Annotated in this window: 49 protein-coding genes (1 of these 49 running past the window's edge); 14 read left to right on the forward strand and 35 right to left on the reverse strand. The window is 60.2% G+C overall.

The window, feature by feature from the left end; genetic code table 11:
- The first annotated feature begins 95 nt into the window (after positions 1-95).
- Both HX855_RS29925 and pdeM read left to right on the forward strand, forming a co-directional pair.
- Entirely contained in the window at positions 96-2,573 is a 2,478-nt protein-coding gene (locus HX855_RS29925; protein ID WP_177087230.1) for a ligase-associated DNA damage response DEXH box helicase, read from the forward strand.
- The gene (gene pdeM / locus HX855_RS29930; protein ID WP_177087228.1) at positions 2,573-3,229 is read left to right on the forward strand and encodes a ligase-associated DNA damage response endonuclease PdeM; all 657 of its coding nucleotides are present in this window, start codon (positions 2,573-2,575) and stop codon (positions 3,227-3,229) included. Before HX855_RS29925 ends, pdeM begins: the two co-directional genes overlap by 1 nt.
- Before the next feature lie 32 nt (positions 3,230-3,261).
- On the opposite strand, the gene HX855_RS29935 is transcribed toward pdeM, so the two are convergent.
- Positions 3,262-3,465, reverse strand: coding sequence for a hypothetical protein (locus tag HX855_RS29935; RefSeq protein WP_003219272.1), 204 nt, complete (start codon positions 3,463-3,465; stop codon positions 3,262-3,264).
- A gap of 107 nt (positions 3,466-3,572) precedes the next feature.
- The gene (gene dcd / locus HX855_RS29940) at positions 3,573-4,139 is read right to left on the reverse strand and encodes a dCTP deaminase (protein ID WP_003219273.1); all 567 of its coding nucleotides are present in this window, start codon (positions 4,137-4,139) and stop codon (positions 3,573-3,575) included.
- A gap of 378 nt (positions 4,140-4,517) precedes the next feature.
- Between dcd and HX855_RS29945 the strand changes: the two genes are divergently transcribed.
- Positions 4,518-4,727 (forward strand): cold-shock protein, encoded by a 210-nt coding sequence (locus tag HX855_RS29945; protein ID WP_002554837.1) that lies wholly within the window; start codon positions 4,518-4,520, stop codon positions 4,725-4,727.
- A 208-nt stretch (positions 4,728-4,935) separates the two neighbouring features.
- Here the strand turns inward: HX855_RS29945 and rpoS are convergent, their stop codons facing one another.
- The 8 genes from rpoS to HX855_RS29985 all read right to left on the reverse strand — a co-directional run bounded on the left by rpoS (position 4,936) and on the right by HX855_RS29985 (position 12,056).
- Positions 4,936-5,940 carry an RNA polymerase sigma factor RpoS gene (rpoS, locus tag HX855_RS29950; protein ID WP_088423022.1) on the reverse strand — a complete coding sequence of 335 codons (1,005 nt, stop codon included), beginning with the start codon at positions 5,938-5,940 and terminating at the stop codon, positions 4,936-4,938.
- Positions 5,941-6,048: 108 nt separating this feature from the next.
- A complete protein-coding gene (locus HX855_RS29955; RefSeq protein WP_177087226.1) occupies positions 6,049-6,882 on the reverse strand; it encodes a peptidoglycan DD-metalloendopeptidase family protein in 834 nt (277 codons plus the stop codon).
- 210 nt (positions 6,883-7,092) lie between these two features.
- Positions 7,093-7,728 carry a protein-L-isoaspartate(D-aspartate) O-methyltransferase gene (locus tag HX855_RS29960; RefSeq protein ID WP_010176736.1) on the reverse strand — a complete coding sequence of 212 codons (636 nt, stop codon included), beginning with the start codon at positions 7,726-7,728 and terminating at the stop codon, positions 7,093-7,095.
- A 41-nt stretch (positions 7,729-7,769) separates the two neighbouring features.
- Entirely contained in the window at positions 7,770-8,519 is a 750-nt protein-coding gene (gene surE / locus HX855_RS29965) for a 5'/3'-nucleotidase SurE (protein ID WP_177087224.1), read from the reverse strand.
- Positions 8,507-9,565: a tRNA pseudouridine(13) synthase TruD gene (gene truD, locus HX855_RS29970; protein WP_177087222.1), complete on the reverse strand. Its 1,059-nt coding sequence runs from the start codon at positions 9,563-9,565 to the stop codon at positions 8,507-8,509. The genes surE and truD overlap by 13 nt, the downstream gene beginning before the upstream one ends.
- On the reverse strand, positions 9,562-10,035 hold the full coding sequence (gene ispF, locus HX855_RS29975) for a 2-C-methyl-D-erythritol 2,4-cyclodiphosphate synthase (protein ID WP_177087220.1): 474 nt from the start codon (positions 10,033-10,035) through the stop codon (positions 9,562-9,564). The genes truD and ispF overlap by 4 nt, the downstream gene beginning before the upstream one ends.
- A gap of 54 nt (positions 10,036-10,089) precedes the next feature.
- On the reverse strand, positions 10,090-10,935 hold the full coding sequence (gene fghA, locus HX855_RS29980) for an S-formylglutathione hydrolase (protein ID WP_177087218.1): 846 nt from the start codon (positions 10,933-10,935) through the stop codon (positions 10,090-10,092).
- 8 nt (positions 10,936-10,943) lie between these two features.
- Positions 10,944-12,056 carry an S-(hydroxymethyl)glutathione dehydrogenase/class III alcohol dehydrogenase gene (locus HX855_RS29985; RefSeq protein WP_177087216.1) on the reverse strand — a complete coding sequence of 371 codons (1,113 nt, stop codon included), beginning with the start codon at positions 12,054-12,056 and terminating at the stop codon, positions 10,944-10,946.
- 109 nt (positions 12,057-12,165) lie between these two features.
- Here HX855_RS29985 and HX855_RS29990 point away from each other — a divergent pair, with 109 nt between their 5' ends.
- Positions 12,166-13,065 carry a LysR substrate-binding domain-containing protein gene (locus tag HX855_RS29990; protein WP_177087214.1) on the forward strand — a complete coding sequence of 300 codons (900 nt, stop codon included), beginning with the start codon at positions 12,166-12,168 and terminating at the stop codon, positions 13,063-13,065.
- A gap of 66 nt (positions 13,066-13,131) precedes the next feature.
- On the forward strand, positions 13,132-16,173 hold the full coding sequence (locus tag HX855_RS29995; RefSeq protein ID WP_177087212.1) for a membrane-targeted effector domain-containing toxin: 3,042 nt from the start codon (positions 13,132-13,134) through the stop codon (positions 16,171-16,173).
- 1 nt (position 16,174) lies between these two features.
- On the opposite strand, the gene ispD is transcribed toward HX855_RS29995, so the two are convergent.
- From ispD to rpsB, 23 genes are all read right to left on the reverse strand, one after another.
- Entirely contained in the window at positions 16,175-16,885 is a 711-nt protein-coding gene (ispD, locus tag HX855_RS30000) for a 2-C-methyl-D-erythritol 4-phosphate cytidylyltransferase (RefSeq protein ID WP_177087210.1), read from the reverse strand.
- Complete coding sequence (gene ftsB, locus HX855_RS30005; protein WP_003219292.1) at positions 16,882-17,160, reverse strand: cell division protein FtsB; 279 nt, start codon at positions 17,158-17,160, stop codon at positions 16,882-16,884. Before ftsB ends, ispD begins: the two co-directional genes overlap by 4 nt.
- A gap of 171 nt (positions 17,161-17,331) precedes the next feature.
- On the reverse strand, positions 17,332-18,621 hold the full coding sequence (gene eno, locus HX855_RS30010) for a phosphopyruvate hydratase (RefSeq protein ID WP_177087208.1): 1,290 nt from the start codon (positions 18,619-18,621) through the stop codon (positions 17,332-17,334).
- Between the two features lie 157 nt (positions 18,622-18,778).
- Complete coding sequence (gene kdsA, locus HX855_RS30015) at positions 18,779-19,624, reverse strand: 3-deoxy-8-phosphooctulonate synthase (protein ID WP_003219295.1); 846 nt, start codon at positions 19,622-19,624, stop codon at positions 18,779-18,781.
- Positions 19,625-19,629: 5 nt separating this feature from the next.
- The gene (locus HX855_RS30020) at positions 19,630-21,261 is read right to left on the reverse strand and encodes a CTP synthase (protein WP_076015820.1); all 1,632 of its coding nucleotides are present in this window, start codon (positions 21,259-21,261) and stop codon (positions 19,630-19,632) included.
- Positions 21,262-21,534: 273 nt separating this feature from the next.
- On the reverse strand, positions 21,535-22,854 hold the full coding sequence (tilS, locus tag HX855_RS30025; protein ID WP_177087206.1) for a tRNA lysidine(34) synthetase TilS: 1,320 nt from the start codon (positions 22,852-22,854) through the stop codon (positions 21,535-21,537).
- A 189-nt stretch (positions 22,855-23,043) separates the two neighbouring features.
- The gene (locus HX855_RS30030; protein ID WP_177087203.1) at positions 23,044-23,991 is read right to left on the reverse strand and encodes an acetyl-CoA carboxylase carboxyltransferase subunit alpha; all 948 of its coding nucleotides are present in this window, start codon (positions 23,989-23,991) and stop codon (positions 23,044-23,046) included.
- Positions 23,992-24,130: 139 nt separating this feature from the next.
- On the reverse strand, positions 24,131-27,652 hold the full coding sequence (dnaE, locus tag HX855_RS30035; protein ID WP_177087201.1) for a DNA polymerase III subunit alpha: 3,522 nt from the start codon (positions 27,650-27,652) through the stop codon (positions 24,131-24,133).
- Positions 27,653-27,871: 219 nt separating this feature from the next.
- Positions 27,872-28,504, reverse strand: a complete 633-nt coding sequence (rnhB, locus tag HX855_RS30040) for a ribonuclease HII (RefSeq protein WP_177087199.1) — start codon at positions 28,502-28,504, stop codon at positions 27,872-27,874.
- Entirely contained in the window at positions 28,501-29,640 is a 1,140-nt protein-coding gene (lpxB, locus tag HX855_RS30045) for a lipid-A-disaccharide synthase (RefSeq protein ID WP_177087197.1), read from the reverse strand. Before lpxB ends, rnhB begins: the two co-directional genes overlap by 4 nt.
- 2 nt (positions 29,641-29,642) lie before the next feature.
- Entirely contained in the window at positions 29,643-30,419 is a 777-nt protein-coding gene (lpxA, locus tag HX855_RS30050; protein WP_177087195.1) for an acyl-ACP--UDP-N-acetylglucosamine O-acyltransferase, read from the reverse strand.
- On the reverse strand, positions 30,416-30,856 hold the full coding sequence (gene fabZ, locus HX855_RS30055; RefSeq protein WP_003219309.1) for a 3-hydroxyacyl-ACP dehydratase FabZ: 441 nt from the start codon (positions 30,854-30,856) through the stop codon (positions 30,416-30,418). The genes lpxA and fabZ overlap by 4 nt, the downstream gene beginning before the upstream one ends.
- A gap of 110 nt (positions 30,857-30,966) precedes the next feature.
- Positions 30,967-32,022 carry a UDP-3-O-(3-hydroxymyristoyl)glucosamine N-acyltransferase gene (gene lpxD / locus HX855_RS30060; protein ID WP_177087193.1) on the reverse strand — a complete coding sequence of 352 codons (1,056 nt, stop codon included), beginning with the start codon at positions 32,020-32,022 and terminating at the stop codon, positions 30,967-30,969.
- Positions 32,023-32,025: 3 nt separating this feature from the next.
- Positions 32,026-32,529: an OmpH family outer membrane protein gene (locus HX855_RS30065; protein ID WP_003219314.1), complete on the reverse strand. Its 504-nt coding sequence runs from the start codon at positions 32,527-32,529 to the stop codon at positions 32,026-32,028.
- 45 nt (positions 32,530-32,574) lie between these two features.
- The gene (gene bamA / locus HX855_RS30070; protein ID WP_177087191.1) at positions 32,575-34,962 is read right to left on the reverse strand and encodes an outer membrane protein assembly factor BamA; all 2,388 of its coding nucleotides are present in this window, start codon (positions 34,960-34,962) and stop codon (positions 32,575-32,577) included.
- A 74-nt stretch (positions 34,963-35,036) separates the two neighbouring features.
- Complete coding sequence (gene rseP / locus HX855_RS30075) at positions 35,037-36,389, reverse strand: sigma E protease regulator RseP (RefSeq protein ID WP_177087189.1); 1,353 nt, start codon at positions 36,387-36,389, stop codon at positions 35,037-35,039.
- A 53-nt stretch (positions 36,390-36,442) separates the two neighbouring features.
- Entirely contained in the window at positions 36,443-37,633 is a 1,191-nt protein-coding gene (gene ispC / locus HX855_RS30080; RefSeq protein WP_177087187.1) for a 1-deoxy-D-xylulose-5-phosphate reductoisomerase, read from the reverse strand.
- On the reverse strand, positions 37,630-38,436 hold the full coding sequence (locus HX855_RS30085; RefSeq protein ID WP_177087185.1) for a phosphatidate cytidylyltransferase: 807 nt from the start codon (positions 38,434-38,436) through the stop codon (positions 37,630-37,632). The genes ispC and HX855_RS30085 overlap by 4 nt, the downstream gene beginning before the upstream one ends.
- Complete coding sequence (gene uppS / locus HX855_RS30090) at positions 38,436-39,191, reverse strand: polyprenyl diphosphate synthase (RefSeq protein ID WP_003219323.1); 756 nt, start codon at positions 39,189-39,191, stop codon at positions 38,436-38,438. Before uppS ends, HX855_RS30085 begins: the two co-directional genes overlap by 1 nt.
- Before the next feature lie 17 nt (positions 39,192-39,208).
- Positions 39,209-39,766: a ribosome recycling factor gene (gene frr, locus HX855_RS30095; RefSeq protein WP_010176756.1), complete on the reverse strand. Its 558-nt coding sequence runs from the start codon at positions 39,764-39,766 to the stop codon at positions 39,209-39,211.
- The gene (gene pyrH, locus HX855_RS30100; protein ID WP_071487452.1) at positions 39,763-40,506 is read right to left on the reverse strand and encodes a UMP kinase; all 744 of its coding nucleotides are present in this window, start codon (positions 40,504-40,506) and stop codon (positions 39,763-39,765) included. Before pyrH ends, frr begins: the two co-directional genes overlap by 4 nt.
- Positions 40,507-40,715: 209 nt before the next feature.
- Positions 40,716-41,579, reverse strand: a complete 864-nt coding sequence (gene tsf / locus HX855_RS30105; protein WP_088423000.1) for a translation elongation factor Ts — start codon at positions 41,577-41,579, stop codon at positions 40,716-40,718.
- Positions 41,580-41,771: 192 nt separating this feature from the next.
- On the reverse strand, positions 41,772-42,509 hold the full coding sequence (gene rpsB / locus HX855_RS30110; protein WP_003219330.1) for a 30S ribosomal protein S2: 738 nt from the start codon (positions 42,507-42,509) through the stop codon (positions 41,772-41,774).
- Between the two features lie 385 nt (positions 42,510-42,894).
- Between rpsB and map the strand changes: the two genes are divergently transcribed.
- The 3 genes from map (at position 42,895) to dapC (ending at position 47,783) form a co-directional block, all read left to right on the forward strand.
- Positions 42,895-43,677, forward strand: coding sequence for a type I methionyl aminopeptidase (map, locus tag HX855_RS30115; RefSeq protein WP_076015789.1), 783 nt, complete (start codon positions 42,895-42,897; stop codon positions 43,675-43,677).
- A 61-nt stretch (positions 43,678-43,738) separates the two neighbouring features.
- A complete protein-coding gene (locus HX855_RS30120; RefSeq protein WP_177087183.1) occupies positions 43,739-46,441 on the forward strand; it encodes a [protein-PII] uridylyltransferase in 2,703 nt (900 codons plus the stop codon).
- 142 nt (positions 46,442-46,583) lie between these two features.
- Positions 46,584-47,783 carry a succinyldiaminopimelate transaminase gene (gene dapC, locus HX855_RS30125; RefSeq protein WP_177087181.1) on the forward strand — a complete coding sequence of 400 codons (1,200 nt, stop codon included), beginning with the start codon at positions 46,584-46,586 and terminating at the stop codon, positions 47,781-47,783.
- 159 nt (positions 47,784-47,942) lie between these two features.
- Here dapC and HX855_RS30130 read toward each other — a convergent pair whose 3' ends face one another.
- On the reverse strand, positions 47,943-49,586 hold the full coding sequence (locus tag HX855_RS30130; protein WP_177087179.1) for a Na+/H+ antiporter: 1,644 nt from the start codon (positions 49,584-49,586) through the stop codon (positions 47,943-47,945).
- Between the two features lie 212 nt (positions 49,587-49,798).
- Between HX855_RS30130 and HX855_RS30135 the strand changes: the two genes are divergently transcribed.
- The 4 genes from HX855_RS30135 (at position 49,799) to HX855_RS30150 (ending at position 52,914) form a co-directional block, all read left to right on the forward strand.
- Positions 49,799-50,161: an ArsC family reductase gene (locus tag HX855_RS30135; RefSeq protein ID WP_088422994.1), complete on the forward strand. Its 363-nt coding sequence runs from the start codon at positions 49,799-49,801 to the stop codon at positions 50,159-50,161.
- A gap of 33 nt (positions 50,162-50,194) precedes the next feature.
- A complete protein-coding gene (gene dapD / locus HX855_RS30140; protein ID WP_177087177.1) occupies positions 50,195-51,229 on the forward strand; it encodes a 2,3,4,5-tetrahydropyridine-2,6-dicarboxylate N-succinyltransferase in 1,035 nt (344 codons plus the stop codon).
- A gap of 69 nt (positions 51,230-51,298) precedes the next feature.
- Positions 51,299-52,504 (forward strand): aminotransferase class V-fold PLP-dependent enzyme, encoded by a 1,206-nt coding sequence (locus HX855_RS30145; RefSeq protein ID WP_177087175.1) that lies wholly within the window; start codon positions 51,299-51,301, stop codon positions 52,502-52,504.
- The gene (locus tag HX855_RS30150) at positions 52,501-52,914 is read left to right on the forward strand and encodes a SufE family protein (protein ID WP_177087173.1); all 414 of its coding nucleotides are present in this window, start codon (positions 52,501-52,503) and stop codon (positions 52,912-52,914) included. Before HX855_RS30145 ends, HX855_RS30150 begins: the two co-directional genes overlap by 4 nt.
- A gap of 117 nt (positions 52,915-53,031) precedes the next feature.
- Here the strand turns inward: HX855_RS30150 and tcdA are convergent, their stop codons facing one another.
- Positions 53,032-53,841, reverse strand: a complete 810-nt coding sequence (gene tcdA, locus HX855_RS30155; RefSeq protein WP_177087170.1) for a tRNA cyclic N6-threonylcarbamoyladenosine(37) synthase TcdA — start codon at positions 53,839-53,841, stop codon at positions 53,032-53,034.
- Positions 53,842-54,059: 218 nt separating this feature from the next.
- Here tcdA and HX855_RS30160 point away from each other — a divergent pair, with 218 nt between their 5' ends.
- Positions 54,060-56,651: a glycosyltransferase gene (locus HX855_RS30160; protein ID WP_177087168.1), complete on the forward strand. Its 2,592-nt coding sequence runs from the start codon at positions 54,060-54,062 to the stop codon at positions 56,649-56,651.
- 256 nt (positions 56,652-56,907) lie between these two features.
- A protein-coding gene (gene dapE, locus HX855_RS30165; protein ID WP_177087166.1) for a succinyl-diaminopimelate desuccinylase crosses the window boundary here: on the forward strand, positions 56,908-57,671 show its 5' portion. Its footprint extends 388 nt past the window's final position; only the first 764 of its 1,152 coding nucleotides appear in the window; its start codon is at positions 56,908-56,910; its stop codon lies beyond the right edge, outside the window.

Consider the following 57,671-nt stretch of genomic DNA (forward strand, 5'->3'; position numbering starts at 1 on the left):
AAATAACGGATATGTACACCGCCCCCCCTGCCAATCGAAGTTAAACCTTTCCCCCACCGCACAGGTCTCTGAAATACCCCCCCAGAGCCCCGAGCATGGCCAAATCCAGCGACTACGCCAAACACTGGTTCACCGCAAAGGGCTGGAAACCGTTCGCCTTCCAGAAAGACGTATGGAAGGCAGTCAAGGATGGCCAGTCGGGCCTGCTCCACGCCAGCACCGGCGCCGGGAAAACCTACGCACTGTGGTTCGCCGCCCTCAACCGCCTTGCCATCACCAAAGACACTCCCCGCAAACCCAAAGCCCCCGCCGAACCGCTGACGGTCCTGTGGATCATCCCGATGCGCGCCCTGGCCGCCGACACGGCACGTGCCCTTGAAGCCCCGCTTGCCCCCCTGAACATCCCCTGGACCGTCGGCCTGCGCACCGGCGACACCAGCAGCAGCGAACGCGCTCGCCAAAGCCGCCGCCTGCCCACCACCCTGATCACCACCCCGGAAAGCCTCACGCTGATGCTCGCCCGCGCCGACAGCCAAACCAGCCTGTCCCATCTGCGCATGGTGGTCGTGGACGAATGGCACGAACTGATTGGCAATAAACGCGGCGTGCAACTACAGCTGGCCCTCGCCCGCCTGCGGCAATGGCACCCAGAGCTGATGGTGTGGGGCATTTCCGCAACCTTGGGTAATCAGGCCCACGCGCTGGAGGTGTTGATCCCACAAGGCGGCGGGATCAACGTACAAGGGCAAACCACCAAGCGGTTGCAGGTCGATACGCTGTTGCCACCCGTTATCGAACGTTTTCCATGGGCCGGCCATATCGGCCTGAAGATGCTGCCGCAAGTGGTGGCCGAGGTCGATGCCAGCCGCAGTTGCCTGGTGTTTACCAACACCCGCGCACAATCGGAAATCTGGTACCAGGCCTTGCTCGACGCCCGCCCCGACTGGGCCGGAGTGATTGCCCTGCACCACGGCTCGCTGTCCCGGGAAACCCGGGATTGGGTGGAGCGCGCCTTAAAGGACGGCCAACTGAAAGCGGTGGTGTGCACGTCCAGCCTGGACCTGGGGGTCGATTTTCTGCCCGTGGAACGGGTGCTGCAGATCGGTTCGGCCAAGGGCGTGGCGCGCCTGATGCAGCGCGCCGGACGTTCCGGCCATGCCCCGGGCCGGCCGTCGCGGGTCACGCTGGTACCGACCCACAGCCTGGAGCTGGTGGAAGCCGCTGCCGCCCAGGACGCCATCGCTGAGCGGCGTATCGAAGCCCGTCAGTCGCCCCACAAGCCATTGGACGTGCTGGTGCAGCATCTGGTGAGCATGGCCCTGGGCGGCGGCTTTGTGCCGGACGCGCTGCTGGAGGAAGTGCGCAGTGCCTGGGCCTATCGCGACCTGAGCGACGCGGAGTGGGCCTGGGCTCTGGGTTTCGTACGCCATGGCGGGCTGTCGCTGACGGCCTACCCGGATTACCGGCGGGTCGAGCCGGACGAACACGGCATCTGGCGTGTCCCCGATGCCCGGCTGGCGCGGCGCCATCGCATGAGCGTGGGCACGATCGTCAGCGACGCCAGCATCCAGCTGAAATTCTGGAGCAAGGGCGGCGGCGGCAAGACCCTGGGCAGTGTCGAGGAGGGCTTTATTGCACGATTGAAGCCGGGGGATGGCTTCTTGTTCGCCGGGCGCTTGCTGGAATTGGTGCGGGTGGAAAATATGACGGCTTATGTGAAGCGCAGCACCGCGAAAAAAGCCGCCGTACCACGCTGGAACGGCGGGCGCATGCCCCTTTCCAACGAGCTGGCCCAGGCGGTGGTCGAGCGCTTTGATGCGGCCGCCCACGGGCATTTCCTCGGCCCGGAAATGCAGGCGGTGCAACCGTTACTGGAAACTCAGTTGCGCTGGTCCGGGCTGCCGACCCGTGAACATTTGCTGGCCGAGGCGCTCAAGTCCCGCGAGGGCTGGCACCTGTTCCTGTATCCGTTTGCCGGGCGCCAGGTGCACCTGGGGCTGGCGAGCCTGCTGGCCTGGCGTGTCAGCCGCCTACAGGCGGTGACATTTTCGATTGCGGTGAATGACTACGGGCTGGAGCTACTGAGTGCAACCGAGGTGGATTGGCCGGCGCTATTGAGCGGGGAATTGCTGACGGCAGATCACCTGCTGGATGACGTGGCAGCCAGCCTGAATGCCGGTGAACTGGCCCTGCGACGCTTTCGCGAGATCGCACGGATCGCCGGGCTGGTGTTCGCCGGCTACCCGGGGGCACCGAAAAGTACGCGCCAGGTTCAGGCTTCCAGCGGTTTATTCTTTGAAGTGTTCAAGCAATATGACCCGCAGAATCTGTTACTGACCCAGGCCGGGGAAGAAGTCCTGCGGGAAGAGCTGGATATTCGCCGGCTGGAAGAGACGTTGCGTCACTTGTCAGGGTTGAAACTGGACCTCCATCAGGTCAAACGGCCTACTCCACTGGCCTTTCCGCTGCTGGTGGAGCGTTTTCGGGAAAGCCTGAGCTCGGAAAAGCTCTCGGAGCGAATTGCGCGGATGGTCAAGGATCTGGAAAAAGTCGCCGATAACAGGAAACACTGATGCCCGCTCATTACCCGATACATCTGGCGGGAGAAGCGCTGTGGTTGCTGGCGGACAAGGCGGTGTACTGGCCCGCGAGAAAGTGCCTGCTGATCGCCGATGCGCATTTTGGCAAGGCGTCGGCCTATCGCAGCCTGGGCCAGCCGGTGCCCCAGGGCACGACGACGGAGAATCTGCAGCGCCTGGATCGGCTGTTGACGGCCTGTCCGTGCGAGCAGGTCGTCTTTCTTGGCGACTTTCTCCATGGGCCCGGCTCTCACGCCAGCGGCACCCTGAACGCACTGAGAGCCTGGCGTAAGCGTCATTCGGGTGTGGCGCTGACGCTGATTCGCGGCAACCACGACAAGCGCGCAGGCGACCCGCCGCACGACCTGAACATCGAAGTGGTGACCGAACCGCTCTTGATGGGCCCGTTTGCCTTGCAGCACGAACCTGACGCCCATGCCAGCCATCATGTACTGGCCGGGCATGTGCACCCCGTCTATCGCCTGCGGGGCAAGGGCCGGCAAAGCTTGCGCCTGCCCTGTTTCCGGCTTGGGACCAAGGTGAGCCTGCTGCCGGCGTTCGGCGCGTTTACAGGGGGTTATTCAGTGACGCTGGAGGCAGAGAGCCGGATCTATGTGATCGGAGACCATGAAATATGGCCAGTGCGTTGAGCAACTGACCATTGGACGACAGCGGCGAGCAATCAGGCCACGGGGGCGGGAGGTGGTTCGTCCGGGAGCGTCGGCTCACCCGGTTCTTCCGGCTGGTTGGGCCAGGGATCATCGGGACCGGGTTGGCCGGGAATGCCGCCTGCGGCGGGATCGGCCATCAAGGACCAGGCCATGACACCGATCTGATTGGGTTCAAGCCGGGCAAGTTCAGCGCTGATTCGCGGATCGAGCTTCATAGGGGACTCCTCAAGCGTGGCCCGCCGCGTTGTGCACGCGTCGGGGCAGTACACCCAATAGAGTGTCTGCCCGCTGACAAATTCCCTTAGCCTGTAAGACGATTCGATCAGGTGCGTGGGAGAGTGACGCCGCGCTGGCCCTGATACTTGCCGCCACGGTCCTTATAGGACACTTCGCACTCTTCGTCGGATTCGAAGAACAGCATTTGTGCCACGCCTTCATTGGCGTAGATTTTTGCTGGCAAGGTGGTGGTATTGGAAAATTCCAGGGTCACGTGCCCTTCCCATTCCGGCTCCAGCGGCGTCACGTTGACGATGATGCCGCAGCGCGCGTAGGTGCTTTTACCCAGGCAGATCGTCAGGACGTTGCGCGGGATACGGAAGAACTCGACGGTGCGCGCCAGGGCAAAAGAGTTTGGCGGGATGATGCACACGTCACTCTTGACGTCGACGAAGCTTTTTTCGTCGAAGTTTTTCGGATCGACGGTCGCCGAGTTGATGTTGGTGAACACCTTGAACTCATCGGCGCAGCGTACATCGTAGCCGTAGCTGGAAACCCCGAACGAGATCAGCCGCTCAGCGCCTTCGCCGCGCATCTGGCGCTCCACGAAGGGCTCGATCATGCCGTGCTCTTGCGCCATGCGGCGAATCCACTTGTCCGATTTGATGCTCATGGCGGGTGTCCTGAATAGCGAGGTGAAAAAATTCTGTTGGGCATCTTACCGGGGCTGGCCCCGTGGTTCAAAGGGGCGGCTGTTTTTCTTGGTGCCGCGCAGCCCCTGCTGGGCGGGGCGCGCCTTCAATTGTGGGGGATGGGTGCGGTATCAGGCTGCCGCCAGTCACGAAAATAGAGAAACCTTCGGAAATACCATTGGCACGTTCCGGAAAAAGGGTTAAGGTGGCGCCACTGTGCTGCTTGTGTCACTGAGAATCTCTACACGATATGTTGAATTTCGATCCAACCATCTCCAAGAATTTTTCCTGCTCTTTGCACTCAGTCTCGGCCAGGGCTTTTCCTGAGTCGCAGTTAACTTTGTCCAAGGAGATACACCATGTCTAATCGCCAAACTGGTACCGTTAAGTGGTTCAACGATGAAAAAGGCTTCGGCTTCATCACTCCACAATCCGGTGACGACCTGTTCGTTCACTTCAAAGCTATCCAATCCGACGGCTTCAAAAGCCTGAAAGAAGGCCAACAGGTTTCTTTCATCGCTACCCGCGGTCAGAAAGGCATGCAAGCTGAAGAAGTTCAAGTTATCTAACTTGTACTGATTTAGTCGAAAAGCCCCGCCCTTAAAAGCGGGGCTTTTTTGTGCCTGCTCGTTTCCACGCACCCCATGGGAATGATCGCCATGCACAAAAAAATGTGGGAGCGGGCTTGCTCGCGAATGCGCTGATCAGTCAGTACGTCTGTCGACTGACACTGCACATTCGCGAGCAAGCCCGCTCCCACATTCCGTCTTGCGTCGTTTACTGGAACAACGACTCACTCGACAGGCCATTCTTCTCTAGGATCTCGCGCAAGCGCTTGAGGCCCTCTACCTGGATCTGCCGCACCCGTTCACGGGTCAAGCCAATCTCCAGGCCAACATCTTCCAGGGTGCTGCTCTCGTGGCCACGCAGCCCGAAGCGGCGAATCACCACCTCGCGCTGTTTGTCCGTCAGCTCCGAAAGCCACTGGTCGATGCTTTGCGACAGATCGTCGTCCTGCAGCAACTCACAAGGGTCCGTAGGACGATCATCGGTCAAGGTGTCCAGCAGGGTTTTATCCGAGTCCGGACCCAGCGAGACATCGACTGAAGACACCCGCTCATTGAGGCCGAGCATACGCTTGACCTCCCCTACCGGTTTTTCCAGCAGGTTGGCGATTTCTTCAGGCGAAGGTTCATGATCGAGTTTTTGTGTCAGCTCACGCGCCGCCCGAAGGTAGACGTTGAGCTCCTTGACCACATGGATCGGCAGCCGGATCGTACGGGTCTGATTCATGATCGCCCGTTCGATGGTCTGACGAATCCACCAGGTGGCATAGGTCGAAAAGCGGAAGCCCCGCTCAGGGTCAAACTTTTCCACCGCCCGGATCAGGCCGAGATTGCCTTCCTCGATCAGGTCCAACAGGGACAGCCCACGATTGACGTAGCGTCGGGCGATTTTCACCACCAGTCGCAGGTTGCTCTCAATCATGCGCTTGCGCCCAGCCGGATCGCCCTTTTGCGACAAGCGCGCAAAAAAGACTTCTTCTTCGGGAGTGAGCAGAGGGGAAAAGCCGATTTCATTGAGGTACAACTGGGTCGCGTCGAGCGCCCGCGTGTAATCAATGTATTTGTGTTGCTTTAACGCGGTGGAGTTTTTGGACTTGGTGCGAACTGAAGGTACAGCAGGTCCCTCATTCGACATCGATTCCGTATCGATGACCGTCTCCATAAGGAGAACCTCATCGTCGATGTCAAACTCCGGCGCTTCTTTACTGAGAGCCATTGTTATAGTCCTTTGGTGAGTTCGACCTCAAGCTCAAGCGACGCCTTTATCCTTGGCAACGCTGGAGCCTGTTCCTTCTACGTGAGGGAACAGGCTGGTAACAACACATCAACGACGGGGAAGGAATTGCAACGGATCAACAGGCTTCCCTTGGCGGCGAATCTCAAAGTGCAGTTTCACCCGGTCTGTACCAGTTGACCCCATTTCGGCAATTGTCTGTCCGACTTTGACCTGTTGCCCCTCCCGAACCAACAGCCTGCGGTTATGACCGTAGGCACTGACGTAGGTATCGCTGTGTTTGATGATGATCAGCTCGCCGTAGCCCCGTAAACCACTCCCGGCGTACACCACTGTCCCATCAGACGCAGCTAAAACAGGCTGTCCCAAATCCCCGGCGATATCAATGCCTTTATTCAAACTACCGTTTGAAGAGAATTTTCCAATAAGGATGCCATTTGAGGGCCATCCCCAGCCGGACGGTGCCGGCCCGGCCGGAGGCAAAGGCGCAGGTGCCGGTTTGCTCGCAACACTAGGCGCGGCGGTGCCTGCAGGCCGGGTGATGATCGTGGTTTTGCTCGACGACGACGGCGAAGAGGCCGTATTGGTGACAACGGCAGTGGGTGCCGAACCGGTGCGTCCATCGAAACGGATAGTTTGCCCCGGGTGTATCGTATAGGGCACAGGGATGTTGTTACGGGCGGCCAGCGCCTTGTAATCCCATCCATAACGGAAGGCGATCGAGAACATCGTATCGCCCTTGCGCACCACATATTGCCCGGTGGTAACGGTAGGTTTTTGTGGTACCGCATTATTGCGGTCAACCACCCGCGCACCGGATGGCGTGCTTGAACAAGCCGCCAACAAGGAACTCAAGACAAGGCCAATCACCAGTCGCTGAAAGCTTGTTTGACTCATACGCTGTGCAATGACCGTGAGACTCACCCGCCGCTCCCTTTGTGGTGGCTGACTATGAACGCCTGTATCAGGCTTGAAATATGACGCAAGTATAACTGGCCGTTGGAGTTTTACCGGAAACACGATTCTAAAGAAAACTTCATCATGTTTAATTCCCACGACTGATGACGTGGACTCAATAGACCCCGCTGTAAGACACATACCCGGCAATAGAATTCAGTACGCTGAAATAATTGATCAGGCCAGCGGACCGTTAAGCAACGGGACAAAACGCACGGCGCCGAGCACATGCCGGGAAAAGCCTTCTTCCTCGCGAATGATCAACATTAATTGTTGCACTTCGCCGGAGCCCACCGGGATCACCAGACGCCCGCCGGGCGCCAGTTGATCGAGCAAGGCCTGGGGTACGTCGGTCGCCACGGCGGTGACGATGATGCCGTTGTACGGCGCCAGCGCCGGCCAACCTTCCCAGCCATCGCCCCAGCGGAAGACCACGTTGCGCAGGTTCAGCTCCACCAGGCGCTCCTTGGCCCGGTCCTGCAGGACCTTGATGCGCTCGACCGAAAACACCCGTTCCACCAGCTGCGACAACACGGCCGTCTGATAGCCGGAGCCGGTGCCGATTTCCAGCACCTTGTCCAGCGGGCCCGCCGCCAGCAGCAGCTCACTCATCCGCGCCACCATATAGGGCTGGGAGATGGTCTGGTTGTGGCCGATCGGCAGCGCCGTGTCTTCATAGGCGCGGTGCGCCAGGGCCTCATCGACAAACAGATGGCGCGGGGTACGCCGGATGACTTCCAGCACCTGGGCGTTGGACAACCCTTCTTCATACAGGCGCTGGATCAATCGCTCGCGGGTGCGCTGGGAGGTCATCCCGATGCCCCGGCGCAGCAGGTCGTCTTGTTCACGAGCCATCAGCGCAACCCCTCCAGCCAGCCATCGAGGCGACTGAAGGCATCACTGAAGGTGCGATCGAGTTGCAACGGGGTAATCGAGACATAACCTTGCATCACCGCATGAAAGTCCGTGCCCTCGCCACCGTCCTCGGCATCGCCGGCGGCGGCGATCCAATAACCTTCCTTGCCACGCGGGTCGACCACCTTCAGCGGCGCTGCCGCACGGGCACGATGGCCGAGGCGGGTCAGCTGAATGCCGCGAATATGGTCCAGGGGCAGATTGGGGATATTGACGTTGAGCACCGTGCGCGGCGGCAAGACCAATGTGTCATGGGCTTGCACCAGCTTACGGGCGAAATGCGCCGCGGTCGCCAGGTTGTCCAATTGACGGGAAGCGAACGAAAAAGCGAACGAGGTCCGGCCGAGGAAACGCCCTTCAAGGGCCGCTGCCACGGTGCCGGAATACAGCACGTCATCTCCCAGGTTCGCACCCAGGTTGATCCCGGAAACCACCAGATCGGGCTCGCGGTCCAGCAGGCTGTTGATTGCCAGGTGCACGCAATCCGTCGGCGTGCCGTTCACGCTGATAAAGCCGTTGGGCAACGTCTGTATGTGCAACGGACGGTCGAGCGTCAGCGAGCTGCTGGCGCCGCTTTTGTCCTGGTCCGGGGCAACCACCACGCACTCGGCGTAATCCGCCAGCGCAGCATGAAGCGCGGCAAGGCCGGGTGCGGTGACCCCGTCGTCGTTAGATATCAGAATACGCATGGGCTGTCCGTCTGCCCCACCGGCACCAGATCAACAAGCTCGCGCACCAAGACAGTGGCGAAGCATCCAGCCGGCAGGACGAATTCCAATTGCAGAATGTCAGGTTCGGGATAATGCCACGTCAACCCGCCAATGGGCAGCCGAAGAATGCGACGTTCCTGGCTCATGCCGGCATTCACCAGCCAATCCCGCAGGTCGGCTTCACCGTCGGCGACCGCCTGTTCCAGCGCGTGCGTAGCACCGGCGGCAGGCGAATCGCCCTCCCCCCATTGCGGCCCGGTGGGATGCAGGTCGAGGATCGCCAGGCGCGGGTCGCTGCATTCAGCCTCCCCCGCCGGGAAAAAGCTGCGGCTGTCGGTAAACGCCAGCAAATCGCCGACCTGGGCGCGCTGCCAGGAGCCATCGGCCACCCGGGCGGCCAACACTTTGTTGAACAGGAAGCTGCGGGCCGTGGAAAGCAGGCGCGAACGCACATTGCGCTGTTCCGGCAACGCCTTGCGCGCAGCCCAGTCACGGGCATCGACGACGTTGCCGCCGTTATGACCGAAACGCTGGGCGCCGAAATAGTTGGGGATGCCTTGCCTGGCGATCAGTTGCAGGCGCGCGTCGATGGCCGCGGCATCGCCGGCAAACTGGGTCAGGCGCAAGGTGAAGCCGTTGGCCGAGTGGGCACCGCGCTGCAGCTTGCGCTTGTGGCGGGCGATCTTGAGGATCTTCAGGGTGTCATTTTCCGCCCCGCTCAAGTCCGGATCCGCCTTGCCCGGCAACTGCACGCTGAACCACTGGCGGGTCAGCGCCTGGCGATCCTTCAACCCGGCGTAGCTGACGGTGCGCAAGGGCACCCCCGCCGCCTTGGCAATCCGCCGCGCCGCTTCTTCGGTGTTCAGGCCGCGCTTTTCCACCCACAACCACAGGTGTTCACCCTCGCCGGTCAGCGGGATATCCAGCACTTCATCCACTTGGAAGTCTTCAGCGGTAGCCTTTAGAACCGCGCTGCCCAAGGCTTCGCCATAGGCACGCGGGCCCAGCAGTTGCAGATCATTCATGCGCGCAGCAACAAGGCAACGGCGTGCACGGCAATGCCCTCTTCGCGACCGGTAAACCCGAGTTTTTCGGTGGTGGTGGCTTTTACGTTCACTTGATCCAACTCAACTTGAAGATCCGCGGCAATCAGCGCGCGCATCGATTCGATATGCGGGGCCATCTTGGGCGCCTGGGCGACGATGGTGTTGTCGACATTACCGACCTTCCAGCCCTTGGCATGGATCAGACCGACCACATGACGCAGCAGCACACGGCTGTCCGCACCCTTGAACGTGGGGTCGGTGTCCGGAAAGTGCTTGCCGATGTCACCCAACGCCGCCGCGCCGAGCAAGGCATCGCTCAAGGCATGCAGCACAACGTCGCCGTCGGAATGAGCCAGCAACCCGTGGTGGTGCGCGATCCGCACGCCGCCCAGGGTGATGAAATCGCCTTCGGCGAAACGGTGCACATCATAGCCGTGGCCAATACGCATAAAAAAACGCCCCGATTTAATTCAGGGCGTGATTCTACCTACTTTTGCCTCACATTAACCGAGCAAAGCACGTGCGTGATGGCGTAAATGGTCTTCGATAAAGCTGGCGATAAAGAAGTAGCTGTGGTCATAGCCCGGCTGCAGGCGCAGCTCCAGCGGATGGTTGGCCGCCTTGGCCGCTTGCTGCAAGGCTTGCGGCTTGAGCTGCACCGCGAGGAAATCGTCGCGATCGCCCTGGTCCACCAGCAACGGCAGCTTTTCCGAAGCTTCGCTGATCAGCACGCAGGCATCCCATTCACGCCACTTCGAGCGCTCCTCACCCAGGTAGCGGGAGAACGCCTTCTGCCCCCAAGGGCAATCCATCGGGTTGTTGATCGGCGAGAACGCCGACACCGACTGGTAACGCCCCGGGTTGCGCAAGGCACACACCAGCGCGCCGTGACCGCCCATGGAGTGGCCGCTGATCCCGCGCCGGGTCGAAGCCGGGAAATGCGCCTCCACCAATGCCGGCAATTCCTGCACCACGTAGTCATGCATCCGATAGTGCTGGGCCCAGGGTTCCTGGGTGGCGTTCAGGTAGAAGCCCGCCCCGAGGCCAAAGTCCCAGGCCTTGTCCGGGTCACCCGGCACGCCCGGCCCGCGGGGGCTGGTGTCGGGCGCAACGATGATCACCCCCAACTCGGCTGCCATGCGCTGGGCGCCGGCCTTCTGCATGAAGTTCTCATCGGTGCAGGTCAGCCCCGACAGCCAGTACAGCACCGGCAGTTTTCCGCCCTGCTCCGCTTGCGGCGGCAGGTACACGGCGAAGGTCATGTCACAGCCGAGCACATTGGAGTGGTGCTTGTAGCGTTTGTGCCAGCCGCCGAAGCTTTTCTGGCACGACAGGTTTTCCAGACTCATGGCCGACCTCAGAAGTGAATGACGGTGCGAATGCTCTTGCCTTCATGCATCAGGTCAAACGCCTTGTTGATATCTTCCAGGCCCATGGTGTGGGTGATGAAGGTATCCAGCGGGATTTCGCCGGTCTGGGCCATTTCCACGTAGCTTGGCAATTCGCTGCGACCACGCACGCCACCAAATGCCGAACCGCGCCAGACGCGACCGGTCACCAGTTGGAACGGACGGGTAGCGATTTCCTGGCCAGCACCGGCCACGCCAATGATCACCGACTCGCCCCAGCCTTTGTGGCAGCACTCAAGGGCCGCACGCATCAGTTGGACGTTGCCGATGCACTCGAAGGAAAAGTCGACGCCGCCATCGGTCAGATCGACGATCACGTCCTGGATCGGGCGGTCGTAGTCTTTCGGGTTGATGCAGTCGGTGGCGCCCAATTGCTTGGCGATTTCAAACTTGGCCGGGTTGATGTCGATGGCAATGATGCGGCCAGCCTTGGCCTTCACCGCACCGATCACCGCTGACAGGCCGATACCGCCCAGGCCGAAGATGGCCACGGTGTCGCCTGGCTTGACCTTGGCCGTGTTGATCACCGCACCGATGCCGGTGGTGACGCCACAGCCCAGCAGGCAAACTTTTTCCAGGGGCGCGTCTTTAGGAATCTTGGCCACGGAGATTTCCGGCAACACGGTGTATTCGGAGAACGTCGAGGTGCCCATGTAGTGGAAAATCGGCTGGCCCTTGTAGGAAAAGCGCGAAGTGCCGTCTGGCATCAGGCCTTTGCCCTGGGTGGCGCGAATCGCCTGGCAGAGGTTGGTCTTGCCCGACAGGCAGAATTTGCACTGGCCGCATTCCGGGGTGTACAGCGGGATCACGTGGTCGCCCACGGCCACCGACGTCACACCTTCACCGATGGCTTCCACGACCGCGCCGCCTTCGTGGCCGAGGATCGACGGGAAGATGCCTTCCGGATCAGCGCCCGACAGGGTGTAGGCATCGGTATGGCAGACACCGGACGCCACTACCCGCAACAGCACTTCGCCGGCCTTGGGCATGGCCACATCCACTTCAACGATCTCGAGAGGTTTCTTGGCTTCGAAGGCTACGGCCGCGCGGGACTTGATCATCCGGTTTCTCCATGGGATTAAAAACGTAAGACCGGCAGTGTAAAACAGGCTCAACTGATTAATAATCCAACCAAAAGCAAAACATTATTGCCGTACAGGGATAATAAGCATGTTGGAAAACCGCTGGGAAGGCATCGACGAATTCGTCGCCGTGGCGGAGTGCTGCCAATTTACGGCGGCCGCCGAGCGCCTCGGGGTGTCGTCCTCCCATATCAGCCGCCAGGTCGCGCGCCTCGAAGAGCGCCTGCAAACCCGCTTGCTGTACCGCAGCACACGCCGGGTGACATTGACCGAGGCGGGCCAGACGTTCCTGCAACATTGCCAGCGCTTGCAGGATGGCCGCGAGGAAGCCCTGCGCGCGGTGGGCGACTTGGCCAGTGAGCCAAAAGGCATGTTGCGCATGACCTGCGCCGTGGCTTACGGCGAACGGTTTATCGTGCCCCTGGTGACGCGATTCATGGGCCTTTACCCCCAATTGCGGGTGGACGTCGAGCTGAGCAATCGCCAACTGGACCTGGTTCACGAAGGCCTCGATCTGGCGATTCGCCTGGGCCGGCTTTCCGATTCACGGATGGTCGCCAGCCGCCTGGCGCCACGACGCATGTACCTCTGCGCGTCGCCTTCCTACCTTGAACGGTATGGCCGCCCACACAGCTTGTCGGAACTGAGCCGGCACAACTGCCTGATCGGCAGTTCCGACATCTGGCAGCTGGAACAGGACGGGCGGGAATTCTCCCAAAGGGTGCAGGGAAATTGGCGCTGCAACAGTGGGCAGGCCGTGCTGGACGCCGTGCTGCAAGGCGTTGGCCTGTGTCAGCTACCCGACTACTACGTACTGGAACATTTGAAAAGCGGTGCCCTGGTGTCACTGCTTGAGGCTCACCAGCCGCCGAACACTGCCGTTTGGGCGCTTTACCCGCAACAACGTCATCTCTCGCCAAAAGTCCGCAAGCTGGTGGACTTTCTCAAAGAGGGGCTGGCCCAACATGCCGTCTACACCGCCATATAAGTAACGCCCGGCCATCGGTCGCTTGCCTGCAAATACACGCAGTTTCCACTGCGACAAGGCAAGCAGATGACCACCCATACCCCACAGATTCATCGCACCAACCACTTTATCCGCAAGGTACTGGCCGATTTTCCGGTACCGAGCGAGATCGCTGCCCGGTTGATTCGCGTCCACCTCCAGCCGTTTTGCAATGAAGAGCTGGACCCCGACACCACGCTGCTGACCACGCTCGAATACAACATCGACAAGCCGGACGCGCCTTTCACCGGGGCCATTATCCAGCAGATGAGCCTGACCGAAGCGATGATCGCCAACGCCCCGCAGGCCCCTGGCGGCCTGGTCAATATCACGGGTTTTTCCACGACCGCGCCGTATTTCAATGTCGTGTCCGAGTTGCCGCGCCTGGTGGATAACCGCATCCCGGCGATGTTCAATGAAGAGTTCATCGCCGCCAGCTGGATACCCCCACAGCGTTATGAAGCGCTTTACCTGCAGAGTCAGCCACAGGTTTACGGGCCAGGCACCCAGCTGGACATATCACCCCAGACCTTTCGCAAGGCGGTGCAATCGAGCAACTTCGAAGAGGTTTACGACAAGGCGATCCTGCATTTCTGGAACAAACACCAGGAGAACTATAAAACCCTGATGCGCATGGCGTTTATAGAGGGCTACCTGAATCAGTTCGAGGAGTTCACCCTGACTGCCGGAGAACGGGATCTGGCAGCACGGGCGGCCGGTATCGCCGTCGACAAAGATTTCGGCAACCTGTCTCTCGAGGACTTGCAGGCACCCTACCAACTGGATAAAACCCTGACGCTTCGCGTGCTGCGCATCTACAACAGCGAAGCCACTGACATCCTCACGATTACCGACAACCAGAGTCAGGTCACTCTGCTCTACATTCCGGGTAACTCGTCGCCGTTCCATGGCTTCGTCAACCCGGCCTCAATGCGCACATGGCTGGTAGACACGGCCAAGAACGCCACCCGCCGAAAAGCCCTGACCAACCATTTCGAGCCCGATACCGTCGACACCGGCTTGATCTTCAGTGGCGTCGAAGAAGCCTTGGTGGGCATGACGGCATTTCCGAACCCCGTCCCGACGTCCGGCTTTTTCAACGCCCTGCTGCCCAACGTCTATTGGGACCCCGAGCAATACATCAACAACGCCATGTACCCGGCAATGAGTGGCGACCCGTTTGACTACATCACCCGCCAGGTGAAAGCGCGGATCAGTAAGCTGATGGCCAAAACCATCGTTTCCCCGCTGGACACCCGTAAGGCAAACACCCTCGACACACTGGAAAAAGGCTGCCTGCTGGCCATCCCCCTGGCACTCGCCATGCGGTCGGCGCTGCTGGCGGAGTTTTGCTTCCTGACACAAGGCGTCAGCGAGATGGTGATCGGCGCCGACGATGTGCTCAAAGACAAACCCAAAGGCCTTGAGCGCATTATCTTCGGCGCGCTGAATGCCGTGCCGGTGATGGTTCACGGCCTCGGCACCCAGGCCGCCACGCTCAAGAGCGTGCGCAGCACGCTGGGCAAGGCTTCCCGGGGAGCGGACGGCCGTATCCGCGTCGACATCGTGTCCGCAAGCCCGGCGTTGCTAGCCAGCAAAGGCCGTTCACTGGTCGCGACGGGGCATCCCAGTGGGTTGCAAATCGTGCAACTCGACGGCGAGTCGTTCATGACCTACAAGACCCCCAATGAAGGGGGTTTGTTTGAATTGTTCATGAGCGATCCCGCGGCCCCTGGAAAAGTCCAGGCGACCGGGCTGTATGCCATACAAAGCGCCGACCTGAAGTGGCGGCGCGCCGGGCTGAGCGGCGGCGGCGCTTTTCGCAACGCCTGGCAACGCGTCTATCAGCTTTTTGGCGGCGCAACCCACTCGACCTTTTTCAACACCTACGAAATGCCAGATCCGATGCGCAACACCCTCTCGGCAATGATGAGCGACAGCGGTTCGTTTTCTGAAAACCTCGAACCCCTGGGCACTCATCAGCAACCGCTGCGGGATACGCGCAACCTGTTCTTCGAAAAACGAAACAAACTGGCTGCCGACTCGACAGCGTTCTTCAACACCCGCCCGTTCTCCCCCATGCGCCCCGTGCTGCCCACCTTCAGCCTGGAGGAACCCCAAGCCAGCATTGTCCAGAAGCTGCTAAGTGCCAGCGACGGCCTGGTAATCGGTGAAAGCCACAGCGCGCTGTCGAGCAAGGCATTTCTCATCAACAACATGCAGGAACTGGCGCGACAAGGGGTCAAGCGAATCTATTTCGAACACCTGCTGACGGACGTTCACACCCCGCTGCTCAAGGCGTTCTACCGATCCGCAACGGCGCACATGTCCGACGAGCTGAAAAACTACCTGAAAGGCATTTACCCGCCGCTGCACGACACCTATTACTCGTTTCAAAATATCGTGGTCAAGGCCAAGGCCGCCGGCATCAAGATCCAGCCTATCGACTGCACGGCCAGCTACATGATCCGGGACATGCCGGACGCCACCGGCACCCTGCGCCAGCGCATGATGAACTTCTACGCAACGGAAGTGATTCAGTGGGTCCAGACCACCAAGCGCCTTCCGGGCAAATGGGTGGCGCTGGTGGGTGACAGCCATACCAATAATTACCGGGGCATCCCGGGCCTGGCGGAGTTGACGGGCAGCCTCAGCCTGCGAATAGAGGACGCCCGTGCCGGGCAACGCCTGGGCATTGAAGCGGACACGGGGCACACGTCGAGCATGGGAATTGGTCGGGGGGATAGCAGGGTCAACGCCCATTTTGTGTTGCGCGTCGATACCGCGACCTTGCCCAGGCCGGCGGCGGAACTCCCCGGGCCATCCCACAGCCAGGTGGCGAGCACGCCCCACACCCTACTGGTCAAGCCCGGGCAGTTCCTGCTGGCGCCCGCCACCCCCACCACACCCGCACAGATTCTCTATCGTTCACGGCGAGGTGATATTCAAACCATCAACGTCACTCAGGCAGGGGCGCTGTTTTCCATCCGCATGCCGGGCTGGTCGATCGGTCAGACGTCTTTTGACAGCCAGCAGGCCCTGGTCGACGCGATAAAAACCCGACCAGGCATGGAGCAGGTATACAGCTGATTCAAACTGACCGACTGGCTCGGCGCTGGCGCAGCCATTCAAGGTCTTCCGGGCGGGTGACCTTGATGTTGTCGCTGCGGCCTTCGATCAGGCGCGGCGCGTGCCCGGCCCACTCCATCGCCGACGCTTCATCGGTGATGGGTACGTCCGACACCAGGCTGTCGGCCAGGGCGCGGTGCAATGCGCCCAGGCGAAACATCTGCGGCGTGTAGGCCTGCCAGATCTCGCTGCGGTCAACGGTTTCCAGCACCCGGCCGTGCTTGTCGGCACGCTTGAGGGTATCGCGCGCGGGCACGGCCAGCAGCCCGCCGACCGGATCGTGGGCCAGTTCACCGAGCAGTTTGTCGAGATCATCACGATGAAGATTGGGCCGGGCTGCATCGTGCACCAGCACCCAGTCGTCATCGCTGGCGCCCTGGCCATGCAGGTACAACAAGGCGTTGAGTACCGAACCCGAGCGCTCCGCACCGCCGTCTACACGTACGATGCGCGGGTCAGCGGCGCAGGCCAGGGTTGGCCAATAAGGGTCGTCCACCGCAACGCTGACCACCAGCCCCTTCAGGTCCGGATGGTCGAGGAAACAGCCCAGGCTGTGTTCGAGAATAGTGCGCCCGCCCAGATGCAGATATTGCTTGGGACGGTCCGCAGCCATACGGGCACCCACGCCCGCGGCAGGAATCACGGCCCAGAAGGCCGGTGACGGAATGCTCATTGGGCCAACTGGTAGAGGGTTTCACCCTCCTTGACCATGCCCAATTCATGACGAGCCCGTTCTTCAACGGTCTCCATACCTTTTTTCAGTTCAAGTACTTCGGCATCGAGCACGCGATTACGCTCCAGCAACACCTCGTTTTCGGCGTGCTGTGCGGCAATTTGCTGGGTCAGTTCGGTGACCTGCGCCAAGCTGCCGTTCCCCACCCAAAGGCGGTACTGCAGGCCAGCCAGCAGCAAGAGCAAGACGAGGAACAACCAATTGGGACTGCGCATCGAATATCGGGTATCCAGTGAAAAAAGACAGCCATGCAAAACTTTTACTGCAACTGATAGCACGAAGCCTGGAATAACCAGGCTTGTGCTTGTTAGTCATGAGATTAGCGTCGAAATTCACGCTGTCGTGATTTTTCCGACGTAATCCGCTGACCTTTTACCATTTAACAATCAGCCGCGAAACTCGGCACGACCGTTGTACTTGGCTTTGCCGCCCAGTTGCTCTTCGATACGCAGCAATTGGTTGTACTTGGAAACGCGGTCGGAACGGCACAGGGAACCGGTCTTGATCTGCCCGGCCGAAGTGCCCACGGCCAGGTCGGCAATGGTCGAATCTTCGGTTTCGCCGGAGCGGTGGGAGATCACGGCGGTGTAGCCCGCAGCCTTGGCCATCTGGATGGCTTCCAGGGTTTCGGTCAGGGTGCCGATCTGGTTGAACTTGATCAGGATCGAGTTGGCGATCTTCTTGTCGATGCCTTCTTTCAGGATCTTGGTGTTGGTCACGAACAGGTCATCACCGACCAGTTGGATTTTCTCGCCGATCTTGTCGGTGAGGACTTTCCAGCCAGCCCAGTCGGACTCGTCCAGGCCATCTTCAACGGAGATGATCGGGTAGCGCTCGCACAGGCCCTTCAGGTAGTCGGCAAAACCTTCGGAGGTGAAGACGTGGCCTTCACCGGACAGGTTGTACTTGCCGTCTTCGTAGAATTCGCTGGCCGCGCAGTCCAGGGCCAGGGTCACGTCGGTGCCCAGTTTGTAGCCAGCGTTGGCCACTGCTTCCGAGATCACTTTCAGTGCATCTTCGTTGGACGCCAGGTTCGGCGCGAAACCACCTTCGTCACCCACGGCAGTGCTCAGGCCACGGGCCTTCAGTACAGCCTTGAGGTGGTGGAAAATCTCGGTGCCCATGCGCAGGCCTTCGGAGAAGGTCTTGGCGCCAACCGGCTGCACCATGAATTCCTGGATGTCGACGTTGTTATCAGCGTGCTCGCCACCGTTGATGATGTTCATCATCGGCACCGGCATCGAGTAGACACCCGGAGTGCCGTTCAGGTTGGCGATGTGGGCGTACAGCGGCAGGTCCTGGTCCTGTGCCGCGGCCTTGGCAGCCGCCAGGGAGACGGCGAGGATGGCGTTGGCGCCCAGGCTGCCTTTGTTTTCGGTGCCGTCGAGCTTGATCATCGCGTGATCGAGGGCTTTCTGGTCAACAGGATCCTTGCCCAGCAGCAGGTCGCGGATCGGGCCATTGATGTTGGCCACGGCCTTGAGTACACCTTTGCCCAGGTAACGGCTCTTGTCGCCATCACGCAGTTCCAGCGCTTCGCGGGAACCTGTGGAAGCACCGGACGGCGCGCAGGCGCTGCCGATGATGCCGTTATCGAGAAGCACGTCGGCTTCGACGGTAGGGTTGCCACGGGAGTCGAGAACTTCACGACCTTTGATGTCGACGATTTTTGCCATTGTTGTAAACACTCCAAAGTTGACGAAAACGACGCAGCTGAAGGAAATCTTTTGACCGACCGCAAGGGTGGAACAACGGGGCAGGCTTGCAGGCGACAAGGCTCAGGCCCGGGGGCCTGAGCGTTTAGCGTGGGATACTTTACCGGAGAAACGACGCTTACGCGGTCTCTACCGTCGGAAAACTCTTGACCAGGTCGTCCAACTGCTTCAACTGGGCCAGGAATGGCTCCAGCTTGTCCAGGCGCAGGGCGCATGGGCCGTCGCACTTGGCGTTGTCCGGGTCCGGGTGGGCTTCGAGGAACAGGCCCGCCAGGGACTGGCTGATGCCGGCCTTGGCCAGGTCCAGTACCTGGGCACGGCGCCCGCCAGCGGAATCGGCACGACCACCGGGCATTTGCAGCGCGTGGGTCACGTCGAAGAACACCGGGTATTCGAACTGTTTCATGATGCCGAAACCGAGCATGTCCACCACGAGGTTGTTGTAGCCGAAGCTCGAACCGCGCTCGCAGAGGATCAACTGGTCGTTACCCGCTTCCACGCACTTGTTCAGGATGTGTTTCATTTCCTGAGGCGCGAGGAACTGGGCTTTCTTGATATTGATCACAGCGCCGGTCTTGGCCATGGCGACCACGAGGTCGGTCTGGCGTGACAGGAAGGCCGGCAACTGGATGATGTCGCACACCTCGGCGACCACGGCAGCCTGTTCCGGCTCGTGGACGTCGGTGATGATCGGCACGCCGAAGGCTTGCTTGATGTCCTGGAAGATCCGCATGCCTTCTTCAAGGCCCGGGCCGCGATAGGAGGTCACGGACGAACGGTTGGCCTTGTCGAAGCTGGCCTTGAACACGTAAGGGATACCGAGTTTCTCGGTCACCTTCACGTACTCTTCACAGACCTGCATCGCCATGTCGCGGCTTTCCAGCACGTTCATGCCGCCGAACAGCACCATGGGCTTGTCGTTGGCAATCTCGATGTCGCCTACGCGAATGATCTTCTGGGCCATCAGGTTTACGCCTTCTTCTGATGTTGCGTCAGTGCTGCTTTAACGAAGCCGCTGAACAACGGGTGACCGTCGCGCGGGGTCGACGTGAACTCCGGGTGGAACTGGCACGCCACGAACCATGGATGATCCGGCGCTTCAACCACTTCAACCAGGGCGCCGTCACCGGAACGACCGGAGATTTTCAGGCCGGCTTCCATGATTTTCGGCAGCAGGTTGTTGTTCACTTCGTAGCGGTGACGGTGACGCTCGACGATCACGTCCTTGCCGTAGCAATCGTGAACCAGCGAACCCGGCTCCAGCAGGCAATCCTGCGCGCCGAGGCGCATGGTGCCGCCCAGGTCGGAGGTTTCGGTACGGGTTTCAACGGCGCCGGTGGCATCTTCCCACTCGGTGATCAGGCCCACGACCGGGTGGCCGCTGGTGCGATCGAACTCGGTGGAGTTGGCGTCTTTCCAGCCCATCACGTTACGGGCGAACTCGATGACCGCCACTTGCATGCCCAGGCAGATGCCCAGGTACGGCACTTTGTTTTCACGGGCGTACTGGACGGCAGTGATCTTGCCTTCCACGCCACGCAGACCGAAGCCGCCCGGAACCAGAATGGCGTCAACGCCTTCCAGCAGCGCAGTGCCCTGGTTCTCGATGTCTTCGGAGTCGATGTAGCGCAGGTTGACCTTGGTACGGTTGCTGATGCCCGCGTGGCTCATCGCTTCGATCAGCGACTTGTAGGCGTCCAGCAACTCCATGTACTTGCCGACCATGGCGATGGTGACTTCATGCTCAGGGTTGAGCTTGGCGTCGACCACGGCTTCCCACTCGGACAGATCGGCGCCGCCACACTGCAGGCCGAAACGTTCGACGACAAAATCATCCAGGCCCTGGGAATGCAGGATGCCCGGGATCTTGTAGATGGTGTCGGCGTCTTCCAGAGCGATTACCGCACGTTCTTCAACGTTGGTGAACTGGGCGATCTTGCGACGTGACGCGATGTCGATCGCGTGGTCGGAGCGGCAGACCAGCACGTCCGGCTGCAGGCCGATGGAACGCAGTTCCTTGACCGAGTGCTGGGTAGGCTTGGTTTTGGTTTCGCCGGCGGTGGCGATGTACGGCACCAGTGTCAGGTGCATCAGCATCGCGCGCTTGGCGCCGACTTCGAAACGCAGCTGGCGGATAGCTTCGAGGAACGGCTGGGACTCGATGTCACCGACGGTGCCACCGATCTCGACCATCGCCACGTCGGCATCGCCTGCACCCTTGATGATGCGGCGCTTGATTTCGTCAGTGATGTGCGGGATCACCTGGATGGTTGCACCCAGGTAGTCACCACGGCGCTCCTTGCGCAGCACGTGCTCGTAGACACGGCCGGTGGTGAAGTTGTTGTTCTGGGTCATGGTCGTGCGGATGAACCGCTCGTAGTGGCCCAGGTCCAGGTCGGTCTCGGCGCCGTCGTGGGTGACGAACACTTCACCGTGCTGGAACGGGCTCATGGTGCCCGGGTCAACGTTGATGTACGGGTCCAGCTTGAGCATGGTGACCTTAAGTCCCCGCGCCTCCAGGATGGCCGCCAATGAAGCGGAGGCAATGCCTTTCCCCAATGAAGAAACAACACCGCCCGTGACGAATATGTAGCGCGTCATGAAAAACCCTAGAAGTCTGCGTTAAAGCGGTCCGAGCCGCCGGGGAAAGCGAAGGAAGGCCGAAGCCCCCGATCACCTGCATTAATCACAGTGCACCTTTCAAAAAAACCGCCGCGTTGTGACAGACCAGCAATGAAACACCGGTACGTTGATCGCTACACATTTTTTGGAATCGCCCAGCAAAGACTGCTTGGTAATCGGCAACTGCTGCGATTCAGGCGAATCCACAGAAGTTGTATCAAGAAGGGAGCGTAGTCTACCGGAAAGGCTCTATCAGCTCAAACCTTGATCGCAGGTTGGTGGCATCCAATGTAATTGCCAGGGTGCATGGCCAACTGCCGCAAGCCCCGGCAGGTTGGCCACAGCCAGCAATTGTTGGCCCTGATACAGCAGCGGCAATCTGCCACGGATGAAGCCTGGCACTGCACTTTCGTTAAGCAACCGCTTCAGGTCACGCCGGCCCCGGCCTGGCAATTCCATGATTTCGCCGCCTTGGCGATAACGGATGCTCAGTGGACCATCAGGGCCGTTGCCGCTGAACTGCAGGTGGCCGTTACCGGGTAACTGTAGTGGGTTTTGCGGGTGTGACCAGCTGACCGGCGCATCAGAAAATTCCGACCAACTGGCGGGTAACCACCAGAGGTGCCCGGCGCAGCGGTGCAATTGACCGTCGGCCAGGCGCCACAGAGGCTGTGCGTCTTCCTTGGCGTCGCGCAGGGTGGACCAGCCGACCCAGTGCTCGCTGTCGGGCAAGCGTGTCAGCGGTGCGAGCCAATGCCTTAGCGCGTTGCGCTGGCGAGCCTCGGACAGCGTAGCCAGTGGCTCAAGGGCCAGCGACGGTAAAGGCAGCCAGGCAACCGCCGGGGCCTGGCTGGCAGCCAGCAGGTCCATTTGCGCCAGTTCGTCGAGCAGGCCTTGGGCTTCGTGCAAATGTTCGGCACTGCGGGCCATGGTGGTGACGGCTTGGGGCCAGCGCTGGGCCAGCAGCGGGAAAACGTGGTGGCGCAGGTAATTGCGGGAGAAACGCGGGTCAGCGTTGGACGGGTCTTCGATCCAGGTTAATGGCTGTTCGCGGGCGTAGGTTTCCAGCTCGGCTCGGGACACATCCAGCAAGGGTCGCACCAGATAGCCATCTGCCAAAGGACGTTGCGCAGGCATTGCCCCCAGCCCGCGCACACCAGCCCCACGCAACAGCCGAAACAGTAGGGTTTCAGCCTGATCGTCACGGTGCTGGCCCGTAATCAGCAACTCCCCTGCCCCGGTGACCTCGGCAAACGCCTGATACCGCGCCTCACGGGCCGCGCGCTCCAGGCTTGCGCCTGGTTGCACCTGCACACGGATCACTTGCAGGGGCACGCTCAGGGCGTCGCACACAGCCTGGCAATGCGCCGGCCACGCATCAGCCGCCGCTTGCAACCCATGGTGGACATGGAGCGCACGGAGGGGCGGGAGTTTGTCAGATTTGGCCAGCGTGGCCAGAAGGTGCAGCAGGACCGTGGAGTCGAGACCGCCGGAAAAGGCGACATGCCAGGCCGGAGCGTTGCGCCAGGGCGCGAGGGTTTGCAGGAGCTTGGCGGTCAGGGTGGGCTTCATAGCAAAGGATGCCATCAATCTGGAATGCGATAACCCAGCATACACAAAGCAAATGTGGGAGCGGGCTTGTGTGGGAGCCGGGCTTGCCCGCGATGCAAACAACTCGGTTATCTATTGCACCGAGTTGATGCTATCGCAGGCAAGCCAGCTCCCACACAAGCCCGCTCCCACATTGAGTAAGGCGTCAGCTTAGAGGCCGTAGCTCATCAGTCGCTCGTAACGACGCGCCAGCAGCGCCTCGTTGTCGAACTTCTTGAGCATCGCCAGTTGCGAGCTGAGTTCGGCACGAATGCTCGCGGCCGCGCCAGCCGGGTCACGGTGAGCGCCGCCCAATGGCTCGGCGATCACTTTATCCACGATACCCAGGCCTTTCAGGCGATCCGCGGTGATGCCCATGGCTTCGGCAGCGTCCGGCGCTTTCTCGGCGGTTTTCCACAGGATCGAGGCGCAACCTTCCGGCGAGATCACCGCGTAGGTCGAATATTGAAGCATGTTCAGTTGGTCGCAGACGCCAATGGCCAATGCCCCGCCGGAACCGCCTTCACCAATCACGGTAGCGATGATCGGCGTCTTCAGGCGCGCCATCACCCGCAGGTTCCAGGCAATCGCTTCGCTCTGGTTACGCTCTTCAGCGTCGATGCCTGGGTAGGCGCCCGGTGTGTCGATAAAGGTCAGGATCGGCATCTTGAAGCGCTCGGCCATTTCCATCAGGCGGCACGCCTTGCGGTAGCCTTCCGGACGCGGCATGCCGAAGTTGCGGCGAACCTTCTCGCGCACTTCACGGCCTTTCTGGTGACCGATCACCATCACTGGCTGGTCGTCCAGGCGGGCGATACCGCCCACGATGGCCGCGTCGTCGGAGAAGTGACGGTCGCCGTGCAGCTCATCGAACTCGGTGAAGATGTGTTCGATGTAGTCCAGGGTGTACGGACGGCGCGGGTGGCGGGCCAGGCGCGCGATCTGCCAGCTGGTCAGCTTGCCGAAGATGTCTTCGGTGAGCGTGCTGCTCTTGTCTTGCAGGCGAGAGATTTCATCGCCGATATTCAGCGAATTGTCATTGCCGACCAGGCGCAGCTCTTCGATCTTGGCTTGCAGGTCAGCGATCGGCTGTTCGAAATCAAGAAAATTCGGGTTCATAAGCGTCCGTCTTGGGTCGACGGCCAAGGAGTGCCTGGCCAGCCGGTTGTCTATTCGCGCCCTACCTTAAGGGAGAGGCGCGGTTAGGTCGAGATTAAATGTTCGGTCGAGATCAGGCGTTCTTTGTACTGCCAGACCGTCAACGGTATTGGAGGAAGACGTTGTCACGCCCGAACTGGTCACGCAATGCTTGAATCAAGCCATCCGCCGGGTCGATTCTCCAGGTCTCGCCGAACTGCAGCATGGCCTTGGCATCGTTGCCGGTGTACTCCATGGTCACCGGGCATGCGCCGCGGTGACGCTTGAGCAGGTCACCCAACCAGCGTAGCTGATCGCCTTTGAGCGCCTCGGTGCGCACTTTCAGGCGCAGGCTTTCGGCCAGGTTGGTGCGGGCATCTTCCATGCTCATCACGCGTTTGATCCGCAGGCGCAGGCCGCCGGAGAAGTCGTCGTTGCTGACCTCGCCTTCCACCACTACCATGGCATCGGTCTGCAACAGCGACTGGGCAGAATGGAACGCATCGGCAAACAGCGAGGCTTCGATCCGGCCCGAGCGGTCGTCGAGGGTGATGAACCCCATCTTGTCGCCCTTTTTGTTCTTCATCACCCGCAGGGCGATGATCATGCCCGCAACGGTCTGGGTGTCCCGTGCCGGTTTCAGGTCGATGATGCGCTGACGGGCAAAACGCCGGATTTCGCCTTCGTATTCGTCAATCGGGTGACCGGTGAGGTACAGGCCCAGGGTGTCTTTCTCACCCTTGAGGCGTTCCTTGAGGGTCAGGTCCTTGGCCTTGCGGTGGTTGGCGTAGACGTCGGCGTCTGCTTCGACGAACAATCCGCCAAACAGGTCGGCGTGGCCGCTGTCATGGGTACGGGCGGTCTGCTCGGCGGCCTTGATCGCCTCTTCCATGGCAGTCAGCAGCACCGCGCGGTTACGGTCGATGTTGGCCTGGTAAGCCTTCGGCTCATCATGGAAGTACGGGCCCAGACGATCCAGGGCGCCGCTGCGGATCAAGCCATCAAGGGTACGTTTGTTGATGCGCTTGAGGTCGACCCGGGCACAGAAGTCGAACAGGTCCTTGAACGGCCCGTCCTGGCGCGCTTCGGTAATCGCCTCCACCGGGCCTTCGCCCACCCCCTTGATCGCGCCGAGGCCATAAATGATGCGGCCTTCATCGTTCACCGTGAACTTGAACTCGGAAGTGTTCACGTCCGGCGCGTCGAGGCGCAGCTTCATGGTCCGCACTTCTTCGATCAAGGTCACGACCTTGTCGGTGTTGTGCATATCCGCAGACAGAACCGCGGCCATGAACGGTGCCGGGTAGTGGGCCTTCAGCCAGGCAGTCTGGTACGACACCAGGCCGTAGGCGGCGGAGTGGGATTTGTTGAAGCCGTAACCGGCGAACTTCTCCACCAGGTCAAAGATGTTACCGGCCAGGTCCGCGTCAATGTTGTTGGTGGCGCAACCTTCAATGAAACCGCCGCGCTGCTTGGCCATTTCCTCGGGTTTTTTCTTACCCATGGCCCGACGCAGCATGTCCGCGCCACCGAGGGTGTAACCGGCCATGACCTGGGCAATCTGCATCACCTGTTCTTGGTACAGGATGATGCCGTAGGTCGGTGCCAGTACTGGCTTGAGGCCTTCGTACTGGTAATCGGAGTGCGGGTAAGCCAGTTCGGCACGCCCGTGCTTACGGTTGATGAAGTCATCCACCATGCCCGATTGCAGCGGGCCCGGACGGAACAGGGCTACCAGTGCGATCAAGTCTTCCAGGCAGTCGGGCTTGAGCTTTTTGATCAGCTCTTTCATGCCGCGGGATTCAAGCTGGAACACGGCCGTGGTTTCGGCTTTTTGCAGCAACTGGTACGTCGGTTTGTCGTCCAGCGGGATAAAGGCGATGTCCAGCGGCGGCTCGTCGATCTTCGCGCGCTCGCGGTTGATGGTCTTCAGCGCCCAGTCGATGATCGTCAGGGTACGCAGGCCGAGGAAGTCGAACTTCACCAGGCCGGCCGCCTCCACGTCATCCTTGTCGAACTGGGTTACCAGGCCGTCGCCTTCTTCGTCGCAATAGATCGGCGAAAAGTCGGTCAGCTTGGTGGGCGCGATAACCACACCACCGGCGTGTTTACCGACGTTACGCACCACGCCTTCGAGCTTGCGCGCCATGTCCCAGATTTCGGCCGCTTCTTCATCGACCTTGATGAAGTCCCGCAGGATTTCTTCCTGCTCGTAGGCTTTTTCCAGGGTCATGCCGACTTCGAACGGAATCATCTTCGATAGGCGGTCAGCCAGGCCGTAGGACTTGCCCTGCACCCGGGCCACGTCGCGGATGACCGCTTTCGCCGCCATGGAACCGAAAGTGATGATCTGGCTTACGGCGTTGCGGCCGTATTTTTCGGCCACGTATTCAATGACCCGGTCGCGACCGTCCATGCAGAAGTCGACGTCGAAGTCGGGCATCGATACCCGTTCCGGGTTAAGGAACCGCTCGAACAGCAGGTCATATTCCAGCGGGTCGAGGTCGGTGATCTTCTGCACATAGGCCACCAGCGACCCGGCACCCGATCCACGGCCCGGGCCCACCGGCACGCCGTTGCTTTTGGCCCACTGGATAAAGTCCATTACGATCAGGAAGTAACCGGGGAACCCCATCTGGATAATGATATCCAGCTCGAAATTCAGCCGGTCGACGTAGACCTGGCGCTTGGCGTCGTAATCTTCAGTGGTGTCCTTGGGCAGCAGGACGCTCAAACGCTCTTCCAGGCCGTCGAACGAGACCTTGCGGAAATACTCATCGATGGTCATGCCATCGGGAATCGGGAAGTTGGGCAGGAAGTGCTTGCCCAGCTTCACTTCAATGTTGCAGCGCTTGGCGATCTCGACGGAGTTTTCCAGGGCCTCGGGCAGGTCGCTGAACAACTCGGCCATTTCATCGGCGCTTTTGAGGTACTGCTCTTCGCTGTAGTTTTTCGAGCGGCGCGGATCGTCCAGCGCCCGGCCTTCACCGATGCACACGCGGGTTTCGTGGGCCTCGAAGTCTTCCTTCTTGATAAAGCGCACATCATTGGTCGCCACCAGCGGCGCGCCGAGCTTTTCAGCCAGGGCCACGGCGGCGTGCAACTGCTCTTCATCGTTGGGGCGGTTGGTGCGCTGGATTTCCAGGTAGAAACGGTTGGGGAACACGTCCATCCATTCACGGGCGAGAATTTCTGCCTCGTGGGGATTGCCACCCAACAGCGCGATACCGATTTCACCCTCTTTGGCCGCCGAGAGCATGATCAGCCCGTCGCTGGCCTCGGCTACCCACTCACGCTCGATGATGATTGAGCCATTGCGCTGACCGTCGATAAAGCCACGGGAAATCAGTTCGGTGAGGTTGCGATAACCCACGCCGTTCATCGCCAACAGGCTGATGCGGCTCAGGGGGTTATCCGGGTCTTTGTTGGACAGCCACAGGTCGGCGCCGCAGATCGGCTTGATGCCGGCGCCCATGGCGGCCTTGTAGAACTTGACCAGGGAACACATGTTGTTCTGGTCGGTCACCGCCACGGCAGGCATGTTCATGCCCACGAGGGTTTTGACCAGCGGTTTGATCCGTACCAGGCCGTCGACCAGGGAGTATTCAGTGTGCAGGCGCAGGTGAACGAATGAAGCCGGCATAGTGATCCTGTCTAAAACGTGAAAACAACAAGGCCCGGAAATCCGGCATTTAAAGCTACTGCGCTTGGTAAGACTGCTTTGAACAGCAACTCGAAATGCTCATTGGCTAAAGCCAACTGCGCTTTCTCGCTGCTGCTCGCCTTGCCTTACCTTACCTGCGCTCGCTACGCTTTAAAGGCCGGATTGTACCGGGCCTTGGCAAAAACATCAGCCTTGCTGCTAAATCTCGATCAGGCTTTCACGAGCCTCGTAGGCCTGGCGAACCGGGGCGAACGAGCGGCGGTGGATCGGGGTCGGGCCCAGGCGAGCCAGAGCTTCCAGATGAACGGGCGTCGGATAGCCTTTGTGGCCGCCGATGCCGTAGCCAGGGTAAATCAATTCGAAAGCCGCCATTTCACGGTCACGGCTGACCTTGGCCAGGATCGATGCAGCGGCAATTGCCGGCACCTTGCTGTCGCCCTTGACCACCGCTTCCGCCGGCATCGTCAGCTTGGGGCAGCGGTTGCCGTCGATCATCGCCATTTTTGGCGTGATGTGCAGGCCTTCGATGGCGCGCTGCATGGCCAGCATGGTGGCGTGCAGGATGTTCAGTTTGTCGATTTCCTCGACTTCAGCCCGGGCGATGTGCCAGCTCAGGGCCTTCTCACAGATCTCATCGAAGAGTTTTTCGCGACGGGCTTCGGTGAGTTTCTTCGAATCGTTGAGGCCGAGGATGGGGCGGTTCGGGTCGAGAATTACAGCGGCGGTAACGACCGCGCCACACAGCGGGCCACGGCCCACTTCGTCAACACCGGCTACCAGATCAAGGGCATCAGCGACCAGGCTGAAATCCAGGCCCATTTGCGTCTTCATAGGGCTTCCTGTTTTTGGCCGATCAAGGTCAGCACCGCATCCGCCGCCTGGTTCGACGCATCACGGCGCAAGGTGCGGTGAATTTCGTCAAAACCACGGGTCTGCTCTTCGCCACCGTCGATCAGCGGCAGCAGGGTTTGCGCCAAGGCTTCAGGCGTCGCATCGTCCTGCAACAGCTCGGGCACCAGCAGACGCTGGGCCAGCAAATTGGGCAGGGAGATGTAGGGGCTTTTGACCATCCGCTTGAGAATCCAGTAGGTGAGCGGCGCCAGACGATAAGCCACGACCATCGGGCGCTTGTAGAGCAAGGCTTCGAGGGTCGCGGTGCCGGAGGCGATCAGCACCGCGTCGCACGCGGCCAGGGCCAGGTGCGAGCCGCCGTCGAGCAGGGTCAATGGCAAGTCGCGCCCTATCAGCAATTCATCAATTTGCGCACGGCGCTGAGGGCTGGCGCACGGCAATACGAAGCGCACACCGGGTTTCAGGGCTAGCAAGCGTTCGGCGGCATCAAAAAACAACGCACCAAGACGACCCACTTCACCGCCCCGACTGCCCGGCATCAAGGCGACCAATGGCCCCTCAGGCAAGCCCAGTTCGGCGCGAGCCGCCGCACGGTCCGCCTGGAGTGGGATGGCGTCGGCAAGGGTATGGCCAACAAACCGCACCGGTACGCCCTTCTCTTCATAGAACCGGGCCTCGAACGGCAGCAAGGTCAACATCAGGTCGCAGCCTTCGCGGATCTTCAGCACGCGCTTTTGCCGCCACGCCCACACGGACGGGCTGACGTAATGCACGGTCTTGATCCCGGCCTGACGCAACTTGAGTTCAATATTGAGGGTGAAGTCCGGGGCGTCGATTCCGATGAAGACGTCGGGCTTTTCTTCGATCAGGGTCTGGATCAGCTTTTTGCGGCGGGCCAGCAGCTCGCGCAAACGGCCCAGCACCTCCACCAGCCCCATCACCGACAGGCGTTCCATGGGAAAGTAGGACGTCAAGCCTTCAGCCTGCATCAGCGGGCCGCCGACACCGATGAATTCAACCGCCGGATGCTGGGCCTTGAGGGCCCGCATCAGGCCTGCACCGAGAATATCGCCGGAAGCTTCTCCGGCCACCAACGCTATACGCAGCTTGGCCATGATCAGCGGGTGATGCCGCGAGTCGACGACTGGATCGAGTCACGGAATATGGCAACTTCGGGAAACAATGCAGCGGGTTCCTTCAGCTCAGTCAACGCCTGGTCGACCGTCAACCCCTGGCGATAAACCACCTTATAGGCACGACGCAGAGCGTGGATCGCGTCTTCGCTGAAACCACGACGGCGCATGCCTTCGAAGTTCATGCTACGGGCTTCGGCCGGGTTGCCGAATACGGTGACGAATGCAGGAACGTCCTTGCCGATGGCGGTACCCATGCCGGAAAAACTGTGGGCACCGATATGGCAGTACTGATGAACCAGGGTAAAGCCGGACAGGATTGCCCAATCGTCAACGTGCACGTGGCCGGCCAACGCGGTGTTGTTGACCAGGATACAGTGGTTGCCGATCACGCTGTCGTGGCCGATGTGCGCATAGGCCATCACCAGGTTGTGATCACCCAGGGTGGTCTCGGCGCGGTCCTGAACGGTACCGCGGTGAATGGTCACACCTTCACGGATGATGTTGTGATCACCGATTACCAGGCGTGTTTCTTCACCCTTGTACTTCATGTCCGGGGTGTCTTCGCCTATCGATGAAAACTGATAGATGCGGTTGTGTTTACCAATCCGCGTCGGGCCTTTGAGGATCACGTGCGGCCCGATGACTGTCCCCTCGCCGATTTCCACACCTGCGCCGACGATCGACCATGGGCCGACCTCAACGTCGGCGGCCAGTACGGCCGTCGGATCGATGATTGCGCGAGGGTCAATCAAACTCATAGTTTGCGTTCCGCACAGATGATTTCAGCCGAGCAGACCGGCTTGCCGTCGACCGAGGCCTGGCATTCGAACTTCCAGATCTGGCGCTTGCAGCTGATGAACTTGGCTTCCAGGATCAACTGATCGCCCGGAGTGACCGGGTTGCGGAAGCGCAGTTTGTCGGAGCCCACGAAATAGTAGAGCGTGCCATCGGCAGGCTTCAGGTCGAGCATTTTGAAACCAAGGATACCGGCAGCCTGGGCCATCGCTTCGATGATCAATACGCCTGGCATGATTGGGTGCGCAGGGAAGTGACCATTGAAGAACGGTTCGTTGATGCTGACATTCTTGTAGGCACGAATGCGCTTTTCCTCAACATTGAGGTCCGTGACCCGGTCCACCAGCAGGAACGGATAACGGTGAGGCAGGTATTCGCGAATCTCGTTGATGTCCATCATTTCGGGGGGAAGCCTGTAATAAAGATTGGGAGCGTGCGGACTAAGGCACGCCCCTCTAGCAAATCAAGGAGGCAGTCTAGCGGCTGTGCACACTTGATATGGAAATGGTATCAGCCATCTGATGAAGCATTACCGCCAGGGGTCACGTCCCCAACACGCTTTTCCAGATGTTTCAGGCGCCGAGCGATATCGTCGAGCTGCCTCAGACGGGCCGCACTCTTGCGCCATTCGGCCGCAGGCTGCATGGCCGTACCGGAAGAATAGGACCCAGGCTCGGTAATCGAATGGGTCACCATGGTCATACCGGTGATGAATACGTTGTCGCACACTTCGATATGGCCTACCAGGCCAACACCGCCAGCGAGCATGCAATGCTTGCCAATCTTGGTGCTGCCGGAAATCCCCACACACGCGGCCATGGCAGTGTGATCGCCAATCTGCACGTTGTGGGCGATCTGAATCTGGTTATCCAGTTTCACACCGTTACCAATGATGGTATCGGCCAACGCCCCTCGATCCACAGCGGTATTGACGCCAATTTCAACGTCATCGCCGATCAGCACACCGCCCACCTGGGCAATCTTGTGCCATACGCCTTTGGAGTTGGCGAAGCCGAAGCCCTCGCCGCCGATCACGGCGCCCGACTGAATCACCACGCGTTCGCCAATACGCACGTCGTGGTACAGGGTCACGCGCGGAGCCAGCCAGCCACCGGCACCAATTTCACAGCGTGCGCCGATAAAGCACTGAGCACCTACCGTTACATCCGCGCCGATACGTGCGCCACTTTCGATCACCGCAAATGCACCGATGCTTGCAGCAGGATCAACCTGCGCGTCATCGGCGATCACTGCCGTTGGATGGATCCCGGCAACAGCCTTGGGTTTTGGATCGAACAGGTGCGACGCCCGGGCATACGCCAGGTACGGGTCGGCAACCACCAACGAATCCCCGGTAAACCCTTCGGCATCAGCGGCCTTCAGCAACACGGCTGCTGCACGGCTGTCGCCCAGGTATTTACGGTATTGGGGATTTGCCAGGAAGCTCAACTGAGCTGGGCCAGCCTCCTGCAAGGTGGCTAGCCCAGTGATTTCCTTCTCCGGGGAACCACGCAAGGTGGCTCCCAGGAACTCGGCCAATTGGCCGAGCTTGATAGTCGCGGTCATGGCTTACTTCAGCTGATTCATGCGCTCGATCACCTGACGGGTGATGTCGTACTGAGGTTTAACGTCGATGACTGCACCGCGTTCGAACACCAGGTCAAAGGCGCCTTTCTTGATGACTTCTTCTACAGCGCTGTCGAGTTTCGGCTTGAGCTGCTTGAGCATTTCGCGGTCGGCAACAGCCTTGGCTTCGTTCAGCTCCTTGGACTGGAACTGGTAGTCACGGGCCTTTTGCTTGAACTCAAGCTCCAGACGCTCACGCTCGCCTTGCTGCATCTTGTCGCCACCGGCTACCAGACGATCCTGGATACCCTTGGCGCTGCTTTCCAGCGTCTTGAGCTTGGTCAGTTGAGGACCGAACTTCTTCTCGGCATCCACGGCGTATTTCTTGGCCGCATCGGATTCCAGCAGCGCCATCTGATAGTTCAGAACAGCGATTTTCATTTCGGCAAAGGCCGGGGTCGCTACCAGGACAGTCGCCAGGAGAACCAATTGAGTCAACTTACGCACGATGCACTCCTACAGAATCCGTTGTCGTTATCTTGGGTCAGACGCTTAGAACGTCTGGCCGAGGGAGAATTGGAAAATCTGGGTTTCAGCGTTATCCGGTTTCTTGACCGGCATGGCCAGAGCAAAGCTCAATGGGCCCAGCGCCGTCACCCAGGTCACACCTACACCTACAGAGCTTGCCAGGTTGCTGAAGCTCACGTCGTTACACTGGGTATTGGACTTCGAACCGTTAGGGTTGGTGACCTGCTCGCACTTGGAGTCGAACACGTTACCCACATCCCAGAAGACCGAAGTACGCAGGGAACGTTGATCCTTGACGAACGGCAGCGGGAACAGAATCTCCGCACCACCCTGGATCAGCACGTTACCACCGAATGGCAGCGGGTCGTTGTCCGAGTCAGCCACAGTACCCTGGTTGCCGGTCACACCCACGCCACGGCTCGGAGTACCACGAGGACCCAGCGTGCTGTCCTTGAAACCACGTACCGAGTTGAAACCACCAGCATAGTAGTTTTCATAGAACGGCAAGCCGCTCGTCGAACCGTAACCATCGCCATAACCCAATTCGGTGTGCAGGCGCATGGTGTAGTTTTCGCTCAATGGCTGGAACAACTGGCCACGGTAGTCGAGCTTGAAGAACGACAGGTCGCTGCCCGGCGTGGTGGCTTCCAGAGTCAGGCTCTGGGAGTGGCCACGGGTCGCCAGCACACCTTTGTTAAGGGTCGATTCCGACCAGCCGGCCGAAGCCTTGAAGTTCAGGAACTGGTCACCTTCTTTACGCACGAAGTTGAAGATCTCATCCACGGTGTACACACCGGTCTTGATCTTGTCCTGTTGCGCGGTCAGGCCGAAGGTCAGACGCGAGGTCTCACTGATCGGGTAACCAATGTTGGCGCCAACACCCAGGCTGTCGATGGCATAGCTTGCAACGTCAACATCGAGGTCTTTGTAATCGGTTGTACGGTAGAAGGCGTTGTAGCCCAGGCTCACACCGTCAGCAGTCCAGTAGGGGTCGACATAACCGAAGTTATACCGGCTCTGGTATTCGCTTCGGGTCAGACCGATGGAAACCTTGTTACCGGTACCGAGGAAGTTGTTCTGGGTGATCGAACCACCGAGGATCAGACCGGCACTCTGGGCGAAACCGACACTGGCGGTAATCGAACCGGAGGCTTGCTCTTCCACGGCATAGTTCACGTCAACCTGGTCATCCACACCCGGTACAGCCGGGGTTTCGACGTTCACTTCTTTAAAGAAGCCCAGACGCTCAAGGCGGACCTTGGACTGGTCGATCAGGTACGTCGACGCCCAGCCACCTTCCATCTGGCGCATTTCACGGCGCAGCACTTCGTCAGCCGACTTGGTGTTGCCACGGAAGTTAATGCGGTTGACGTAGGCACGCTTGCCCGGGTCTACGACGAAGGTGATGTCTACCGTGTGGTCTTCATCGTGCGGGGTCGGCACGCCGTTGACGTTGGCGAAGGTGTAGCCCTCGTTACCCAGGCGGCGGGTGATCAGTTCGGACGTGGTGGTCATCAGCTTGCGCGAGAACACCTGGTCTTTCTGCACCAGCAGCAGGGACTTGACCTGGTCTTCAGGCACTTTCAAGTCGCCGCTGAGCTTGACGTCGCGAACCTTGTACTTCTCGCCTTCGTTCACGTTGACAGTGATATAGACGTGCTTCTTGTCCGGGGTGATGGACACCTGGGTCGAAGCGATATCCATGTTGATATAGCCACGGTCCAGGTAGTAGGAACGCAGACGCTCCAGGTCACCGGACAGTTTTTCGCGGGCGTACTTGTCATCGTTCTTGAAGAACGACAGCCAGTTGGTGGTCTTGAGTTCAAACAGATCGGTCAGGTCATCATCGGAGAACTTGGTGTTACCCACCACGTTGATGTGCTGGATGGCCGCCACGGTGCCTTCGTTGATATTGACCTTCAGGCCGACGCGGTTGCGCGGCTGGGGAACCACTTCGGTCTCGACGGTAGCCGAGTAGCGGCCCTGGGCAACGTACTGGCGTTGCAGTTCGTTACGCACACCTTCGAGGGTGGCACGCTGGAAGATCTCGCCTTCAGCAAGGCCCGATTGCTTGAGGCCTTTCATCAAGTCTTCAGTGGAGATCGCCTTGTTGCCTTCGATCTCGATACTGGCGACAGAAGGTCGCTCCACGACAGTGATGACAAGGACGTTGCCTTCGCGACCCAGTTGGATATCTTGAAAGAACCCGGTTTTGAACAGCGCACGAGTGGATTCCACCAGGCGACGGTCATCAGCCTGTTCCCCGACGTTCAACGGCAAGGCACCAAAGACGCTACCCGCGGAAACCCGCTGGAGGCCGTTGACGCGAATATCGGAGATGGTGAAGGACTCGGCGTGAACTTCGGCGATCATCAATACGGTGAGAACCGCAGTTAGCAGCAGACGTTTCATGAAGTCCTTTCTTATTCCAACTGGCAATAAACAAACTGCCGCAAAATGCGGCAGATTCGCAATTCAGCGAAGCGTTACAGTCGTCCCAGATCGTTGACCAGGGCTAACAACATCACCCCGACCACCAAACTGATACCGATCTGTATCCCCCAACCCTGCACCCGATCCGACAAGGGGCGACCACGCGCCCACTCGACCAGATAAAACAACAGATGCCCCCCATCCAATACTGGAATGGGCAACAAATTCAGAACCCCAAGGCTAATACTCAGATAAGCCAGGAAATTCAGGAAATCTACAACGCCCGACTGGGCAGAAGCGCCCGCCACTTTAGCAATGGTTATCGGTCCACTCAAGTTTTTTACCGAGAGCTCGCCGAACAACATTTTCTTGAGTGAATCGAGGGTCAGCACACTCATGGTCCAGGTGCGTCTCGCACCCTCGCCAATTGCCGCCAACGGCCCGAAACTCACCTCTCGCACCATCGAGGGTGGCCACTCGACACCTTTGACGCCCGCACCCAGGTAACCCCCGGCCGCCTTGGCTTCCCCGCGAACCGCCAGGGTCACAGGGACGTCGATTTGAGCACCATCGCGCTCAACTTTCAGCACAATTTTGGTATCAGGGCGTACACGCACCAGGTCGACCACTTGCTGCCAGTCACTCAGCGCCTGGCCATCAAGGGCCAACAGGCGGTCGCCGGTTTTCAGACCTGCGGCCTGGGCCGGCCCCTTCGGATCGAGCTCTGCCAGTACCGGCGGCAAGGCCGGACGCCACGGGTGAATGCCCAGGGACTTGATCGGATCAGGCTCCTCGGAACCCTGCAGCCAGTGGCTCAGGGTCAGCTCGCGCGGGGTTTCAGTGGTGGAATCCGGCTCACGCACCACCAGCTTCACGACGCCGCTTTCACCCATACGCCGCACCAACTGCAAATTGACCGCGCCCCAACCGACGGTCGGCTCGCCATCAACTGCAACAATTTCCTGCCCGGCAGCCAGGCCAGCCTTGGCTGCCATGCTATCCGCTTCGACCGCACCAATGACCGGACGCACCTGCTGACTGCCCAGCATGGCCAGTACCCAGAAGAACACAATGGCCAGCAGGAAGTTGGCGATCGGCCCTGCCGCAACGATGGCGATACGCTGACGAACGGTCTTGCGGTTGAAGGATTGGTCCAACTGGTCGGCCGGCACTTCGCCTTCACGCTCATCGAGCATCTTGACGTAGCCACCCAACGGAATGGCCGCAATCACAAACTCGGTTCCGCGACGGTCGTGCCAGCGCAGTAACGGCATGCCGAACCCTACGGAGAAGCGCAGTACCTTGACGCCGCAACGACGCGCGACCCAGAAATGGCCGAACTCGTGGAAGGTGACCAGCACACCCAGAGCAACCAGGGTGCCGACAATCATGTAGAGCGCACTCATCTAATTTCTCCGCCTTTCAATCCAGTGCCTGAAGGCTCAAACACACCCAAAGGCTAACGCGTATTGCGGTTCAACCATTGCTCGGTCAAGGCCCGAGCCTTTGCATCCGCCTCAAACACGGCGCCCAGATCATTCACGGCGACTACGGGTTCAAGGTTCAAAACGTCCTCAATGATACCCGCGATCTGCGGAAAGCGGATGCGCCGGTCAAGAAACGCCGCCACCGCAACTTCGTTGGCCGCATTCAGCATCGCCGGCGCACTGTTGCCCGCCTCGGCAGCTTGCCGCGCAAGACGCAGGCAAGGGAAGCGCTGCTCGTCAGGCGCCTCGAAATCCAGACGGGCAATGGCAAACAGGTCCAACGGCGCAACCCCTGAATCAATCCGCTCCGGCCAGGCCAGGGCGTTGGCGATCGGCGTGCGCATGTCCGGATTGCCCAACTGAGCCAACACCGAGCCATCCACGTAATCAACCAGGGAATGAATCACACTTTGCGGGTGGATCACCACCTCGACCTGATCCGGCCGGGCGTCAAACAACCAGCACGCCTCAATCAGCTCCAGGCCCTTGTTCATCATGCTCGCCGAATCTACCGAGATCTTGCGACCCATGGACCAGTTCGGGTGAGCACAGGCCTGATCAGGGGAAACATGCTCCAGATCGGCCAGCGGCGTCTGCCGGAATGGACCGCCGGAGGCTGTCAGAAGAATCCGACGCACGCCGACCTGACTCAACCCACGGGCGAAATCACCGGGCATGCACTGGAAAATCGCGTTGTGTTCGCTGTCCAGCGGCAGCAGCACGGCCCCGCTCTTGCGCACCGCCTGCATAAAGAGCGCGCCGGACATCACCAGGGCTTCTTTGTTGGCCAGCAGAATTTTCTTGCCGGCATCAACGGCGGCCAGGGTCGGACGCAAACCGGCCGCACCGACAATCGCCGCAACGACGGTGTCGACAGCAGGGTCTGCCGAAACCTGGCACAACCCCTCCTCCCCCACCAGCACTTGAGTCGCCAGGCCCGCGGCGCGCAGATCGTCCTGCAAACCACGCGCGGCAAGCGCTTGCGGCACGACGGCGTATTGCGGCGAGTGGCGCACGCACAATGCCAGCAATTCGCTCAGACGGCTGAAACCGGTCAATGCGAACACTTGATAACGCTCGGGATGACGGGCAATGACATCCAGTGTGCTCAACCCCACCGAGCCGGTAGCACCCAACACGGTGACCTGTTGCAGGCGGCTCACGAAGCGGCCATCCACAGCAGTACGGCAAAGATCGGGATCGCGGCCGTCAGGCTGTCGATGCGGTCCAGCACGCCACCGTGACCCGGCAGCAGGTTGCTGCTGTCCTTGATCCCGGCCTGGCGCTTGAACATGCTTTCAGTCAGGTCACCGACCACCGAGATGAACACGACCACGGCCGCCCCCACCAGGGACAGAAGCATTTCCTTGACGGTCCAGCCTCGCACCACACCCACTACAAGGGTAATCGCCAGGGTCAACGCCAGGCCGCCATACACGCCTTCCCAGCTTTTACCCGGGCTGACAGCCGGCGCCAGCTTGCGCTTGCCGAAAGCACGACCGGAGAAATAGGCACCGATATCGGCGCCCCACACCAGCACCATCACCGCCATGATCAGCCAGTTACCCAACTGCATGTGCTTGATGTAGACCAGGCCTTGCCAGGCAGGCAACAGAATCAACAGACCGATCACCAGCTTGCAGGCGACACTGGACCAATGGCTGCTGGTACCCGGAAACGTCAGCACCAGATAGGTCGCCAACGCCCACCACAACACCGCCGCACCCAGCACCCAAGGTGCCACGTCCGGAAGGATGTACATCAGGAACATCAACAGCGCCACGGCAGCCGCATACACCACACGAGGCAACTGCGCAGCAAAACCGGCCAGGCGCGCCCATTCCCACGCACCCAGTGTCACCACCAGGCCGATGAACAGCGCAAAATTTGCGCCCTCAAGCAGGAAGAAGCCGCACAGGGCGATAGGCAGCAGGATCAGTGCCGTGATGATTCGTTGTTTAAGCATTAAACCCGGGCTCCAGCTTCGATCTGCTCGCTCGTTTTACCGAAGCGACGCTGACGGGAAGCGAAATCGGCCAGCGCGTTGCGCATGGCATCGTGTTTGAAGTCCGGCCAGAACAGGTCGGAGAAGTACAATTCGGTATAGGCCAACTGCCACAACAGGAAGTTGCTGATGCGGTGGTCGCCACCGGTACGAATGCACAGGTCGGGCAACGGCAGGTCGCCGGTCACCAGACAGGTTTGCAACAGTTCGGGCGTGATGTCTTCCGGTCGCAGATGACCGGCCTGCACTTCCCGGGCGAGGCGTTGCGCTGCCTGGGCGATATCCCACTGGCCGCCGTAGTTGGCTGCAATTTGCAGCACAAAACGGTTACTGCCGGCAGTGATCGCCTCGGCTTCACGCATGGCCGCTTGCAGCTCGGGATGGAACCGCGAGCGGTCACCGATGATGCGCAGGCTGATGTTGTTCTCGTTCAGGCGCTTGGCCTCACGACGCAGAGCCTTGAAGAACAGGTCCATCAAGGCACTGACCTCCTCGGCCGGACGTTGCCAGTTTTCACTGGAGAACGCGAACAGGGTCAGCACTTCGACCTTGGCCTCGGCGCACACCTCAATCACCGCACGCACTGCGTCGACACCCGCTTTATGCCCGGCAACACCCGGCATAAAGCGTTTTTTCGCCCAGCGATTATTCCCGTCCATGATGATCGCGACATGGCGCGGCACCACAGAGGGTACAGTCTGCTTGGTCTTTTCCATGAAGGCGTCCTGACCCCTTATACGGCCATCAGGTCCTTTTCTTTGTCTTCCGTGGCCTTGGTGATCTGGGCCTCGGCGTCTTTAGTCAGCTTATCGATATCAGCAACGGCACGACGCTCTTCGTCTTCGCTGATTTCCTTGTCCTTGACCAGCTTTTTCAGGTCACCCAGGGCATCACGACGGATGTTGCGCACGGCAACACGCGCATCTTCAGCCGCGCTGCGGGCCTGCTTGGTGAAGCCCTTGCGGGTCTCTTCAGTCAGGGCAGGCATGGAGATCAGCAGCAATTCGCCCAGGTTGGTCGGATTGAGGTTCAAACCGGCGCTCTGGATGGCCTTGTCGACGGCACCGAGCATGTTGCGCTCAAAAGCCACGACCTGCAGGGTGCGGGAGTCTTTTACAGTGATGTTGGCCACTTGGGTGATGGAGGTATCAGCGCCGTAGTACGGCACCATCACACTGCCCAGAATGCTTGGGTGGGCCTTGCCGGTACGAATCTGGCCAAATGCATGGTTCAGAGAGTCCAGGGATTTCTGCATGCGCTCTTGAGCGTCTTTTTTGATTTCGTTGATCATTGTTCGATTTCCTCGATCAGAGTCCCTTCCGCGCCGCCGTGTACGATGTTCAGCAGGGCGCCGGGCTTGTTCATGTTAAATACGCGCAGCGGCATCTTGTGATCGCGGCACAAGCAAATAGCCGTCAGGTCCATCACGCCCAGCTTGCGATCCAGTACTTCATCATAAGTCAGATGATCGAACTTCTCGGCATGCGGGTCTTTGAATGGGTCTGCAGTGTAAACACCGTCAACCTTGGTGGCCTTGAGCACCACGTCCGCGTTGATCTCGATACCGCGCAGGCAGGCTGCCGAGTCGGTGGTGAAGAACGGGTTACCGGTACCGGCAGCAAAAATCACTACTTCCTTGGCATCCAGGTGGCGCATGGCTTTGCGACGATCATAGTGATCCGTTACGCCGACCATGGAAATAGCCGACATGACGATAGCGGTGATGTTGGCACGCTCCAGGGCGTCGCGCATGGCCAGGGCGTTCATCACAGTGGCCAGCATGCCCATGTGGTCGCCAGTCACCCGATCCATGCCAGCAGCGCTCAGCGCCGCACCGCGGAACAGGTTGCCACCGCCGATCACCAGACCGACCTGAACACCGATACCGACCAGTTGGCCGACTTCCAGCGCCATGCGGTCGAGCACCTTCGGATCGATCCCGAACTCTTCCGAGCCCATCAGGGCCTCGCCGCTAAGTTTGAGTAGAATGCGTTTATAGCGAGCCTGATAACCACTGCCCTGCTGAGCCATTGCGAATCTCTCCTGCGGCGTTTTTTTGAAAATTCTTGGCAAGCCGTTTACGGCCTGCGTTCACTCTAGCTGGACGCTGTCACAGCGCCATCGGAACACGGCTTTGTAAGCCAGTTCCAAAGGGAAACCAATAAAATTGATCACCCCATTTGAAAAGAGGCTGCGCGCGTAAGCGGGCAGCCTCTTTTGGGCGACAGTTGAAAACTGTCTTACTGCTTGGCGGCAGCCAGCTGGGCAGCAACTTCTTCAGCGAAGTTGTCGACCGGCTTCTCGATACCGTCGCCTACTTTGTAGTAGGTGAAGGAAACGATTTCAGCACCGGCTTTCTTGGCCAGTTCGCCAACCTTGATTTCAGGGTTCTTGACGAACGCCTGCTCAACCAGGGAAGCCTCAGCCAGGAACTTGCTGATACGGCCTTTGATCATGTTTTCAACGATGTTTTCCGGCTTGCCGGCGATCTTGTCAGCGTTGAGGCTCAGGAACACGGCTTTTTCGCGTTCGATGGCTTCAGCGGACACTTCCGATGGCAGCAGGAATTCAGGGTTGCTGGCGGCTACGTGCATAGCGATGTCTTTGGCCAGTTCAACGTTGCCGCCTTTGAGGGCAACCACAACGCCGATCTTGTTACCGTGCAGGTAACCACCGACAACATCGCCTTCAACGCGAGCCAGGCGACGGATGTTGACGTTTTCGCCAACCTTGCCGACCAGTACCAGGCGAGCAGCTTCTTGAGCTTCGATCAGCGGAGCAACATCAGTCAGCTTGTCGGCGAACGCTTTTTCAACGCTTGCAGCAACAAATGCCTTGAAGTCGTCCTGCAGAGCCAGGAAGTCAGTCTGGGAGTTCACTTCCAGCAGAACGGCAGTTTTACCGTCTTCTTTAAGCGCGATTGCGCCTTCAGCAGCGACGTTGCCTGCTTTCTTGGCAGCCTTGATGGCGCCCGAGGCACGCATGTCATCAATGGCTTTTTCGATGTCGCCGCCGGCCTTGGTCAAGGCCTTTTTGCAATCCATCATGCCTTCGCCGGTACGCTCACGCAGTTCTTTAACCAACGCTGCAGTAATCTCTGCCATTTTCAAAATCCTCTTGGATAGGTTTTCAACCATTCCACCCGATTGAACGGGCGATCAATTCTTCCCGAACCACCCTTGTAGGCCGCTGCACGTTACAAGTGATGTAGCTGCGCTGCCGACAAATGGTTTTCGAGGTGGCAAAAAGGGGGCCAAGCCCCCTTTTTGCTTACTGAGTCAACGCCAAGGCGTCAGTTACTCAGCTGCTGCTACCGGAGCTTCTTCAACGAACTGCTCGGTGCCGCCAGCAACGTGGTTGCGGCCACGGATTACAGCGTCAGCCATCGAACCCATGTACAGCTGGATAGCGCGGATTGCGTCATCGTTGCCTGGGATGATGTAGTCAACGCCTTCCGGGCTGCTGTTGGTATCGACTACGCCGATAACCGGGATGCCCAGCTTGTTGGCTTCGGTGATCGCGATGCGCTCGTGATCAACGTCGATAACGAACAGTGCGTCAGGCAGACCGCCCATGTCCTTGATACCACCCAGGGAACGATCGAGCTTTTCCAGGTCGCGAGTGCGCATCAGCGCCTCTTTCTTGGTCAGCTTGGCGAAAGTACCGTCTTCGGCTTGCACTTCAAGGTCACGCAGACGCTTGATGGAAGCACGGATGGTTTTGAAGTTGGTCAGCATGCCGCCCAACCAGCGGTGATCGACGTACGGCGAACCGCAACGTGCTGCTTCTTCAGCAACGATCTTGCCAGCGGAACGCTTGGTGCCGACGAACAGAATCTTGTTTTTGCCCTGGGCCAGACGCTCTACGAAAGTCAGAGCTTCGTTGAACATTGGCAGGGTTTTTTCAAGGTTGATAATGTGGATCTTGTTACGCGCGCCGAAAATGTACTTACCCATTTTCGGGTTCCAGTAACGGGTCTGGTGACCGAAGTGCACACCGGCCTTCAGCATATCGCGCATGTTGACTTGGGACATGATAGTTCCTTAATAAGTCGGGTTTGGCCTCCACGTATCCCAATGACCAACCAGCGGCATTCGCCTCCGGCACCCAGGTCATCGTGTCGACACGTGTGTGGATTTAAGCTTTGCGGGGTATCCCCGGAAAGCGGCGCATTTTATACCACAGAGCTTGCAAAAACGAAACCCGCAATCACATTTGCCGTCAGTCGCTTTTGCCTAAGCCTTTGAATAGAGCCAGAATGACCCCATCTTCATAGACAGAAGCGATCGCCAGACGCTCATGGTTTCACCCCCGCGTCTGCTAGAATCGCGTTTTTTGGGCTTGTGCGAATTCTGCAACCCTTTGTCGCGCACCCGTAAACCGTATTGATTTCAGCGCGTCGCGCTAGAGAGAGCCTGTATGACCGTCACCCTCAAAACCGCCGAAGACATCGCTGGCATGCGCGTTGCCGGCAAACTGGCTGCCGACGTGCTGGAAATGATTGCCGAACACGTCAAGCCCGGCGTCACCACCGAAGCGCTGGACCGCATCTGCCACGACTATATTGTCGACGTGCAAAAGGCCATCCCTGCGCCGCTGAACTACAAAGGCTTCCCCAAGTCGATCTGCACCTCGATCAACCACGTGGTGTGCCACGGGATTCCCGGCGACAAGCCGCTGAAAGACGGCGATACCCTGAACATCGACGTCACCGTGATCAAGGACGGCTACCACGGCGACACCAGCCGCATGTTCCACGTCGGCAGCGTGCCAGTGTGGGCCGAGCGTCTGTCCCAGGTCACCCAGGAATGCATGTACAAGGCCATCGAGATCGTCAAGCCCGGCTGCCGCCTGGGTGACATCGGTGAGATCATCCAGAAGCACGCCGAAAAGAACGGCTTCTCGGTGGTCCGTGAGTTCTGCGGCCACGGCATCGGCAAGGTGTTCCACGAAGAGCCACAGATCCTGCACTACGGCCGCGCCGGCACCGGCATGGAACTCAAGGCAGGCATGACCTTCACCATCGAGCCGATGATCAACCAGGGCAAGGCCGACACCAAGGTGCTGGGCGACGGCTGGACCGCCATCACCAAGGACCGCAAGCTCTCGGCCCAATGGGAACACACCCTGCTGGTAACCGACACCGGCTACGAGATCTTCACCCTGCGCGCCGATGACACGATTCCTCGCGTTTCGGCGTAATGGTTGCACCGGTTTTCTAATAGCGACGCTGTGACCCATAGATAGAAAGGAAAACCGATCGATGCCCCAGGTGGATCCCGAACTCTTTGACCGTGGCCAGTTCCAGGCGGAGCTGGCATTGAAGGCAAGTCCCATCGCCGCCTTCAAGAAGGCCATCCGTCAGGCCCGCGAGGTGCTCGACGAGCGCTTTCGCACCGGCCGGGACATCCGCCGGCTGATCGAGGACCGTGCCTGGTTCGTCGATAACATCCTGCAAAAGGCCTGGGAACAGTTCAGCTGGAGTGAAGACGCCGACATCGCCCTGGTGGCGGTCGGCGGCTACGGCCGTGGTGAGCTTCACCCTTACTCCGACATCGACCTGCTGATTTTGCTGGACAGCGCCGACCACGAGATCTTTCGCGATTCCATCGAGCGTTTTCTGACGCTACTGTGGGATATCGGCCTGGAAGTCGGCCAAAGCGTGCGCTCGGTGGACGAATGTGCCCAGGAAGCCCGCGCCGACCTGACGGTGATCACCAACCTGATGGAAAGCCGCACCATTGCCGGCCCCGAGCGCTTGCGCCAGCGCATGCTGGAAGTCACCAGCACTGCACATATGTGGCCGAGCAAGGACTTCTTCCTGGCCAAGCGCGCCGAGCAGAAAGCCCGGCACCACAAATACAACGACACCGAATACAACCTGGAGCCCAACGTCAAAGGCTCCCCGGGCGGCCTGCGGGACATCCAGACCATCCTGTGGGTTGCGCGGCGCCAGTACGGCACCCTGAACCTGCGGGCCCTGGCCGGGGAAGGCTTTCTGGTGGAGAGCGAAAACGCCCTGCTGGCCTCCTCCCAGGAATTCCTGTGGAAAGTACGCTACGCCTTGCACATGCTCGCCGGACGCTCCGAAGACCGCCTGCTGTTCGACCACCAGCGCTCCATCGCCACCCTGCTGGGGTTTGAAGGCGAAGACGCGAAGACCAGCATCGAAAGCTTCATGCAGCAGTATTACCGGGTGGTGATGAGCATTGCCCAGCTCAGCGACCTGATCATCCAGCACTTCGAAGAAGTGATCCTGGCCCCGGAAGACGAAGCACCACCGCAGCCGATCAACTCGCGCTTCCAGTTGCACGATGGCTATATCGAGGCACGCAACGACAACGTGTTCAAACGCACGCCGTTTGCCATGCTGGAAATCTTCGTACTGATGGCTCAGCAGCCGGAAATCAAAGGCGTGCGCGCCGACACCATTCGTTTGCTGCGGGAAAACCGTCACCTGATCGACGACGATTTCCGCAACGACATCCGCAACACCAGCCTGTTTATCGAGCTGTTCAAGTGCAAGATCGGCATCCACCGCAACCTGCGGCGCATGAACCGTTACGGGATCCTGGGGCGCTACCTGCCAGAGTTCGGTTTTATCGTCGGGCAGATGCAGCATGACCTGTTCCACATCTATACCGTGGACGCCCACACCCTGAACCTGATCAAACACCTGCGTAAGCTGCAGTACACCCAGGTGTCAGAAAAATTCCCGCTGGCCAGCAAGCTCATGGCGCGCCTGCCCAAGCCCGAATTGATCTACCTGGCCGGCCTTTACCACGACATCGGCAAGGGCCGTCATGGCGATCACTCGGAAATTGGTGCAGTGGACGCCGAAGCGTTCTGCCAGCGTCACCAACTGCCGTTGTGGGACAGCCGCCTGATTGTGTGGCTGGTGCAAAACCACCTGGTGATGTCCACCACCGCCCAGCGCAAGGACTTGTCCGACCCGCAGGTGATCCACGATTTCGCCCAGGCCGTCGGCGACGAAACCCGCCTCGACTACCTGTACGTGCTCACCGTCTCCGACATCAACGCCACCAACCCGACGCTGTGGAACTCCTGGCGCGCCAGCCTGTTGCGCCAGCTCTACACCGAGACCAAGCGCGCGCTGCGTCGCGGCCTGGAGAACCCGGTGGATCGCGAAGAGCAGATCCGTCGCACCCAAAGCGCGGCCCTGGATATCCTGGTGCGCGGCGGCAACGACCCGGACGACGTCGAGCAACTCTGGTCCCAACTGGGGGATGACTACTTCCTGCGCCACACCGCCGGCGACGTGGCCTGGCACAGCGACGCGATCCTGCAGCAGCCGGCGGACGGCGGCCCCCTGGTGCTGATCAAGGAAACCACCCAGCGCGAGTTCGAGGGCGGCACCCAGATTTTCATCTACGCGCCGGACCAGCACGACTTTTTCGCCGTGACCGTGGCCGCGATGGACCAGCTCAACCTGAACATTCACGACGCTCGGGTTATCACCTCCAGCAGCCAGTTCACCCTCGACACCTACATTGTGCTCGACACTGAAGGCGAGTCCATCGGCGACAACCCGGAGCGGGTAAAAAAAATCCGCACAGGCCTTACCGACGCCCTGCGCAACCCCGACGACTACCCGACCATCATCCAGCGTCGGGTACCGCGCCAGCTCAAGCACTTCGCGTTTGCCCCCGAGGTCACCATCCACAACGACGCCCAGCGCCCGGTGACCGTACTGGAACTCAGTGCCCCGGACCGCCCCGGTCTGTTGGCGCGGATCGGCACGATCTTCCTGGAGTTCGACCTGTCGCTGCAAAACGCCAAGATTGCGACCCTGGGCGAACGGGTAGAAGACGTGTTCTTTATTACCGATGCCGACAACCAGCCGCTTTCCGACCCTGAACTGTGCCGACGCTTGCAGGAAGCCATCGTCCAGCAGTTGAGCGTCAACCAGGGGACCGGCGTCGAGATGTCCAGACTAACGATTTGATTTTTAACTGTGTGAATGGGACTCAGGTGGGAGCTGGCTTGCCTGCGAGACGGGCACCTCGGTGTATGTGGTACACCGAGGAGATGCCATCGCAAGCAAGCGAGCTCCCACAGGGTCCGTGCTCACCCTGATAGAGGCCCTCATGAACAACGCCCTGAACCAGCTGCAGCCCTACCCGTTCGAGAAACTGCGCCTCCTGCTGGGCAGCGTCACGCCGAACCCGGACAAACGCCCGATCGCCCTGTCCATCGGCGAGCCGAAGCATAAATCCCCGCAGTTCGTCGCCGATGCGCTGGCCAACAGCCTGGACCAGATGGCGGTCTACCCGACCACCCTCGGCATCCCCGCCCTGCGCGAGGCCATTGGCGCCTGGTGCGAACGTCGTTTCAGCGTGCCCAAGGGCTGGCTCGACCCGGCGCGCAACATCCTGCCGGTGAACGGCACCCGTGAAGCGCTGTTCGCCTTCACCCAGACCGTGGTCAACCGTGGCGACGACGCGCTGGTGGTCAGCCCGAACCCGTTCTACCAGATCTACGAAGGCGCGGCCTTCCTCGCCGGCGCCAAGCCGCACTACCTGCCATGCCTGGATGAAAACGGCTTCAACCCGGATTTCGACGCAGTGTCGCCGGACATCTGGAAACGCTGCCAGATCCTGTTCCTGTGCTCCCCTGGCAACCCGACCGGTGCATTGATCCCCGTCGACACCCTGAAAAAGCTGATCGCCCTGGCCGACGAATACGACTTCGTGATCGCCGCCGACGAGTGCTACAGCGAACTGTACTTCGACGAACAGACCCCGCCGCCGGGCCTGCTCAGCGCCTGCGTGGAACTGGGTCGCCAGGACTTCAAGCGTTGCGTGGTGTTCCACAGCCTGTCCAAGCGCTCCAACCTGCCGGGCCTGCGTTCGGGTTTTGTAGCCGGTGATGCCGAGATCCTCAAGGGTTTCCTGCTGTACCGCACCTACCACGGCTGCGCGATGCCGGTGCAAACCCAGCTGGCGAGCATTGCCGCCTGGCAGGACGAGGCCCACGTGCAGGCGAACCGTGATCTGTACCGCGAGAAATTCGATGCCGTGCTGGCCATTCTCAAGCCAGTGCTGGATGTGCAAGCGCCGGACGGCGGCTTCTACCTGTGGCCGAATGTGAATGGCGACGATGCCGCCTTCTGCCGCGACTTGTTCGTGGAAGAACATGTGACCGTGGTGCCGGGTTCATACCTGTCGCGGGAAGTGAACGGTTTCAACCCGGGCGCCGGGCGTGTGCGCCTGGCGCTGGTTGCGCCGCTGGCGGAATGTGTGGAAGCGGCCGAGCGGATTCGCGACTTCATCACTCGCAATAAATAATTGCTCTAAATAGGTGGCGAGGGCGCTTGCTCCCGCTCGGCTGCGCAGCAGTCGTAAACTGGCTGATGGGGTTTTCCTGCATGAATGGAGTCGCCAGCGTTGGGGCGACTTCGTCACCCAGCAGGAGCAAGCTCCCTCTCTAGAATAAGCAGCGCGGTATCATTTGATGTGTCCCAGATTCGCCTCACTCATATCCAGATCTGCCAACACCTCCCGCAGCACGTCATCACCAATCTGGTGGTGACGGCTCAGGCTATACAACTCCAGGCGCTGCGCCCGCAGGGCCTTGAGCCGTAGCTTGCGCTCCAGTTGATCCATCTGAAACGCCAGCGCCTGGGCTTCAGCCGAATCATTGAACACTTCCAACTGATGACGATATTCCGACATCAACCGCGCCTTGAGTTCGGTGGCCAACGCCGCCTGGGCGGCATCCTGGGGTGCCGCGTCAGCGGGCTCTTCGACCTCCAGGGCATGGATCGCTGCTTCCGCGGTTTTCTTCCAGGCGTCGCGCACCTCCCGGCGGCGCTTGTCGTCCGGGCTTTTTTCAATGCCCCGCAGTAGAAGTGGCAAGGCGATGCAGGCAGCGACCAGTGACAGCAGGATCACGCCGGCGGCGATGAAGATCAGCAGGTCACGCTCAGGAAAATCCTGGCCCGGCGCCAACAGCAATGGCACCGACATCACACCCGCCAACGTCACCGCACCGCGCACCCCGCCTACCGTCAACAGCCAGCAGGAGCGGGCGGTCGGCACCAGCGTCAGCTCACTTTTCCCACGCAAGCGTCGGAGCAATCCCGACAGGCGCCAGATGCTCTGCACCCAGACAAACCGCAACACCACCAACACCAGGAAAATCGCGATCACATCCAGGCAGCGGTACAGCAATGTGGGCCACAACGTCGGCTCATGGCTGACTACCGCCTTGATGATGTCCGGCAATTGCAGGCCCAGCAGCAGGAAGATCAGGCCGTTAAAGGCAAACTCCAACAGCGACCACACGCTTCGGTTGAGCAGCCGGGTGCTGGTCTGGCGCGGCAGCAGGTCGAGCCAGCTTTGCATCATCCCCGCGGCCACCGCCGACAGGATGCCCGACGCGCCAAGGCGTTCCGCCAGCACGTAGGCGGCAAACGGCAGCAGTAACATGAAGACTACGTGGGTCGCCGGGTCGTCCCAGCCCCGGGCGATCATCCAGGACCTGAGCCGGCCCACCAGCCAGCTCAGGGCCACACCAATGGCCAGGCCCCCGACGGCGACGAGCACAAATGTCAGGCTGGCATTGGCCAGGGAAAACACCCCGGTCACTGCCGCCACCAGGGCGAACTTAAAGGTCACCAAGCCCGACGCGTCGTTCATCAACGCCTCGCCCTGCAGCATATGCATCAACGGCGTCGGCAAACGGTTCTGGGAAATGGCCGACACCGCCACGGCATCCGTCGGCGACAACACGGCCGCCAGGGCAAACGCCACCGGCAGGGGAATACTCGGCAATAGCCAATGAATGAAATAACCCGCACCCACCACGGTAAACAGCACCAACCCCACCGCCAGCGTCAGGATCGGCCCGCGCAGGCGCCACAATTCCCGCTTGGGCATGCGCCAGCCATCGGAAAACAGCAGCGGCGGCAGGAACAGAAACAGAAACAACTCCGGGTCCAGGGCAACATGCAGCCCCAGGGTCGGCCACGCCAGCAAGGCACCGGCGGCGATCTGCACCAGTGGTAACGGCAGTGGGATAACACGCCCGACCAGGCGCGAAACGCTGACCAGCATCAGCAGGATGAGTACGGTGTAGGCGGTTTGCATAAAACGGGATTCCCGGACAATCAACTTGCAACAACACACATCAGGCAACAACTCGCCGTTGAAGTGCCATATTAGCCGCCCATGCTGCGCGATGGCCTTTGCACAAAAGTCGCACCCTGCAGCACGCAGGTGTGACGAGCGGCGCCGAAAGCCGCTGGCCATGGCATAATCCGTGACCTTTCATCTGTGTCAGCCCAAAGGGGGGCAATTCCTTGACCGATTCAAGCAAAACGTTGCACCTTTTCGGCATCAAAGCATGCGACACCATGAAAAAGGCGCGCACCTGGCTCGATGAACACGCCGTCAGCTATGAGTTTCATGACTACAAAACGGCCGGTATCGACCGCGAACACTTGACCCAATGGTGCAATGAGCACGGTTGGCAGGTGGTTTTGAACCGTGCGGGCACCACCTTTCGCAAACTCGAAGACGAACGCAAAGCCGATCTCGACCAAGCGAAAGCCATTGAATTGATGCTCGCGCAACCCTCGATGATCAAGCGCCCCGTGCTTGATCTCGGTGACAAAACCCTGATTGGCTTCAAGCCAGATAGTTATTCGGCGGCCCTCAAGTAGGCCAGCCCACTCCATTTTTGTAGAGGTAACAGCATGTCCAATTCCCTGTTCAGCCTGGGCTTCGGCGTCGGCACACAGAACCGCCAAGGTGCTTGGCTGGAAGTGTTTTACGCACAACCGCTGCTCAACCCTTCGGCTGAAATCATCGCAGCCATCGCACCGATCCTCGGTTACACCGAAGGCAACCAGGCCATTACCTTCACCGTGGCCCAGGCTTCGCAACTGGCTGACGCGCTCAAAGGTGTCGATTCGACCCAAGCCGCCCTGCTGACCCGCCTGGCCGAAAGCCACAAGCCGCTGGTGGCCACGCTGCTGGCCGAAGACGCCGCGCTGACCTCCACGCCTGAGGCCTACCTCAAGCTGCACCTGCTGTCCCATCGCCTGGTCAAGCCACATGGCCTGAGCCTGGCCGGTGTGTTCCCGCAGTTGCCGAACGTGGCCTGGACCAGCCAGGGCGCAATCGACATCGCCGAACTGGCCGAGCGCCAACTGGAAGCCCGCCTGCGTGGCGAGTTGCTGGAAGTGTTCTCGGTGGACAAGTTCCCGAAAATGACCGACTACGTGGTGCCGAGCGGTGTGCGTATCGCTGATGCCGCGCGGATCCGCCTGGGCGCCTACGTGGGCGAAGGCACCACCGTGATGCACGAAGGTTTCGTCAACTTCAACGCCGGCACCGAAGGCCCGGGCATGATCGAAGGCCGCGTGTCGGCCGGCGTGTTCGTCGGCAAGGGTTCGGACCTGGGCGGCGGTTGCTCCACCATGGGCACCCTGTCGGGCGGCGGCAACATCGTGATTAAAGTGGGCGAAGGCTGCCTGATCGGCGCCAACGCCGGTATCGGCATCCCGTTGGGCGACCGTAACACTGTGGAATCGGGCCTGTACGTCACTGCCGGCACCAAGGTGGCGCTGCTGGACGAGGCCAACCAGTTGGTCAAAGTGGTCAAGGCCCGTGAGCTGGCCGGCCAACCGGACCTGCTGTTCCGCCGCAACTCCGAGACCGGTGCCGTGGAGTGCAAAACCCACAAATCGGCCATCGAACTGAACGCAGCGCTGCACGCTCACAACTAAGCAGCGACTCGATGCCACTGACGGCCCACACCTGACCGGTGCGGGCCGTTTATACGAGCCTTGATCACCATGCTTGTGCCCTCTCCCTGGCGCGCCGACTTTCCGGCCATCGCCACCCTGCAACGGCAAGACCAGACCTATCTGGACAACGCCGCCACCACGCAAAAACCTCAAGCCCTGCTGGACGCCATCAGCCATTACTACGCCAACGGCGCAGCCAATGTGCACCGTGCCCAGCATCTGCCGGGCGCCCATGCGACCCAGGCTTTCGAGAACAGTCGCAGCAAGGTGGCGCAGTGGCTGAACGTCGGCGACGACGGGCAAATCATCTTTACCCACGGCGCCACTTCGGCGCTGAATCTCCTGGCTTATGGCCTGGAGCACCTCTTCAACCCGGGCGATGAGATTGTCATCAGCGCCCTGGAGCACCACGCCAACCTGCTGCCCTGGCAGCAGTTGGCCAAACGTCGCGGGGTCGAGTTGGTGGTTCTGCCGCTCACCGATGATGGCTTGATCGACCTGCAAGCCGCCGCCGAATTGATCGGCCCGCGTACCCGACTGCTGGCGGTGAGCCAACTGTCCAATGTACTGGGTGCCTGGCAGCCCTTGCTGCCGTTGTTGGCGCTGGCCAAAGCCCACGACGCCCTGACGGTGGTGGATGGCGCCCAAGGCATCGTCCATGGTCGCCACGACATGCAAGCGCTGGGCTGCGACTTCTACGTGTTTTCCAGCCACAAGCTCTATGGCCCGGATGGCGTCGGCGTGCTGTATGGCCGCACTGAAGCCCTGCATCACCTGCGCCACTGGCAGTTTGGTGGCGAGATGGTGCAGCAGGCTGATTATCAAAGTGCCAGCTTCCGCCCCGCGCCCCTTGGCTTCGAAGCCGGGACACCGCCCATCGCCAGTGTGATCGGCCTGGGGGCAACCCTGGATTACCTGGGTTCCCTGGATCAACAGGCAGTGACGGCCCACGAAGCCGCCCTGCACGACTACCTGCTGCGTGGCTTGCAAGCACGCAAGGGTGTGCGCCTGCTGGGCTCGCCGCAGGTGGCCTTGGCCAGCTTTGTGGTAGAAGGCGTGCACAACGCCGACCTCGCCCACCTGCTGACCGAACAAGGGATTGCCGTGCGCGCCGGCCATCATTGCGCAATGCCGCTGCTCAAGCAGATGGGGTTGTCGGGGGCGATTCGGGTGTCGCTGGCGCTGTACAACGATTCCGATGACCTGGAGCGCTTTTTTGAAGCCCTGGATCAGGCCCTGGATATGTTGCGATGAATTTGCCGACCGAGGCAGTCCTCGCGCTGGAAGCGTTTCAAGCGGTTGGCAGCTGGGAACAACGGGCCCGCATGCTGATGCAATGGGGCGAGCGCTTGCCCGTCTTGCCGGATGAGGACAAGGTCGATGCCAACCTGGTGCAAGGCTGTGAAAGCCTGGTGTGGCTGGTGGGGCACTTGCACGACGGCCACTGGCAGTTTGCCGCCAGCAGCGATGCACGGCTGATTCGCGGCCTGGTGGCGTTGTTGCTGGCGCGGGTTAACGGCTTGGCGGCCGCCGAATTGCAGGCGGTCGACCTGCCCGGCTGGTTTGAACAACTGGGCCTGTCGCGGCAGTTATCACCGTCGCGCAGCAATGGGTTGAATGCCGTGCTTCAGCGCATGCGGGCGTTGAGCCTTACACAACACTAAATGTGGGAGCGGGCTTGCTCGCGAATGCGGTGTATCAGTCGACATTTCCGGTGACTGACACTCCGCTTTCGCGAGCAAGCCCGCTCCCACATTTTGATCTTCGCTCAGCGCGCAGAGTTACGTGGCCTTCACTCGATCCGAAGGCCGGCGCACCCCGGCCACAATTTTGTCCACCGCCTTGGTCGCCGCCACCATGCCGAACGTCGCGGTGACCATCATCACCGCGCCAAACCCGCCGGCGCAGTCCAGCTTCACACCGTCACCGACAAAGCTCTTCTGCAAACAGATGCTGCCGTCCGGCTTCGGATACCGCAGCTGCTCGGTGGAGAACACGCAGGGCACGCTGTAATGGCGGGTCACGGTGCGGGAGAAGCCGTAGTCACGGCGCAGGGTGGAGCGCACTTTCGACGCCAACGGATCATTGAACGTACGGTTCAAATCACACACCTGAATCAGCGTCGGATCAATCTGCCCGCCCGCGCCGCCGGTGGTGATGATCTGGATCTTGCGGCGCTTGCACCAGGCAATCAGCGCCGCCTTGGCGTTCACGCTGTCGATGCAGTCGATCACGCAATCAATGTTGGGCGTGATGTACTCCGCCATGGTCTCGCGGGTCACGAAGTCCGCCACCGCGTGTACGGTGCAGTCCGGGTTGATGCCTTTCAGGCGCTCGGCCATGACTTCGACCTTGGCCTTGCCCACGGTGCTGTCCAGCGCATGCAACTGACGGTTGCTGTTGCTGACACACACATCATCCAGGTCAAACAGCGAAATCTCGCCCACGCCGCACCGGGCAATGGCTTCCGCCGCCCACGAGCCCACACCGCCCACGCCGACAATGGCCACATGGGCCGCCTTCAAGCGTTCCAGGCCTTCAATGCCGTACAAGCGGGCGACGCCGGCAAACCGTGGATCTTCTGTACTCATGACCATTACCCCAAAAACCGGCGCGCATTATAGGGCGTTGCCGCGACAAGTTCGACGCATCCAGCTACAAGTAAAGAACTTAGATGAACTTTCGCTGCCCAATGACCGGTTTTTCTCGGCTTGCTGTACGGTCAGTGAAAGGCCGGTGTAGGATGCGCGCCGTTCGGCGTCGGCCGACACCTCTTTTCGTTCCACACCCTTTGGAACCCGAAATAGCCATGTCATCGCGTAAATTTGGACTCAACCTGGTGGTGGTGCTGGCAATTGCCGCGCTGTTCACCGGCTTCTGGGCGCTGATCAACCGCCCGGTCACTGCCCCTAACTGGCCTGAACAGATCTCCGGTTTTTCCTACTCGCCGTTCCAACAAGGCCAGTTCCCACAGAAAGACCAGTACCCGACTGACGATCAAATGCGTCAGGACCTGGCGATCATGAGCAAGCTGACGGACAACATCCGTACCTACTCGGTCGACGGCACCCTGGGGGATATCCCCAAGCTGGCGGAAGAGTTCGGCCTGCGGGTGACCCTGGGGATCTGGATCAGCCCGGACCTGGAGCGCAACGAGCGTGAAATCCAGCGAGCCATCGAAATCGCCAACAGCTCCCGCAGCGTCGTGCGGGTAGTGGTGGGTAACGAAGCCCTGTTCCGTGAAGAAATCACCCCGGAAGCGCTGATCGTGCTGCTGGACCGGGTGCGCGCTGCGGTAAAAGTACCGGTGACGACTTCCGAGCAATGGCACATCTGGGAAAAGAACCCGCAACTGGCCAAGCACGTCGACCTGATCGCCGCGCACATCCTGCCGTTCTGGGAATTTATCCCGATGGACAAGGCCGGCCAGTACGTACTCGACCGCGCCCGGGACCTGAAAAAACTGTTCCCGAAAAAGCCGCTGCTGCTGTCGGAGGTTGGCTGGCCGAGTAACGGACGCATGCGCGGTGGCAATGAAACGTCCCCCGCCGACCAGGCGATTTACCTGCGCACACTGGTGAATAAACTCAATCGCCAGGGCTACAACTACTTCGTGATCGAGGCCTTCGACCAGCCGTGGAAAGTCAGCGATGAAGGCTCGGCCGGCGCCTACTGGGGCGTGTTCAACGCCGCACGCCAGCAGAAATTCAACTTTGACGGCCCAGTGGTCGCGATTCCGCAATGGCGCGTGCTGGCCATCGGCTCGGTGGTGCTTGCGCTGCTGTCCCTGACCTTGCTGATGATCGACGGCTCGGCCCTGCGCCAGCGTGGCCGGACCTTCCTGACCTTTATCGCGTTCCTGTGCGGTTCGGTACTGGTGTGGATCGGCTATGACTACAGCCAGCAATACAGCACCTGGTTCAGTTTGACGGTGGGCTTCCTGCTGGCACTCGGCGCCCTGGGCGTGTTTATCGTGCTGCTGACCGAGGCCCACGAACTGGCGGAAGCGGTCTGGACCCACAAACGTCGGCGCGAATTCCTGCCGGTTGAAGGGGATTCAGACTACCGCCCGAAAGTCTCGATCCACGTGCCTTGCTATAACGAGCCACCGGAGATGGTCAAACAGACCCTCGACGCCCTGGCGGCCCTCGACTATCCGGACTACGAAGTCCTGATCATCGACAACAACACCAAGGACCCTGCGGTGTGGGAACCGGTGCGCGACTACTGCGAAACCCTGGGCCCGCGCTTCAAGTTCTTCCACGTCTCGCCCCTGGCCGGTTTCAAGGGCGGCGCGCTGAACTACCTGATCCCGCACACCGCCAAGGATGCCGAAGTGATCGCGGTGATCGACTCCGATTACTGCGTGTCGCCCAACTGGCTCAAGCACATGGTGCCGCACTTCGCCGACCCGAAAATCGCCGTGGTGCAGTCGCCACAGGATTATCGCGACCAGAACGAAAGCACCTTCAAGAAGCTCTGCTACGCCGAATACAAGGGCTTCTTCCATATCGGCATGGTCACCCGTAACGACCGTGACGCGATCATCCAGCACGGCACCATGACCATGACCCGCCGCTCGGTCCTGGAAGAGTTGGGCTGGGCCGACTGGTGCATCTGTGAAGATGCGGAGCTGGGCCTGCGGGTCTTCGAGAAAGGCCTGTCGGCCGCGTACTACCACGACAGCTACGGCAAGGGCCTGATGCCCGATACCTTTATCGACTTCAAGAAACAGCGCTTCCGCTGGGCCTACGGTGCGATTCAGATCATCAAGCGTCACACCGCAAGCCTGTTGCGCGGCAAGGACACCGAGCTGACCCGTGGCCAGCGCTACCACTTCCTCGCGGGCTGGTTGCCGTGGGTGGCCGACGGCATGAACATCTTCTTCACCGTGGGCGCCCTGTTGTGGTCGGCGGCGATGATTATCGTGCCGACGCGGGTTGACCCGCCGCTGCTGATTTTCGCGATCCCGCCGTTGGCGTTGTTCGTGTTCAAGGTGGGCAAGATCATCTTCCTCTACCGTCGTGCGGTGGGTGTGAACCTCAAAGATGCGTTCTGCGCGGCACTGGCCGGGTTGGCGTTGTCCCACACCATCGCCAAGGCGGTGCTGTACGGCTTCTTCACCACCAGCATTCCGTTCTTTCGTACACCGAAGAACGCCGATAACCACGGTTTCTGGGTCGCGATTTCCGAAGCCCGGGAAGAGATGTTCATCATGCTGCTGCTGTGGGGCGCGGCACTGGGGATTTACCTGGTGCAGGGCCTGCCAAGCAATGACATGCGCTTCTGGGTGGTGATGCTGCTGGTGCAGTCGCTGCCGTATGTGGCCGCGCTGATCATGGCGTTCCTGTCGTCGCTGCCGAAACCGGCGCCGGCGCAAGAGCCCGTAACAGCCGCTTAAAATCCTGCGCAATGCACTAAACGGCGGCCTCTGGCCGCCGTTTTGCTATAAGATAACGGCCATTTTGTGAGACTTGGCCCAGGCCGATGCTTGATGTGGGAGCGGGCTTGCTCGCGAATGCGGGGTGTCAGTCACTGGATAAGTCGGCTGACCCACCGCATTCGCGAGCAAGCCCGCTCCCACATGAGCCATGCGCCGTTTCAAGTACCGTATTCCACACTCGTCTTGCGCCCTGACACGCTTCCGGAGTTTTTACATGACGGCCCACGCCGACCTTTCGCCGACCCTCCAACTCGCTATCGACCTGATCCGTCGCCCGTCGGTGACGCCGATCGACGCCGATTGCCAGAAGCTGATGATGCAGCGCCTGGGCGACGCCGGTTTTGCGCTTGAGCCAATGCGCATCGAGGATGTGGATAACTTCTGGGCCACCCACGGCAAACACGAAGGCCCGGTCTTGTGCTTCGCCGGCCACACCGACGTGGTACCGACCGGCCCGGTCAAGGCCTGGCAGAACGACCCGTTCGACGCGTTGATCGACGACAACGGCATGCTCTGCGGCCGTGGCGCAGCAGACATGAAAGGCAGCCTGGCGGCGATGCTGGTGGCGGCCGAGCGCTTCGTCACCGACTACCCGGACCACAAGGGTTCAGTGGCTTTCCTGATCACCAGCGATGAAGAAGGCCCGGCGCACCACGGTACCAAGGCTGTGATCGAACGCCTGGCGGCCCGTAAAGAGCGCCTGGACTGGTGCATCGTCGGCGAACCGTCCAGCACCACCCTGGTGGGCGACGTGGTCAAGAATGGCCGTCGCGGCTCCCTCGGCGCGACCTTGACCGTGCGCGGCGTGCAAGGCCACGTGGCCTACCCGCACCTGGCGAAGAACCCGATCCACCTGGCCGCCCCGGCGCTGGCCGAACTGGCCGCCGAGCACTGGGACGATGGCAATACCTTCTTCCCGCCTACCAGCTTCCAGATCTCCAACCTCAATTCCGGCACCGGCGCCACCAACGTGATTCC

This window comes from Pseudomonas sp. IPO3778, from assembly GCF_013386825.1.
Classification (GTDB): domain Bacteria; phylum Pseudomonadota; class Gammaproteobacteria; order Pseudomonadales; family Pseudomonadaceae; genus Aquipseudomonas.

Coding starts and splice junctions, on each gene's coding strand:
- HX855_RS29945 (WP_002554837.1), top strand. CDS start 4,518: ATGTCTAATCGCCAAACTGGTACCGTTAAGTGGTTCAACGATGAAAAA.
- HX855_RS30145 (WP_177087175.1), top strand. CDS start 51,299: ATGCTTGTGCCCTCTCCCTGGCGCGCCGACTTTCCGGCCATCGCCACC.
- lpxD (WP_177087193.1), bottom strand. CDS start 32,022: ATGACCGCGACTATCAAGCTCGGCCAATTGGCCGAGTTCCTGGGAGCC.
- HX855_RS30085 (WP_177087185.1), bottom strand. CDS start 38,436: ATGCTTAAACAACGAATCATCACGGCACTGATCCTGCTGCCTATCGCC.
- frr (WP_010176756.1), bottom strand. CDS start 39,766: ATGATCAACGAAATCAAAAAAGACGCTCAAGAGCGCATGCAGAAATCC.
- pdeM (WP_177087228.1), top strand. CDS start 2,573: ATGCCCGCTCATTACCCGATACATCTGGCGGGAGAAGCGCTGTGGTTG.
- tilS (WP_177087206.1), bottom strand. CDS start 22,854: ATGAAGCCCACCCTGACCGCCAAGCTCCTGCAAACCCTCGCGCCCTGG.
- uppS (WP_003219323.1), bottom strand. CDS start 39,191: ATGGAAAAGACCAAGCAGACTGTACCCTCTGTGGTGCCGCGCCATGTC.
- eno (WP_177087208.1), bottom strand. CDS start 18,621: ATGGCAAAAATCGTCGACATCAAAGGTCGTGAAGTTCTCGACTCCCGT.
- rnhB (WP_177087199.1), bottom strand. CDS start 28,504: ATGAAGACGCAAATGGGCCTGGATTTCAGCCTGGTCGCTGATGCCCTT.
- HX855_RS29925 (WP_177087230.1), top strand. CDS start 96: ATGGCCAAATCCAGCGACTACGCCAAACACTGGTTCACCGCAAAGGGC.
- map (WP_076015789.1), top strand. CDS start 42,895: ATGACCGTCACCCTCAAAACCGCCGAAGACATCGCTGGCATGCGCGTT.
- kdsA (WP_003219295.1), bottom strand. CDS start 19,624: ATGGCCCAGAAGATCATTCGCGTAGGCGACATCGAGATTGCCAACGAC.
- HX855_RS29935 (WP_003219272.1), bottom strand. CDS start 3,465: ATGAAGCTCGATCCGCGAATCAGCGCTGAACTTGCCCGGCTTGAACCC.
- dapD (WP_177087177.1), top strand. CDS start 50,195: ATGTCCAATTCCCTGTTCAGCCTGGGCTTCGGCGTCGGCACACAGAAC.
- HX855_RS30160 (WP_177087168.1), top strand. CDS start 54,060: ATGTCATCGCGTAAATTTGGACTCAACCTGGTGGTGGTGCTGGCAATT.
- rseP (WP_177087189.1), bottom strand. CDS start 36,389: ATGAGTGCGCTCTACATGATTGTCGGCACCCTGGTTGCTCTGGGTGTG.
- dapC (WP_177087181.1), top strand. CDS start 46,584: ATGAACAACGCCCTGAACCAGCTGCAGCCCTACCCGTTCGAGAAACTG.
- HX855_RS29990 (WP_177087214.1), top strand. CDS start 12,166: ATGTTGGAAAACCGCTGGGAAGGCATCGACGAATTCGTCGCCGTGGCG.
- bamA (WP_177087191.1), bottom strand. CDS start 34,962: ATGAAACGTCTGCTGCTAACTGCGGTTCTCACCGTATTGATGATCGCC.
- lpxB (WP_177087197.1), bottom strand. CDS start 29,640: ATGGCCAAGCTGCGTATAGCGTTGGTGGCCGGAGAAGCTTCCGGCGAT.
- dnaE (WP_177087201.1), bottom strand. CDS start 27,652: ATGCCGGCTTCATTCGTTCACCTGCGCCTGCACACTGAATACTCCCTG.
- lpxA (WP_177087195.1), bottom strand. CDS start 30,419: ATGAGTTTGATTGACCCTCGCGCAATCATCGATCCGACGGCCGTACTG.
- tcdA (WP_177087170.1), bottom strand. CDS start 53,841: ATGAGTACAGAAGATCCACGGTTTGCCGGCGTCGCCCGCTTGTACGGC.
- truD (WP_177087222.1), bottom strand. CDS start 9,565: ATGAATGATCTGCAACTGCTGGGCCCGCGTGCCTATGGCGAAGCCTTG.
- HX855_RS30150 (WP_177087173.1), top strand. CDS start 52,501: ATGAATTTGCCGACCGAGGCAGTCCTCGCGCTGGAAGCGTTTCAAGCG.
- HX855_RS29995 (WP_177087212.1), top strand. CDS start 13,132: ATGACCACCCATACCCCACAGATTCATCGCACCAACCACTTTATCCGC.
- fabZ (WP_003219309.1), bottom strand. CDS start 30,856: ATGATGGACATCAACGAGATTCGCGAATACCTGCCTCACCGTTATCCG.
- dcd (WP_003219273.1), bottom strand. CDS start 4,139: ATGAGCATCAAATCGGACAAGTGGATTCGCCGCATGGCGCAAGAGCAC.
- fghA (WP_177087218.1), bottom strand. CDS start 10,935: ATGAGTCTGGAAAACCTGTCGTGCCAGAAAAGCTTCGGCGGCTGGCAC.
- tsf (WP_088423000.1), bottom strand. CDS start 41,579: ATGGCAGAGATTACTGCAGCGTTGGTTAAAGAACTGCGTGAGCGTACC.
- HX855_RS29985 (WP_177087216.1), bottom strand. CDS start 12,056: ATGATCAAGTCCCGCGCGGCCGTAGCCTTCGAAGCCAAGAAACCTCTC.
- surE (WP_177087224.1), bottom strand. CDS start 8,519: ATGCGTATTCTGATATCTAACGACGACGGGGTCACCGCACCCGGCCTT.
- ftsB (WP_003219292.1), bottom strand. CDS start 17,160: ATGCGCAGTCCCAATTGGTTGTTCCTCGTCTTGCTCTTGCTGCTGGCT.
- rpoS (WP_088423022.1), bottom strand. CDS start 5,940: ATGGCTCTCAGTAAAGAAGCGCCGGAGTTTGACATCGACGATGAGGTT.
- HX855_RS30030 (WP_177087203.1), bottom strand. CDS start 23,991: ATGAACCCGAATTTTCTTGATTTCGAACAGCCGATCGCTGACCTGCAA.
- HX855_RS30020 (WP_076015820.1), bottom strand. CDS start 21,261: ATGACGCGCTACATATTCGTCACGGGCGGTGTTGTTTCTTCATTGGGG.
- rpsB (WP_003219330.1), bottom strand. CDS start 42,509: ATGTCCCAAGTCAACATGCGCGATATGCTGAAGGCCGGTGTGCACTTC.
- pyrH (WP_071487452.1), bottom strand. CDS start 40,506: ATGGCTCAGCAGGGCAGTGGTTATCAGGCTCGCTATAAACGCATTCTA.
- ispF (WP_177087220.1), bottom strand. CDS start 10,035: ATGCGTATTGGCCACGGCTATGATGTGCACCGTTTCGCCGAAGGCGAT.
- ispD (WP_177087210.1), bottom strand. CDS start 16,885: ATGAGCATTCCGTCACCGGCCTTCTGGGCCGTGATTCCTGCCGCGGGC.
- HX855_RS29960 (WP_010176736.1), bottom strand. CDS start 7,728: ATGACCTCCCAGCGCACCCGCGAGCGATTGATCCAGCGCCTGTATGAA.
- HX855_RS30130 (WP_177087179.1), bottom strand. CDS start 49,586: ATGCAAACCGCCTACACCGTACTCATCCTGCTGATGCTGGTCAGCGTT.
- HX855_RS30120 (WP_177087183.1), top strand. CDS start 43,739: ATGCCCCAGGTGGATCCCGAACTCTTTGACCGTGGCCAGTTCCAGGCG.